Consider the following 57,671-nt stretch of genomic DNA (forward strand, 5'->3'; position numbering starts at 1 on the left):
GGGGGGGGGGGAAAGCACCCCCCCCCCCCCCCACACCCCGGACCCACCTGGGCGCTTCGTACAATGTGGTCGTGACCAATCCGCGCCCCGAGAACGACGAGCCCCTTTCCGACCCACTGGCCGCCATGGGCCTGGGCGGCGACGAGGACGACGCCGCCATCGACCCCGGCCGCGAGGCCGACCTGGCGGTGATCGAGGCGGGCAGCCGTACTCTCCGGGCCGGGGGCCCGGTCCCGCAGGACGACGGCATTCCCGCGCGCCCGACCGACCCGGAGGTCGACAGGGCCCTCCGCGAGGTCGAGGCGGAACTGGCGGGCCGCTGGCCGGAGACGAAGCTGGAACCGTCGCTGGACCGCATGACCGCGCTGATGGACATCCTCGGCGAGCCGCAGCGGACCTACCCCTCGATCCACATCACCGGCACCAACGGCAAGACCAGCACCGCCCGCATGATCGAGCAGCTCCTGCTCGCCTTCGACCTGCGCACCGGCCGCTACACCAGCCCGCACGTGCAGTCCGTCACCGAGCGGATCAGCCTCGACGGCCGGCCGATCACGGCGGAGAAGTTCATCGAGACCTACCGCGACCTGGCGCCGTATGTGCAGATGGTCGACGGCGCCCAGCCGTACCGGATGTCCTTCTTCGAGGTGCTGACCGGCATGGCGTACGCCGCTTTCGCCGACGCCCCGGTGGACGTGGCCGTCGTCGAGGTCGGCATGGGCGGCAGCTGGGACGCGACCAACGTGGTGGACGGCACGGTCGCCGTCGTCACCCCGATCGACCTGGACCACACCGACCGCCTGGGCGAGACGGCCGGCGAGATCGCGGTGGAGAAGAGCGGGATCGTCAAGAAGGACGCCACCGCCGTGCTGGCCCAGCAGCCCGTGGAGGCGGCCCAGGTGCTGCTGAAGCGCGCCGTCGAGGTGGACGCGACGGTCGCCCGGGAGGGCATGGAGTTCGGCGTCGTGCACCGCGAGGTGGCCGTCGGCGGGCAGATGCTGACCCTGCGCGGCCTGGGCGGGGAGTACGAGCAGGTCTTCCTGCCGCTGCACGGCGAGCACCAGGCGCACAACGCGGCCGTGGCGCTCGCCGCGGTGGAGGCGTTCTTCGGCGTCGGCACCCTGCACGCCCGCACCCTCGACGTCGACACCGTTCGCGCCGCCTTCGCGAACGTCACTTCGCCGGGCCGGCTGGAGGTCGTGCGCCGCAGCCCCACCGTGGTGCTGGACGCGGCGCACAACCCGGCGGGTGCCCGGGCCGCGGCAGGCGCACTGGGCGAGGCCTTCGGCTTCACCCATCTGGTGGGTGTGGTCGGCACGAGCGCCGACAAGGACGTACGGGGCCTGCTGGAGGCCTTCGAGCCGGTCTTCGCCGAGATCGTGGTGACGCAGAACTCCACCCACCGCGCCATGGACGTGGACGAACTGGCCGCGCTGGCGGTGGAGGTCTTCGGCGACGAGCGCGTCCAGGTCGAGCCGCGGCTGGACGACGCCATCGAGGCGGCCGTGACGCTCGCCGAGGAGCAGGGGGAGTTCTCCGGCGCCGGGGTGCTGGTCACCGGTTCGGTGATCACCGTGGGAGAGGCCCGGCTGCTGCTGGGCCGCAAGTGACGAGCGGGAAGCGAAGCCAAGCGGATGCGGACCCTGTGCGCGAGCACCCTGATCGGTGAGTTCTTCGTGATCGGCTTCGCCGGTCTGGTGGCGATGAAGCAGCCGGAGCTGACGGCCGGCACGGTATGGGCGGTCAGCGGCGTCGCCATGGCCCTGTGCGTACTGCTGTGCGGCATGCTGGGGCGGCGCGGCGCTCTGGCCGTCGGCTGGCTGCTGCAGGCCGGGCTGATCGCGAGCGGTCTCGCCGTCCCGGTGATGTTCTTCCTCGGCGCGGTCTTCGCCGCGCTGTGGTGGGCCGCCGTCCACTTCGGCCGCAAGGTCGACGAGGCCAAGGCCGCGCGGGCCGCCCAGCCCGCCTGACCGCACCGCCGAGCCCATGACCAGGGGGTGCCGTGAGCGCTGGTGAACCCCCCGGTAATGTCGTCGTACCCGCACCCCGTACCTAGGAGTCACACCGTGTCCCAGCGCACCCTCGTCCTTCTCAAGCCGGACGCCGTACGTCGCGGCCTGGTCGGCGAGATCCTCGGCCGCATCGAGCGCAAGGCTGGCTGGAGCATCACCGCGCTGGAGCTGTGCACGCTCGACCGCGCGATCCTCGAGCAGCACTACGCCGAGCACGTCGGCCGGCCGTTCTACGAGCCGCTGGTGGAGTTCATGTCCTCTGGTCCTGCCGTCGCCCTGGTCGTCGAGGGGGAGCGGGTCATCGAGGGTCTGCGCGCGCTGGCCGGCCCGACCGACCCGATCGCGGCGGCCCCCGGCTCGATCCGCGGCGACTTCGGCACCATCGTCCGGGAGAACCTGATCCACGCTTCCGACTCCGTGGAGTCCGCCGAGCGCGAGATCAAGATCTTCTTCCCCGGCCTGGTCTGATCTCCGCGGCGACGGGCGACGCGGCGGCGCGGCGCCGAAGGGGCCGTTGACGCCCGATCAGCTCAACGGGCGGTCGGAATTTTCCCGGCCGCCCGCAGCCGCGGCCGGGCCTTTCGGGAACCAATTCCGCCGACACGGCGTCACCATTGCAGAGGACAGCTGTGTGTTCTGATGACAATGGCGGCGGAACCCTGACCCCGTGCCCTGGCGGGCGCGACTACGATGGAATCTCCGCACCTCCGGCTCGGCGCACAGCAGCGCACCCCGCCGTGCTCACCCCCACACGCTCCAGCTCGGGAAGGCCAGACGTATCCTCATGGCGAACAACATGTCGTTCATCGGCCGTGACATGGCTGTCGACCTCGGCACCGCCAACACGCTGGTGTACGTCAGGGGTCGCGGGATCGTCCTCAACGAGCCGTCCGTCGTCGCCATCAACACCAACACGGGCGGCATCCTGGCGGTCGGCTCCGAAGCGAAGAAGATGATCGGCCGGACCCCCGGCAACATCGTCGCGGTCCGTCCTCTCAAGGACGGGGTGATCGCGGACTTCGAGATCACCGAGCGCATGCTGCGCTACTTCATCCTCAAGATCCACAAGCGCCGCTACCTGGCACGCCCGCGCGTCGTGGTCTGCGTCCCCTCCGGCATCACCGGAGTCGAGCGCCGCGCCGTCATCGAGGCCGCCACCCAGGCCGGTGCGCGCCAGGTGCACATCATCGAGGAGCCCATGGCCGCCGCGATCGGCGCCGGGCTCCCCGTCCACGAGGCCACCGGCAACATGGTCGTCGACATCGGCGGCGGCACCACCGAGGTCGCCGTCATCTCGCTCGGCGGCATCGTCACCGCGCAGTCCATCCGGGTGGCCGGCGACGAGCTGGACAACGCGATCATCCAGCACATCAAGAAGGAGTACAGCCTTCTGCTGGGCGAGCGCACCGCGGAGGCGATCAAGCTCACCATCGGCTCGGCCTTCGCGGTCGACACCGAGGAGCACACCGAGATCCGCGGCCGCGACCTGGTATCCGGCCTGCCCAAGACGGTGGTCGTCTCGGCCGCCGAGGTGCGCAAGGCGATCGAGGAGCCGGTCAACGCCATTGTCGACGCGGTCAAGACGACCCTCGACAAGTGCCCGCCCGAGCTGTCCGGCGACATCATGGACCGCGGCATCGTGCTGGCCGGCGGCGGCGCGCTGCTGCGCGGCCTGGACGAGCGGCTGCGCAACGAGACGGGCATGCCGATCCACATCGCCGAGTCCCCGCTGGACTGCGTGGCCCTCGGCGCCGGCAAGTGCGTCGAGGAGTTCGAGGCGCTGCAGCAGGTCCTGGACGCGCAGCCGCGCAGATGAGTCCCCACGGTCCTTCGTACGGGTGAAGTCCCGCCCTTACGCAGGATCGTTCTACCTCCCGGAACGGCCCATCGGGCCCACGGGCTCACACGCTCTGACGAGGAAGGCACGGACTGGCCCCCGTGAGGGACACACGAGAGAGCCGGCTTCTGCTGGTGCTGCTGGTGGCGATCGCATTCGCGCTGATCACCGTCGACATCCGCGGCGGTGAGGACTCACCGCTGGACGGCGCCCGGTCCACCGCGGCCACCGTCTTCGGCCCCGTCGAGAACGGGGTCGCAGCCGTGGTCGACCCGGTGGAAGGCGCCGTGGACGCGGTACGCGACTCCGGCGACCGCAGCAGCCGCATCAGCCGACTGGAGCGGGAGAACGCCGAGCTGAAGCAGCAGCTCGGCAGTAAGGACGTCACGCGCGAGCGGGCCCGCGAACTCGACAAGCTGCTCAAGCTCGCCGGCGCCGGCCAGTACCGGGTCAAGGGCGCGCAGGTCATCGCCATAGGGGCCGCCCAGGGCTTCTCCTGGACGGTCACCATCGACTCCGGGGCCAACGACGGCATCCAGCGCGACATGACGGTGGTCAACGGGGACGGACTGGTCGGCCGGGTCACCACCGTCGGCCCCTCCACCTCGACCGTCCTGCTCGCCTGCGACCCGGACTTCACCGTCGGCACCCGGCTGGAGAAGTCCTCCGAACTCGGCTTCGCCACCGGCCAGGGCAACCGGCCGATCCGGGTGCAGCTGCTCAACGGCAAGGCGCACGTGAAGAAGGGCGCCCGGCTGGTCACCTTCGGCTCGCAGGCCGACAAGCCCTTCGTCCCCGGCGTGCCGGTCGGCACCGTCGCCAAGGTCGACCGGGCCGGCGGTGGTCTCACCCGTACGGTGGAGGTCACCCCGTTCGTCGGCTTCACCAAGCTCGACATCGTCGGCGTCGTCGTCCAGGGCCCGCGCAAGGACCCGCGCGACTCGGTGCTGCCCGCCGGCCCGAAGCCGGTCCCGACGGTCACGGTCACCGCGACGCCGAGCGTGGACCCCTCGCAGTCCTCGGGCAACGGACAGGAGCAGGTCCGATGAAGCGCGCTGTGCTTTCCACCGGCCTCGTGGTCGCCGGCATGGTCCTCCAGGTGTGCGTCCTGGCCCGCCTCCATCTGCCCGGCGCCGTTCCCGACCTGCTGCTGCTCGTCGTCCTCGCCCTCGCACTGACGTACGGTCACGTGGCCGGCTGCCTCATCGGCTTCGGCGCCGGACTGCTTGCCGACCTCGCCCCGCCCGCCGACCACGCCGCGGGCCGCTATGCCCTCGTGCTGTGCGTCGTCGGCTACATCGCCGGCCTGCTCAAGCCCGAGGGCGGCCAGATGCGCTCGGCCACGCGCCCGATGCTCGTCGTGGTCGGCGCCGCCATCGGCTCCACGGTGCTGTACGCGGCCGTGGGCGCCCTCGTCGGGGACACCGCGGCCCAGCACGTGGGCCTGGGGAAGTTGCTGTTCACCGCCGCCCTGTACGACCTGCTGCTGGCGCCGTTCACCGTGCCGTGGATCATGGCCCTGGCCCGCCGGACCCAGAGCGACCCCCTCGCGGAGGACGCCTCCGGCCCCGGCTTCGGCGCCCGCATCGGCGCCCGCATCGGCGGCCAGCGCGCCGGCCTCCTGGGCCGGGTGGGGAGCCTCGCCAAGGGAGGGCGGCGGCTGTGAGCGTGACGAAGGCGCCGCGTGCCCTCCCCCGGCGCGGGGCCGCACTCCCGCAGCCGGCGGCGAAGCGCGCGCGGCCCTGCCGCGTGGGCGCGGAAGCGGGAGGAGCGGCGTGAGCAACATCCCCGAGACGGGGCGGACGCCGAGGGTCACGATCCGGCTGGTCGTCCTCCAGATCCTCGTCCTGTCCCTGCTGTTCACCCTCGGCGGACGGCTGTGGTTCCTGCAGATCCGCGACGGCCACGAGTACTCGGCCCAGGCCAACAGCAACAACGTCCAGGAGGTCGTCGCGCCCGCCGTCCGCGGCTCGATCCTCGACGACCGGGGCGTGGCGCTCGCCGACAACGAGACCCGGCTGGTGGTCTCCGCGAGCCGCACCGACCTGCTGAAGCAGAAGGACGACGGCAAGGCGGTGCTGACGCGGCTCGCCGACGTCCTGCACATGAAGCCCGAAGAGGTACTGGGCAAGGTCCGGCTCTGCGACTCGCAGACCCCCAGGCCCTGCTGGAACGGTTCGCCCTACCAGCCGATCCCCATCACCGACGAGGCCACCACCCAGCAGGCCCTGCAGATCATGGAGCGCCGCGAGGACTTCCCCGGCATCACCGCCGAGCCCACCGCGGTGCGCCGCTACACCTCCCCCTACGGAGCCAACACCGCCCAGGTCCTCGGCTACCTCTCGCCCGTGACGGACGAGGAGCTGACCGCCGCGGAGAAGAAGGGCCGGCCGCTGCTGCGCTCGGACCAGATCGGCCGTTCCGGCCTGGAGCGCACCTACGACAGCGAGCTGCGCGGCAAGGCGGGCGTGACCCGCTACGAGGTGGACAACCTCGGCCGGGTCATCGGCAAGGCGGGCGAGACCGCCGCCGAGCCCGGCAGCCACCTGGTCACCAGCATCGACGCCCGCGTCCAGGCGGTCGCCGAGAAGGAGCTGGACGAGGCCATGAAGGAGGCCCGGAAGACCTTCGACAAGGTCACCGGCAGCCTCTACAAGGCGGACTCCGGCGCGGTCGTCGTCATGGACGTGCACACCGGCCAGGTCATCGCGATGGCCAGCGCGCCCACGTACGACCCGAACGCCTGGGTCGGCGGCATCTCCGCCAAGGACTACGCCGAGCTGACGGGCAAGAACTCCAACTTCCCTCTGCTCAACAGGGCCATACAGGGCCAGTCGGCCCCAGGCTCCACCTTCAAGCCGATCTCCACCTCGGCGGCGGTGCGGGCCGGTTACGACATCAACGGCCGCTACCCCTGCCCCTCGTCGATGACCATCGGCGGCCGGGTCTTCAACAACTTCGAAGGGGAGAGCGCGGGCTCCATCACCCTCGCCCACGCCCTGGAGATCTCCTGCGACACCGTCTTCTACGGCCTGTCGTACGACCAGTGGCTCAAGGACGGCGGCACCAAGCCCAAGAAGAATCCCAACGACTGGTTCTACAAGACCGCCAAGGAGTACGGCCTCAGCTCGCTGACGGGCATCGACCTGCCCTCCGAGGTGCCCGGCCGTATCCCGGACCGGCAGTGGAAGCGGGACTACTACGAGGCCAACAAGGACTACTGGTGCAAGGTCGCCAAGACCGACAAGCAGGACTACGCGAGCCAGATCGCGCGCGAGAACTGCGTCGACGGCTATGTGATGCGCGCCGGTGACTCGGTCAACTACGCCATCGGCCAGGGCGACACCCTCGTCACCCCGATCCAGATGGCCAACATCTACGCGGCCCTCGCCAACGGCGGCACCCTCTACCAGCCCACCATCGGCAAGGCGATCATCAGCGCCGACGGCAAGAAGGTCGCCCGGATCAAGCCCAAGGTGAACGGCCACGCCCCGGCGACCAAGAAGACGCTGAAGTACATCAACGAGGCCCTGGAGGGCGTCGTCACCCACGGCACGGCCGCCTGGCGCTTCGGCGGCTGGCCGCAGGACAAGATCCCGCTGCACGCCAAGACCGGTACCGCGGAGGTCGCCGGCAAGCAGACCACCTCGTGGTTCACGACGTACAGCAAGGACTACGCGATCGTCATGACGATCTCCCAGGGCGGTACCGGCTCCGGTGGTTCGGGCCCGGCCGTCCGCAAGATCTACGAGGCGATGTACGGCGTCCAGGAGGACGGGTCGATCGACACGAAGAAGGCGCTGCTCCCGCGCCCCCTGAGCAAGCTGCCGACGATCGACTCCGACGGCACCATCCGGGTCACCAAGGCGTCCTGGGCCGACGTGCCGCAGGCGCCCACCGCGCCGCAGGGCACCGTGCTGGCGGCCGCCGCACTGCCCCCGGACCGCGACGGGAGGCCCGCGCCGGGACGGAGGTTCCGGTCATGAGCGCCGACGGGTACCCGGCACGGCGCCTCACCCCCGAACGGGGTGCCCTGGGCAAGCTCCTGGCCCGCGACTCGATACTGCGTCGGATGGACTGGGTGCTGCTCGGCGCCGCCCTCGCGCTGTCCCTGATCGGCATGGCGCTGGTGTACTCCGCGACGCGCAACCGCACGGAGCTCACCCACGGGGACCCGTACTACTTCCTGCTGCGGCACATGCTCAACACCGCCATCGGCTTCGCCCTCGCCGCCGGCACCGTGGCGCTGGGCCACCGCCGGCTGCGCGGCGCGGTGCCGGTGCTCTACGCCGTCTCGGTGCTGCTGGTGACCGCCGTGCTCACCCCGCTGGGCTCCACCGTCAACGGCGCCCACGCGTGGATCGTGCTCGGCGGCGGCTTCTCGCTGCAGCCGTCCGAGTTCACCAAGATCACCATCATCCTGGGCATGGCGATGATGCTGTCCGCGCGGGTCGACGCCGGCGACCGGCTCTTCCCCGACCACCGGACGGTCGCCCAGTCGCTCGGCTTCGCCATACTGCCGATGGCGATCGTCATGCTGATGCCCGACCTCGGGTCGGTCATGGTGATGGCGGTCATCGTGCTGGGTGTGCTGCTGGCCTCGGGCGCCTCCAACCGCTGGGTCCTCGGCCTGATCGCGGCGGGCGCCGGCGGCGCGATCGCGGTCTGGCAGCTCGGCGTCCTGGACCAGTACCAGATCGACCGCTTCGCCGCCTTCGCGAACCCCGCCCTCGACCCCGCCGGCGTCGGCTACAACACCAACCAGGCCCGTATCGCCATCGGCTCCGGCGGAGCGCTCGGCAAGGGCCTGTTCCAGGGCAGCCAGACCACGGGGCAGTTCGTCCCCGAACAGCAGACCGACTTCGTCTTCACCGTGGCGGGCGAGGAGCTCGGCTTTGTCGGAGCGGCCCTGATCATCGCCCTGCTGGGCCTGATCATGTGGCGTGCCTGCGGCATCGCCCGCAACGCCACCGACCTGTACGGCACGATCATCGCGGCGGGCATCGTCTCCTGGTTCGCCTTCCAGTCCTTCGAGAACATCGGCATGACCCTCGGCATCATGCCCGTGGCGGGTCTGCCACTGCCGTTCGTCTCCTACGGCGGATCGTCGATGTTCGCGGTCTGGATCGCGATCGGGCTGCTGCAGGCCATCCACATGAAGCGGCCCATGTCGGCCTGACCCCGTCCCCCTCGCGGCGTCCCCGGCGGGATGTCCGCGAGGGGCGTCCTGCGGGGGACGCGCCATTGCGGCGGCACCCGCCCGCGACTACGTTCCTGACATGGGGAAGCGTGTCGCGGAGACCGAGCGCAAGTACGAGGCCGCCGGGCGGACCGGCGAGCCCGACCTCGAAGGCCTGCCCGGGGTCGCGGCGGTGCGTGTGCTGGAGCCGGCCGAACTGGACGCCGTCTACGTCGACACCCCCGACCTGCGGCTGGCCACCCGCAAGATCACTCTGCGCCGCCGCACCGGCGGCGACGACGCCGGCTGGCACCTCAAACTGCCGAGCTCGCTGGCCGACACCCGCACCGAGGTGCAGGCCCCCCTCGGCAAACAGGGCCGCAAAGGCGGCCCCCGGGTGCCGGAATCCCTGCTCGCCGAGGTGGCCGCCATCCTCCGCGACCGGGAGCTCGTCCCCGTCGTCCGGCTGCGAAACGCCCGCCGGCGGATCCACCTCGTCGACGCCGCGGGCTCACCCCTGCTGGAGATCGCCCACGACGACGTCCGCGCCACCCTCCTCGACCACGGCGACGGGGCGGAGAGCGCCTGGACCGAGGTCGAGACCGAGCTCCTCGACGGCGGCACCGACCTGCTGGACGCCGTCGAGAAGCGACTGCATGCGGCCGGGCTGCGGCGCTCTACATCCCCCTCGAAGCTCGCTCGCGCCCTCGGCCACCGCCTGGAAGCAGCTCCCCGGCCGCCGCAGCCACCGACCAGGGCCCGCACCGCCGCAGACGTCGCGCTCACCTATGTGCACGAGCAGGTCGCCGCGATCACCGCCTGGGATCCGGAGGTCCGCCGCGACGAGCCGGACTCCGTCCACCAGATGCGGGTCTCCACCCGCCGGCTGCGCAGCGCCCTCAAGACCTTCCGCCGCGAACTCGACCGCGCGGTGACCGACCCCATCGGCGACGAACTCAAGTGGCTCGCCGGAGTGCTGGGTCTGGAGCGCGACCGCGAGGTGCTCGCCGACCGGCTGCGCGACCGCCTGGCCGAACTGCCGCCGGAACTCGCCACGAAGACCCTCGCGGCGCGCATCGGCGGCGACGCCCCCGTCCACGAGGGGGCCCGCAAGCAGCTCCTGCGCGAACTCGGCAGCGGGCGCTACTTCCGGCTCCTGGACACCCTGGAGTCCCTGCTCGCCGACCCTCCGCTGCTCGACGCCGCCGCGGCCCCCGCGGCCGACGCCGTCGCCAAGGCCGTGCGGCGCGACCACCGGCGGCTGCGCCGACGCGTCGAACCCGCGCTGCGGATGGAACCCGGCCACGAGCGCGACCTCGCCCTCCACGAAGCCCGCAAGGCCGCCAAGCGGGCCCGCTACAGCAGCGAGGCGTCCCAGGCCGTCCCGGCGCTGCGCAAGGCCGCCAAGAAGCACACCAAGCGCATGAAGGCCGTCCAGCAGTTGCTCGGCGAGCACCAGGACAGCGTCATCTGCCGCGAAGCCCTCCTGCGCCTCGCCGACGACGCCCGCGCGGCCGGCGAGGACACCTTCCCGTACGGGGTGCTCTACCAGCTCGAACGCGAACGCGCCGACACCGTCGAGCGGCAGCTGCCGAAAGAGTGGCCCGCGGCGGACCGCGGCAGGCTGGCCGGCTGAACCGGCCGGGGACGGCCGGGCGGAGGCACCCGGCGCCGTGGGGAGCGCGGCCGGGAAGGCCCTCGTGACGCGTTACGCTGAATGGTCACCCTTGCCCGCTCACGAAAGACACCTCTGATGCCTGTCGAGTCGGTCTTCCCCCAGCTCGAGGCCCTGCTGCCGCATGTGCAGAAGCCGATCCAGTACGTCGGCGGGGAACTGAACTCCACCGTCAAGCCCTGGGACGAGTGCGACGTCCGTTGGTCCCTGATGTACCCGGACGCCTACGAGGTCGGGCTGCCCAACCAGGGCGTGATGATCCTCTACGAGGTGCTCAACGAGCGCGAAGGGGTCCTCGCGGAGCGCACGTACAGCGTGTGGCCGGACCTCGAGGCGCTGATGCGCGAGCACGGCGTGCCGCAGTTCACCGTGGACGCGCACCGCCCGGTCAAGGCATTCGACGTCTTCGGCCTCAGCTTCTCCACGGAGCTCGGCTACACCAACATGCTCACGGCCCTGGACCTCGCGGGCATCCCGCTGGAGGCACGGGACCGTACCGAGGACGACCCGATCGTGCTCGCCGGCGGCCACGCGGCCTTCAACCCGGAGCCCATCGCGGACTTCCTGGACGCCGCCGTGATCGGCGACGGGGAGCAGGCCGTCCTGGAGATCACCGACGTGATCCGGGCCTGGAAGGCCGAGGGCCGCCCCGGCGGCCGCGACGAGCTGCTGTTTCGGCTGGCCCGCACCGGCGGGGTGTACGTGCCGAAGTTCTACGACGTGGAGTACCTGGCCGACGGCCGGATCGCCCGCGTCGTCCCCAACCGCTCCGGCGTGCCGTGGCGCGTGTCCAAGCACACCGTCATGGACCTCGACGAATGGCCCTACCCGAAGCAGCCGCTGGTTCCGCTCGCCGAGACGGTGCACGAGCGCATGTCCGTGGAGATCTTCCGCGGCTGCACCCGCGGCTGCCGCTTCTGCCAGGCCGGCATGATCACCCGCCCGGTGCGTGAGCGCAGCATCACCGGCATCGGCGAGATGGTCGACAGGGGCCTGAAGGCCACCGGGTTCGAGGAGGTCGGCCTGCTCTCGCTGTCCTCCGCCGACCACACCGAGATCGCCGACGTCGCCAAGGGCCTCGCCGACCGGTACGAGGAGGACAAGATCGGCCTGTCCCTCCCCTCCACCCGCGTCGACGCCTTCAACATCGACCTGGCCAACGAGCTGACCCGCAACGGCCGCCGCTCAGGCCTCACTTTCGCCCCCGAGGGCGGCTCCGAGCGCATCCGCAAGGTCATCAACAAGATGGTCTCGGAGGAGGACCTGATCCGCACCGTCGCCACCGCCTACGGCAACGGCTGGCGCCAGGTGAAGCTGTACTTCATGTGCGGTCTGCCGACGGAGACCGACGAGGACGTGCTGCAGATCGCCGACATGGCGAAGAACGTCATCGCCAAGGGCCGCGAGGTCACCGGTCAGAACGACATCCGCTGCACGGTGTCGATCGGCGGGTTCGTGCCCAAGCCGCACACCCCGTTCCAGTGGGCACCGCAGCTCGGCGTCGAGGAGACCGACGCCCGCCTGGAGAAGCTGCGCGAGGCCATCCGCGGCGACCGGAAGTACGGCCGCAACATCGGCTTCCGCTACCACGACGGCAAGCCGGGCATCATCGAGGGCCTGCTCTCCCGCGGTGACCGCCGTGTGGGCGCCGTCATCCGCGCTGTCTACGAGGACGGCGGCCGCTTCGACGGCTGGCGCGAGCACTTCAGCTACGACCGCTGGATCCGCATGTGCGAGAAGGCGCTCCCGGAACTGGGCGTCGACCTCGCCTGGTACACCACGCGCGAGCGCACCTACGAGGAGGTCCTGCCCTGGGACCACCTGGACTCCGGGCTCGACAAGGACTGGCTCTGGGAGGACTGGCAGGACGCCCTGGACGAGACCGAGGTCGAGGACTGCCGCTGGACCCCGTGCTTCGATTGCGGAGTGTGTCCGCAGATGGCCACGGCCATCCAAATCGGTCCCACCGGCAAGAAGTTGCTCCCGCTCACGGTCAAGAAGTAGCCGTGACCAGCGGCGATGCCATCCAGTGGATGGCTGAGGCGCTTGCCGGGGCACCCGAGGCGGACCGCGCCGAAGCCCTTCGAGGGCTCGGTGTGCAGGAGCGCGAGCAGGCATCCCGCCCCACGCGGCGTACGCCGCTCCCCGCCCCTCGGCAGGACTCGGGCATCGTCTCGGCGGTCGAGTGGGTGTAGACGCGGAGAGGCGTTCGGACGGTCCCGTCCGGGCGCCTCTCGGCGTTCGTGGGGCACTGTCCGTCTGAACCGCTGAGAGCCTGTCTCAGGCGCTCTCTCCCAGGTGTCGGTGCAGCGGTACAGCGTGGCGCGGGAGACGCCGAGGGCCTTGGCGACGGCGCTGACGCTCGCGCCCTTGGCCTTCCTGGCGCGGGCCACGGTGAGTACGTTCTCGTTCACCACGGACGGCCGGCCGCCGGTACGGCCCTGGGCTTTGGCTGCTTCCAGTCCCGCCCGTGTGCGGTCCTTGATCAGCGACCGCTCGAACTCTGCCGTGGCCGCGATGATCTGGATGAACAGGCGGCCGTCGGGCGACGGGGTGTCGACGGCGGAGAGTGCCCCCGCCGTCGGCGGGGGCCTTCGCGCTCCCGGGTGGTCAGACGACGCGTCAGCCCTGTCTCGCCAACCGCTGGTTGATCCGGGAACGAAGGGGGAAGGCGCGCTTCCGGGCGTACTGTTCGGGCATGGAGGAGCGGGGGAGCGCCGGCGGGTACGGCGGGCACGGGGACGGGGACGGGGACGGCTGCCTGACGGTGGCGATCAGGATTCCGGCGCGGATCGTCGCGCTGGTGGTGGTGCTTCCGCTGCGCATGGCGTGGGACGCCCTGACGACGCTGGGCCGGGTCGTGGGACGGTCCGGGAAGTGGCTGCTCCGGGTGCTCGTCGTGGTGCCGGCGCTGGCGCTGTGGCGGTATGTGCTGGTGCCGTTGGGGCGGGCTGTGGGTGTGGCCGTCGTGTGGACGGTCCGGGTGCTGGTCGTGGTGCCGGCGCTGGCGCTGTGGCGGTATGTGCTGGTGCCGTTGGGGCGGGCTGTCGGTGCGGGCCTTGTGTGGCTGGTCCGGTGCCTGGTGGTCGTTCCCGCTGTGGCGCTGTGGCGCTATGTGCTGGCGCCGGTGGGGCGGGTGGCGGGCGCGGGGGCGGTGTGGGTGGTCCGGGCGCTTCTGGTCAGGCCTCTGGCGGCGCTGTGGCGGTACGTCCTGGTGCCATTGGCGGCGGGGGCGGCGTGGCTGGTGCGGTGGGCGGTCCGGGCGTTCGCGGTGGTTCCGGCGCTGGCGCTGTGGCGGTACGTCCTGGTGCCATTGGCGGCGGGGGCGGCGTGGGTGGTGCGGTGGGCGGTCGTGGCCCCGGTGCTCTGGCTGTGGCGCCGCGTGATCGTGCCGGTGGCCCGGGAGGTTCAGGACGCCCTGCTGGTGGCCTGGCGCGTGTCGGGATACGTCTCGCGGGCCGTGGGGCGGGGCCTGAAATGGCTGGTCACCGTGGTCCTTGTGATGCCGGTGGCCTGGGCGTGGCGCACCCTGCTGCTGCCCGTGTGGCGACCGGTGCGGCGGGTGGCGGTCGAGGCGGGCCGGGCGGTGCGCGATGCCGTGGCTGCGGTGCGGGAGACCGTGCGCCGGGTGAGGGCCGATCTGCGTGCCGCGCTGCCGGGCGCGCCGCGACCCGTGGAGCGCGGTGGGCGCCGTGGGGAACCGGAAGGTCGGAACCCCCAGTAATCTGGAAGCAAGCAACCCCACCCGGGGTGACCAGACGCACGAGGGACTGAACGACACTGGGCAAGCGACAGCCCGAAGGCCCGCCGCCCGCACCCGCGGTGCAGCGCATCCGACTGCGCTACACCAAGCGCGGCCGCCTCCGGTTCACCAGCCACCGCGACTTCCAGCGCGCATTCGAGCGGGCGCTGCGGCGCGCCGAGGTGCCCATGGCGTACTCGGCGGGCTTCACCCCGCACCCCAAGGTGTCGTACGCCAACGCCGCACCCACCGGCGTCGCGAGCGAGGCCGAGTACCTGGAGATCGCGCTCACCGAGGCCCGTGAGCCGGAGAAGCTGCGTTTGCTGCTCGACGAGTCGCTGCCGGCCGGACTCGATGTGGTCGAGGCCGTCGAGGCCCGTACTTCGGGGCTCGCCGAACGGCTGGATGCGTCCGTGTGGCAGCTGCGGCTGGACGGTGTGGAAGCGGACGCGGCCGAGAGGGCCGTGGCCGCGTTCCTCGCCGCCGGGACCGTCGAGGTCCAGCGCATGACGAAGAACGGCCTGCGGACTTTCGACGCGCGCGGGGCCGTCACCCGCCTCGAATCGGTGGATCCGCAGGTCGCCGAGGCTCGGAACGGTGTTTTCGAACAGGATGCCGATAGGCCGACACCAGGAGCTTGTGCGATACTGCGGCTGGTTGTTCGGCATGTGACACCTGCCGTACGACCCGACGACGTCCTGTCCGGCCTCCGTGCGGTGGCTGACCTCGCGCCGCCGGTCCCCGCTGCGGTGACCAGGCTGGCGCAGGGGCCGCTCGACGAGGAGACCGGCACGGTGACCGATCCGCTCGCGCCTGACCGCGATGCCGCGACGGTGCCGGTGGGATCCGCCTAGGACCGTCGTCGTAGTGCGGCCGACGCATCTGGGGAGACCCGGGTCCGGCAGTACGCATCAGACGAGACTTTCGTCGGCCCGTCAGGACGGTGCCGACGAGCGAAACGACAGCTCCCGTGTGGCGCCCGCGCCCCCGGGCGGCGGAACCGCGAGGAGGCGGACCGCCGTGGACCGGACCAGGACGCGGCGCCCGGGAGCGTGACGGGAGAAATGCCCGCATGCTCGAGAACAACGAGGCGCCCGAGAGCGGCGCCCCCGAAGCCGCCTCCGGCGGCACCGACACCCAGGCGACTGCTGCTCCGCGCCGCCGTCGCCGCGCGGCAAGCCGCCCCGCGGGGCCGCCGGCGGTCGGCGAGGCCGCCCAGGACGTGACCTCCGGGGCCGCGGCGGCGGCGGAGACTCCGGCCATACCGGCTGAGGCCACTTCCGCCGAGCCGGCGGCGGAGGCAGCCCCGGCGCGCACCCGCCGCCGGGCGACGCGCAAGGTCTCCGCCCCCGAGCCGCAGCAGACCGGGTCCGCCGAGGAGACGGCCGAGGCCGCCCCGGCCCCGGCCCGCCGCCGCGCGACGCGGAAGGCGGCGGCTTCGGCGGCTGCCCCCGAGGCCCCTGCCGCAACGGCCCCTGCCGCCGAGGCTCGCGCCGTGGAGACTCCCGTCGGGGAGGCCCTTGCCACTGAGCCCTCCGGGGCGGAGCAGGCCGAGCCGGCGGCTCCGGCGCGTGGCCGGCGTCGTGCCACGCGCAAGGTGGCCAGCCCCGAGCCGACCGCGGTCGCCGAGGAGACGGCCGGCCCCCCGGCCGCCGTCGACACGCAGGCCGAGGAACTCCAGGCCGACCTGCCGCTGCACGCCGAGGCCGCCTCCGGGGCGGAGCAGGCCGAGCCGGCGGCTCCGGCGCGTGGCCGGCGTCGTGCCACGCGCAAGGCGGCCAGCCCCGAGTCGGCCGCGGTCAAGGACGTGGCCCTGGCCGCCGCCGACGCGCCTGCCAAGGCGCTGCAGGAGGAGCCCGCGCAGAAGCCGAAGCGCGGGAGGGCCGAGGAGCCGGAGGCCGAGAAGCCCAAGGCCGACAAGCCCAAGGCCGAGAAGCCCAAGACCACCCGTTCGCGCCGCCGTACCGCCCCGGCCGCCTCTTTCCTTGCAGCGGACGACGGCTCGCGCCGTCTGAAGCCGGGCGCGCTCGCGCCGCGTGAGGACGAAGAGGCCGAGGCCGGCACCCGTGCCGCCGCGACCGCCGTGCCGGAGCAGCGCACTTACACCGCCAAGGCGTTCCCGGACGGTTCCGGCTGGGCCGTCGAGGTCGACGACGCCTTCGAGATCCGCGGATACGGCGACACCGTCGACGAGGCGCGTGACGCCGCTGTCGCGGCTGTCGCGGAGGCGTTCGACGTGTCCGCGGCCGCGATCGTCCTCCAGGTCCAGCAGACGCAGGCCGCCGAGCCCGGGTCGCAGCCCGAGGCCGAGTCGCAGCCGGAGTCCGAGCCCGAGCCCGAGGCCGCCCCCGCGCGGGGCCGCCGCCGGGTCGTGCGCCCGCCCGTGGCGGTGTTCCAGGCGCCGGTGTTCCAGGCGCCTGCTCCTGCCCCGGCGCAGGCCGCCGAGGCCGAGCCGGCCGCGGAGCACGCCGAGCAGGAGGAGCCCGAGGCCGAGGAGTACGCCGGCGGACGCCGTCGTCGGCGCCGCCGCCGTGGGGAGCCCGCCGAGGCCGTGGAGACGGCGCAGAGCGCCGTCGTCGAGCACGCCGACGAGGAGCGTCACGAGGCCGTCCAGGAGCTCGAGGCCGAGGCGGAAGGCGAGGAGCCCGAGGCCGACGAGGGCGACGGCGAGGGCGGCGAGCGCATCTCCCGCCGCCGTCGTCGCGGTGGCCGCCGCCGCCGTCGTGGCGAGGCCGCCGACGGCGAGGAGAGCGCCGGCGAGGACGAGGATGCCGAGGGCGCCGCGGACGAGTCCGAGGAGGACGAGGAGCAGGACGCCGAGAGCAGCAGCACCAGCCGTCGCCGTCGCCGCCGTCGCCGCCGTGGTGGCGAGGGGCAGGCCGAGGACAGCCTGGGCGAGGACGCCCCGGAGCGCACGGTCGTCAAGATCCGCGAACCGCGCAAGCCGTCGGAGCCGGTCGACGAGGTGCAGTCCATCAAGGGCTCCACGCGTCTGGAGGCCAAGAAGCAGCGGCGCCGTGAGGGCCGTGAGCAGGGCCGCCGCCGTGTGCCGATCATCACTGAGGCCGAGTTCCTGGCCCGGCGCGAGGCGGTCGAGCGCGTCATGGTCGTCCGCGAGAACGGCGACCGGACGCAGATCGGCGTGCTGGAGGACGGCGTCCTCGTCGAGCACTACGTCAACAAGGAGCAGGCCACCTCGTACGTCGGCAACGTCTACCTGGGCAAGGTCCAGAACGTGCTGCCGTCCATGGAGGCCGCGTTCGTCGACATCGGCAAGGGCCGCAACGCCGTCCTGTACGCCGGCGAGGTCAACTTCGAGGCGCTGGGCATGGGCAACGGCCCGCGGCGCATCGAAGCGGCCCTCAAGTCCGGCCAGTCAGTGCTGGTCCAGGTCACCAAGGACCCGATCGGCCACAAGGGCGCCCGCCTGACCAGCCAGGTCTCGCTGCCGGGTCGCTACCTGGTCTACGTGCCCGAGGGCTCGATGACCGGCATCAGCCGCAAGCTGCCCGACACCGAGCGCGCCCGGCTGAAGCAGATCCTCAAGAAGATCGTCCCCGAGGACGCGGGCGTCATCGTGCGCACCGCCGCCGAGGGCGCGAGCGAGGACGAACTGCGCCGTGACGTCGAGCGGCTGCAGGCGCAGTGGGAGGAGATCCAGAAGAAGGCCAGGAGCGGCAACGCCCCGTCGCTGCTCTACGGTGAGCCGGACATGACCGTCCGGGTCGTCCGCGACATCTTCAACGAGGACTTCACCAAGGTCATCGTCAGCGGCGACACCGCCTGGGAGACCATCCACGGCTATGTCTCGCACGTCGCACCGGACCTGGCCGAGCGGCTGAGCCGCTGGACCTCCGAGGTCGACGTCTTCGCCACCTACCGGATCGACGAGCAGCTGCTGAAGGCGCTGGACCGCAAGGTCTGGCTGCCGAGCGGCGGTTCGCTGGTGATCGACCGGACCGAGGCGATGGTCGTCATCGACGTCAACACCGGCAAGTTCACCGGTCAGGGCGGCAACCTCGAGGAGACGGTCACCAGGAACAACCTGGAGGCGGCCGAGGAGATCGTGCGCCAGCTGCGGCTGCGCGACCTGGGCGGCATCATCGTGATCGACTTCATCGACATGGTGCTGGAGTCCAACCGCGACCTCGTGATGCGCCGCCTGCTGGAGTGCCTGGGCCGTGACCGCACCAAGCACCAGGTGGCCGAGGTGACCTCGCTGGGCCTGGTGCAGATGACCCGCAAGCGGGTCGGCCAGGGCCTGCTGGAGTCCTTCTCCGAGACCTGCGTGCACTGCAACGGCCGCGGCGTCATCGTCCACATGGACCAGGCCGCGGCGGCCGGTGGCGGCGGCAAGCGCAAGCGCCGTCGTGGCGGCGCGGCGGAGGAGCCGGCGGCCGCGGAGAGCGCCGTCGTGCCCGAGGCCGAGGAGGTCGAGCCGGCTGAGCCGGAGGCTCTCGAGCTGGAGCCGGTCGCGGTCACCGAGGCGGAGCTGGTGCCTGCTGTCGGCGGGGACGAGGAGTGGTTCAGCAGCCCGGCGGAGGCCGAGGCGGCGGCCGGCCGGCGGTCCAGGCGGCGCGCTTCGCGACGGGTGACCGCTCCGGTGAGCTCGCCGGACGCCGTGGCCGAGATCGTCACGGTCGTCGCCGCGGTCGCCCCGGTCACCGAGCCGCAGGCCGCGGAGGCCGCGTCGGCCACCGCCGTCGAGGCGCCCGCTGCGGTGGACGCCGCCGAGGCGGAGGAGCCCGCGGCGCCGGTCCGCGGCCGCCGTCGGGCGACCCGCAAGGCCACCGCGCCGAGCGCTCCGGCCGGTGAGGCGGCCACCGTGGTCGTCCCCGCGGCGGAGCCGGTCGTCCCGGCGCCGGCGCCCGAGCCGGAGCCCGTGACGGAGGTCCAGGAGCCGGCCCCGCCGGTCCGCCGCAGGGCCACCCGCCGTGTGTCCGCCCCCGCGGGCGCGCCGTCCTCGGGCGAGGAGACCGCGGTCGTGGTCGTGCCCGGCGTCGAGGCGCAGCCGACCCCGGTGGCGGAGCCGGAGGCGACGGAGGCCGTCGAGGCGGAGCCGAAGAAGCGGGCCGCCCGCAAGACGGCCGCGAAGAAGGCGCCGGCGAAGAAGGCCGCCGCGAAGAAGACGGCCGCCAAGAAGACCGTGGCGAAGAAGACCGCGGCGAAGAAGACGACGGCGAAGAAGGCCGCCGTCAAGGCCGTCGCCGAGGCGCCCACCGAGGCCTCCTGACCTCGGGTCACCGTCCGCGGGCCGTTCCCTGTCCGGGAGCGGCCCGCGGTGCGTCAGGGGTGGCTCACGCGCCGGTTTGACCCGGTCGGGGGCGCCCCGTAACCTTGACCTTCGGCGTTTTGGCGCCCATTCCTGAGCACCTTCCTACCGGCCCGTCCGGCAGAGGCCCCCCACGCACCGCAGGGGCGGCTGGCGTCAGGAGTGACGATCCGAGCGAGAGAGTGAGTTCCGCGTGTACGCAATCGTGCGCAGCGGTGGCCGCCAGCACAAGGTGGCCGTCGGCGACATCGTCGAGGTTGACAAGATTTCCACGGGCAAGGTCGGCGACACGGTCGAGCTCTCGACGCTGCTCGTCGTCGACGGCGACGCCGTCACCAGCGACCCGTGGGTGCTGGCCGGGATCAAGGTTCAGGCCGAGATCGTGGACCACCACAAGGGCCAGAAGATCGACATCCTGCGGTACAAGAACAAGACCGGCTACCGCCGTCGTCAGGGTCACCGCCAGCAGTACACGGCGCTGAAGATCACCGGCATCCCCGCCGCTGCGAAGTAAGGGACTGAAGAGAGATGGCACACAAGAAGGGCGCATCGTCCACCCGGAACGGTCGCGACTCCAACGCCCAGCGGCTCGGCGTCAAGCGCTTCGGCGGCCAGGTCGTGAACGCCGGTGAGATCATCATCCGCCAGCGCGGCACCCACTTCCACCCCGGCGCGGGCGTCGGCCGCGGCAAGGACGACACGCTGTTCGCCCTGGCCGCCGGTGCGGTCGAGTTCGGCACCAGCCGTGGTCGCAAGGTCGTGAACGTCGTCCCGGTCGCCTGATCGGCCGCGATACGACATCACCGAGGGCGGACGCTGCTTCCCGGGCGGGAAGCAGGTCCGCCCTCGGCGCGTTGAACCCCGAGACATCCCGTACGTATCTGGAGGAAGATCCGCATGACCACCTTCGTGGACCGCGTCGAGTTGCACGTCGCCGCGGGTAACGGAGGCCATGGCTGCGCCTCCGTGCACCGGGAGAAGTTCAAGCCGCTGGGCGGACCCGACGGCGGCAACGGCGGCCGTGGCGGCGATGTGAAGCTGGTCGTCGACCAGTCGGTCACCACGCTCATCGACTACCACCACCACCCGCACCGCAAGGCCACCAACGGCAAACCCGGCGAGGGCGGCCACCGCTCCGGCAAGGAGGGCACGGACCTCGTCCTGCCCGTCCCGGACGGCACCGTCGTCATGGACAGCCGCGGCAACGTGCTCGCGGACCTCGTGGGCCACGGCACCACCTACATCGCCGGCCAGGGTGGTCGCGGCGGCCTCGGCAACGCGGCGCTGGCCTCGGCGCGACGCAAGGCGCCGGGTTTCGCGCTGCTGGGCGAGCCCGGCCAGAGCCGGGACCTCGTCCTGGAGCTGAAGACGGTCGCCGACGTGGCACTGGTCGGGTATCCGAGTGCGGGCAAGTCCTCGCTGATCTCGGTGCTCTCGGCAGCCAAGCCGAAGATCGCGGACTACCCCTTCACCACCCTCGTCCCCAACCTCGGCGTGGTCACGGCCGGTTCGACGGTCTTCACCGTCGCCGACGTGCCCGGGCTCATCCCGGGCGCCAGCGAAGGGCGTGGCCTGGGCCTGGAGTTCCTGCGGCACGTGGAGCGCTGCAGCGTCCTGGTGCACGTCCTGGACACCGCCACCCTCGAGTCGGATCGCGACCCGCTGAGCGATCTCGACGTCATCGAGGCGGAGCTGCGGGCGTACGGCGGTCTCGAGGGCCGTCCGCGCGTCGTCGTGCTCAACAAGATCGACATTCCCGACGGCCAGGAACTCGCCGACATGGTCCGTCCTGACCTGGAGGCGCGCGGCTACCGGGTCTTCGAGGTGTCCGCGGTGGCCCACAAGGGCCTGAACGAGCTCTCCTACGCCCTCGCCCAGATCGTCGCCGAGGCGCGGGCGGCCCAGCCCGTCCAGGAGGCCACCCGCATCGTCATCCGGCCCAAGGCCGTGGACGACTCCGGCTTCACCGTCACCGCCGAGGACGGCTTCTACCGCGTCCGCGGTGAGAAGCCCGAGCGATGGGTCCGCCAGACGGACTTCGCCAACGACGAGGCAGTCGGCTACCTCGCCGACCGGCTGGCCCGTCTCGGAGTCGAGGAGGAGCTGGTCAAGGCCGGTGCCCGCGAGGGCGACGAGGTCGTCATCGGCGACGAGGACGACGCCGTGGTCTTCGACTGGGAGCCGTCGGTGGCGGCCGGCGCCGAGATGCTCGGACGCCGCGGTGAGGACCACCGCTTTGACGCGCCCCGTCCCGCCGCCCAGCGCCGCAAGGACCGCGACGCCGAACGGGACGACGCCCTGCAGCAGTTCGAGGGCTTCGACCCCTTCGAGTCCTAGAGGCGCAGCCCCAGGTGACCAGGGCCGGTTCCCCCGCGACCGCGGGGGAACCGGCCTCGGTGTCATGCGGCCCGGTTCAGTTCGCGGATGTCCTGAGCGGAACCGCGACGCTCGTGTCGCGGGCGCATTCGTCCCCCTCCGCGGCGTCCCCGGCCGTCTCGGTCCGCTCCTGCGCGCGGACCTCCGCGTCGAGTTGGGCCATGACGTCCTCGAAGTCGCGGGTGGAGAGCAGCAGCTTGTAGATGATGGCGATCTCGAAGACCAGCAGCAGCACACCGGCGCCGATCGTGACACCGACGATGGCCCCGGTGAGAGGGGCGACGATGAAGACCGCCATCTGGAACTCGATGCCGCTGATCAGGTGCGGCCGCACCCGGTGCTTGATCAGGAAGTCGCGGAACCTCTCGTAGGGACCGAAGCGCTCCTTGAAGGTCTGCTGGAGGTCGATGACGCGCTGGGGCGCCTCCTCCGCGCACGGCAGGGGGATCCCGGCCGCCTCTGCCGCGCCGGGCGCATCCGCCGTGTGCGCCGCGCCGGCCGCTGCGTGCGAGCCGGTGGTGCCGGTCGTGCCGCCGGAGGGGGCCGTCAGGCCGGCCGGTGAGGTGTCCTCGCCGGTCCGCTGCGCGGGAACGGTCCTCGGGCCGGGCGCTTCGGCGCCGGACACGCCGGCAGCGGCCTGGGCGTCGATGTCGGCCTGTGTCTCGTCCTCGTCGGCGCGCTCGCGCAGCAGGTCCTCCATGAAGGCGGTCGGCCTGGCCGCGTCGAGCTGCTGCAGCCGCTTCCGGATCTTCTTGCGCATTCCGGCCCGCACCTTGAAGATCTGCAGGGCGTCGAGGTAGCGCAATGCGTCCAGGAAGATCACCGCGAGGGCGAGCCACATGTAGGCCGGTCTGTCGGTGCGGTAGAACTGGCCGCCCATCAGGGCTGCGGCGCAGCAGACCACGCGGACGCGGTCGAAGATGTAGTCGAGCCATCCGCCGAACTCCGAGCCCCTGCCGGTGAGGCGTGCCAGCTTCCCGTCCATGCAGTCGAGGATGAAGCTGAGGTGGTACAGCGCGGCGCCGACGACCAGCCACTTCCAGTCGGCCGTCGCGAAGCACGCCGCGGCGCCGAGGCCGAGCAACAGGGCACCCCAGGTGATCTGGTTCGGGGTGACCCGGGTCCACCTGGCCGTCCAGCGCACCAGCGGAGTCGCCACCGGGTCGACCAGGAAGACGGTCCACCAGGCGTCCCGCTTCTTCTCGGTGAGGCGCCGTACTTCCGCGAGCGGTGGTGTTTCCATGGAACAGGACCTTTCGGCGGGACGGGGGCGCCGAACGGCTTCCGGGTTCGGCGGGGACGGTGGACGGCGCGTCAGGCGGGTAGGGCAGAACGGGCACGGACGGCTCGCATCCACGGCAGGTACGACACCGGGCAACGCCTCATGGTTGCACGGGGAAACGCAGAGTGAACGAAGAGTTACCGAACGGGGGACTTCCGTTCGGGTCGCCGCGAGCCGGACCGGTCCGTGTCCAGGGGCGCACCGCTCAGGGGCGGTGCGGGCCGCAGTCCGAGGGCCGCAGTCCCGGGGCGCACAGCAGGAGGCCTCCGGAGGAACGGTGTCGTTCCTCCGGAGGCCTCCTCCGCCGCCGTGTGCCGCTGTCAGACGGCTTCCGCGCGCTGCCGGGGGACGGCCTGGGCGGGGTCTGCCGCCGTCTTGGCCCGCCGTTCGTCCACACGGGCCGCGAGGGCGTGGACGGCCTCCTGGAAGCGTTCCGCGGAGGTCGGCACGGCGGGGCCCAGCAGGTGCGCCCGCAGTTCCTCACGAGCCGTCACAAGGGTGTCGTCATGGGTGCCGCGTGCGACGCCCAGCAGTTCGTCGAGCCCCTTCGCCGTCGGGGTCAGCACGATCCCCGCGCGGACGGTGGGGAAGGTCGCACGGAAGGCCTCCTCCGTCAGGTCCGTGGTGTTGGTGACCGCGTAGGGCTTGCCGCTCGGCATGAACTCGGAGATGACACTGGACACATCCGTGATCAGGACGTCCGCGTGGTTGAAGCAGGAGTAGAGGCCGGGCCTGTCCTTGACGAGCACCTGGTGCTCGGTGGCGGGCAGCGCGGCCCAGTGGACCGCCTCCCACTCGTCTGCCGCGCGCCGCATCGCCTCCGCGACGGTGACGTCCCCGTCCCGGCCCTTGTCGGCCATGCGCTCCAGGTCGTCGGCGGACGTCAGCGACCAGGCGGCGGTGAGACGGTTCAGCTCGCGCTCGGTCCGCTCCAGCGCCTCGCGCTGCTCGGGTGTGGCGCCGGGCCGCGGGCCGGCGCCCCGCGCCTCCTCGATGAGCTCCGTGATGCGGCGGTTGGCCGCCCCCGCCCGCGGGTCGACGGAGCCCGTCAGGGGGTGCGGGCGGTAGAGCAGCCGCACCCCGGGGTCGGCGAGCAGCCGCCGGACGATCGTCTCGCCCGCCAGGATGACGGAGGTGTTGCCCGGGTCGTCGGTCCACCCTTCCCACGTGGGCGCGTACAGCACGGTGACCGGGGTCCCGGCCGGCACAGGACCGGAACCCCGCTCGACGCCGGCCAGTTGGGGACGGCCGACCTCCACGACGTCCTCGTCCGCCACGCCGACGGCGGCGAGGGCGTAGCGCTCGCGGGCGGCGGGTCCCGCGACCCAGACCTCGTCGTAGGCCTTGGCGTACGGGTTGCAGCTGGACAGCTTGTCGCTCTCGCCGTGGTTGACGAAGGCATGCATGATCGACGGGATGCGCAGCACCTGGGAGGTCTTGGGAGCGTTGGCCGGGTGGAGCAGCACCTTGAGGCTGGTGTCACCGAGCCGCATGAGGTCGGCGACCTTCGGCAGGCAGACGATGGGGAGGTCGGTGGGGCCGATGCGCGGCACCATCGCGCGCTCGCGCAGCACGATCACCGGCCGGCCCTCGAGCCTCTCCAGCGCCGGCAGCCACATGTTCGCCTGGTACGCGGAGCTGCTGCCGCCGGAGAAGTACATGCCGACGGTCGGGCGGTAGTCGCGCAGCCACTCGTCGAACCACTCCATGACCGCCTCCGGCCGCGGGGCGCGCCGCCCCGGCAGGAAGGCCAGCGCGAGCACCAGCAGGCCGGCGAGGGAGAGAGCGACGGTCAGGCAGACGCCGCCGAGCGCCCATCCGGTGTGCCCGCCCGCCGCGGTGGCCGACAGCCCGGCAACGGCGGGGAGCTCGGCCAGCAGCAGCCGCAGCCCCGGCCGGCGGGTGATCACGAACGGGGGCGCGGGCGGCAGCCTCAGGCCGGAGGTGTCGATGTTGCGGGTCACGACCGGCAGCTTCCGGCCGCGCTGCACCAGGACGCTGCCCGCCTGCAGCAGGACGTGCGCCCCGTGCGCGAACAGCAGGCCGGCGAGGGAGAGCAGCAGGAACCCGGTCGACGGGCCGTCCGCCAGGCGCAGCAGCCCTGCCACCAGGAGCAGATCGCGTAGCGCCTGACGGGTGACCGCTTCGGCCTGAAGTTGACCGAGGATCTTGGGAGGGGCCGTCCGGCCCGCGTGCATGCCGAGGTCGGCCGCGTAGCCCACTGCCGTGGCGCCGACCAATAGTGCCGCGGCGGGGAGTGCCACCCCCACGGCCTGGGCGATCAACGCGCAGGCCTGCAGCAGCAGTGACGCGAAGTGGAATGTCTCCTGTCTGGTCCCTTTTGTGCGTTTCACAGCGGGCAACCTACCACCCGGATCCCCGTGCCCACTTGGCCCGAACGGGTGTCCAAATACCGTGCGGGAGAAGCCGGGTGGCCGGAAAACGGAATCCGGATGCCGGCGTTTGCGCTGGAGGAGGGCGCAGGAGAACCTTCCCCTTGGCCGCATGGGAGAGACGCGGGTGGTCTGACCGCTTCGATGCGAGAACTCCATGCTGATCGGCTTCCCCTCCGGACCTCGGGGGCCTCGGCCCCGCACCGCCGGTCCCCGAGGCCCGTCCGCAGGGTGGAAGCCCGCGGCACCGGACCGCCCCTCTGCCGTAGATTGCGAAGCCGGGAGAGGAAAGGGACGGACGTGGCGAGCGCGAGGCAGCACGTGGCGGAGGCCCGGCGGGTCGTGGTCAAGATCGGGTCGAGTTCGCTGACGACGGCGGCCGGCGGCCTCGACGCCGACCGGGTGGACGCCCTCGTGGACGTGCTGGCCGCGGCACGCGGGACACGGGAGGGCGCGCCGGCCAGAGAGATCGTCCTGGTCTCCTCGGGCGCCATCGCCGCGGGCCTGGCGCCGCTCGGACTCACCCGGCGGCCGAGGGACCTGGCCCGGCAGCAGGCCGCCGCCAGCGTCGGGCAGGGCCTGCTGGTGGCGCGCTACACGGCATCCTTCGCCCGGTACGGCGTACGGGCCGGCCAGGTGCTCCTCACCTCCGACGACATGAGCCGCCGGGCGCACTACCGCAACGCCTACCGCACGCTGGACAAGCTGCTCGCGATGGGCGCCATGCCGATCGTCAACGAGAACGACACGGTCGCCACCGACGAGATCCGCTTCGGCGACAACGACCGCCTCGCCGCCCTGGTCGCCCACCTCGTACGGGCCGACTTGCTCGTGCTGCTCTCCGACGTCGACGGCCTCTACGACGGCGACCCCGCCCTCCCCGGCACCTCGCGTATCGAGCAGGTCCACGGGCCGCAGGATCTGGAAGGCGTCTCCATCGGCAGCGCGGGCAAGGCAGGCGTCGGCACCGGTGGCATGGTCACCAAGGTCGAGGCCGCCCGGATCGCCGCCGGCGCCGGCATACCGGTCGTGCTCACCTCCGCCTCGCACGCCGCGGACGCCCTGGCCGGACGCCGTACGGGCACCCTCTTCCACGCCACGGGCAAGCGCTCCGCCGACCGGCTGCTGTGGCTGGCCCACGCCTCCGCGCCGCTCGGCGCGCTCGTCCTGGACGACGGCGCCGTGCAGGCGGTCGTCAAGCGCCGCACCTCTCTGCTGCCGGCGGGGATCGCGGCGGTGGAGGGCGACTTCAGCGCGGGCGACCCGGTCGAACTGCGTGACACCTCCGGTCGCGCCGTCGCCCGCGGCCTGGTGAACTTCGACGCCAAGGAGCTGCCGAGGCTGCTCGGGCGCTCCACCCGCGAACTGGCGCGGGAGCTGGGACCCGCCTACGAGCGCGAGGTCGTGCACCGGGACGACCTCGTACTCCTGCACCCCTGAGACCGGACTCCTTCGTGGTTACTTCGTGAAAACCGCCCCACCGCCGCTGCCGGGCTGCTGGACTTTGGGGACGGAACACGGAATCCGGCCACGGACGTGAAGACAGGACGACCGGGACGACAGGGACGACAGGGACGACAGGGAGGCCGCCGGTGAGACGAGTGCGCCCGGGGGCATCGTCGTCCCGAGGGACGGCGGAGCGGGCACTGATGAGCGTGACGGGCGACGACTCCGCCCCGCCGGCCGGCGAGCGCCCCCTCTCCCGGCTCTGGCACGTGACGCTCAGCGTCTCCGGGCCCGAGGCCCCTCTCGCCGAGGTGCGGCGCGCCCTGGAACAGCTCGCCCACGACCACCCCTTCCTGCTGACCAGCCGTTATGCGGCCGACCACGCCGAGATCAGGTACTGGGAGGAGGCCCGCGATCTGCATGACGCCGCCGCCATAGCGCTGCGGTTGTGGGGCGAGCACCGCTCCTCCGCCAAGCTGCCCCCGTGGGAGACGGTCGGCCTGGAGGTCGTCGACCGCGACACCTATCACCAGCGCCTGGCGGAGGGTTACGGGCCGCCCCCGGCGGCGCCCGTCGGCGTGCACCCCTACTGATCCGCCGCGGCCGCCGCGAGCGTCAGCCCCGCCGCGGTCGGCTTGGTCGCCGCGAGCGTCAGCCCCGCCGCGGTCGGCTTGGTCGTCGCGCGGCGCGGTCTCACCCGCCGGAAAGCCGCCCCGCCGGCCTGCGTCCACGCCGTACCCTGGCCGCCATGAGCAGCAGCAGTCACAGCAACGACGACCTCGCCGCCGCCCTGCCCTCGCCCTGGCCGAAGAGCCCGGTGATGCAGGCGGCCTACCGCGCCCGTGCGGCCGCCGACGACCTCGCGCCGCTGCCGCGTGCGGTGAAGGACGACGCGCTGCTGGCCGTCGCCGACGCCCTGGTCGTCCGCACACGGGAGATCGTCGAGGCCAACGCGAAGGACGTGGCACGCGCCCGGGAGGCGGGCACCAGTCAGGCGATCGTCGACCGTCTGACCCTCACCCCCGAGCGGGTCCGCGCCATCGCCTCCGACGTGCGCGACGTGGCGGGCCTGCCCGACCCCGTCGGCGAGGTGGTGCGCGGCTCCACGCTGCCCAACGGCCTGGACCTGCGCCAGATCCGCGTGCCGCTGGGCGTGGTCGGCATCATCTACGAAGCCCGGCCCAATGTCACCGTGGACGCGGCGTCGCTGTGCCTGAAGTCCGGCAACGCGGTGCTGCTGCGCGGCTCCTCCTCCGCGCGGCACTCCAACTCGGCGCTGGTGACGGTGGTGCGCGACGCGATCGGCGCCGCCGGAGTGCCCGCCGACGCCGTCCAGTTGGTGCCGGGGGAGAGCCGGGAGTCGGTGCACGAGCTGATGCGCGCCCGCGGCATGGTCGACGTGCTCATCCCGCGCGGCGGCGCCTCCCTCATCAAGACGGTGGTCGAGCAGTCCATCGTCCCGGTGATCGAGACCGGCACCGGGAACTGCCATGTGTACGTGGACGCCCAGGCCGACCTCGACACCGCCGTCTCGGTGCTGCTCAACTCCAAGACGCAGCGCCCGAGCGTGTGCAACGCCGCCGAGACGCTGCTGGTGCACCGCGACATCGCCGCCGACTTCCTGCCGCGGGCCCTTGACGCGCTGGCCGGGGCCGGCGTGACCGTGCACGCCGACGACCGGGTGCGGGAACTGGCCGAGAAGAGCGGCACCGAGGCCACCGTCGTCCCGGCCACGGCCGAGGACTGGGAGACCGAGTACCTGAGCCACGACATCGCCGCCGCCGTGGTGGACTCGTTGGACGCCGCCGTCCAGCACATCCGCCTGTGGTCCTCCGGGCACACCGAGGCCATCGTCACCACCTCGCAGCAGGCCGCCCGGCGGTTCACCCGGATGGTGGATTCCGCGGCCGTCGCCGTCAACGCCTCGACCCGGTTCACCGACGGCGGCCAGTTCGGCTTCGGAGCCGAGATCGGCATCTCCACGCAGAAGCTGCACGCCCGCGGCCCGATGGGGCTCGCGGAGCTGACCTCGACCAAGTACGTCTTCACCGGGGACGGCCACGTGCGCGGCTGACCGCCCGGCCCGGCGGAGGGACGGACTTTCCGAGCGGCCTGCCCAATCCGCGTCATCGGCCCTATTCTGGACGGGTGCCGGACGAACTGGGGGGCAAGCCGTTCCCGGACGGCGAGGACCACGGTGGCGCGGATGACGACTTCGCGTCCGTGGTGCTCGACGAGGCCTTCATACGGGCGGCCGCCTTCCATGAACCCAGCGCCCATGAGCGCATGCTCGCCGCCGCCACGGCACAGGCCGAGGCCGAGGCGTCGCGCACCCGTGTACTGCGCGGGGAGGACGCCACCGATCCGTACGAGGACGAGGAATCCGAGCGCTCCGCGGAGGACGAGGAGTACGAGGACCTCTACTCCCAGCGCAGCCCGTACCGGGGGCACGGGCGCTGGCACCGGACGGTGGCGTGGGTGCTCGCCGTGGTGATGGGCATAGGCGTCGTCGCACTGACGTTCGCGGCGGTCTACCGGGGCGCCGGAGGCGCCCGTCAGCCCTCCGTACCGCCCACCCCGACGGGCCGCATCGGCGCGCCCTCGCTTCCGCCGGTGGCGGTCAGCCACCGCCCCTGAGTGGCATCCGCAGAGCCTCTGAGGCACGCCGAGAGCCCCTGGGACGGCCGGAGAGTCCCTGGACGGCAGCGCGCGGGGCGCAGTCCGCCGCCAGGACGTTTCGAAGGGCCCTCACAGACCTACGCTTGTTGTATGGGCGGGCCTGGCGACCCACCGGAGGGGAACCCCGAGGGCTTCCCGGGAGGCGGTGAGGACGAGTACCGATCCGTCGTCTTCGACGAATCGTTCGTGCGGGCTGCCCGGATACAGGAGTTCTCCGCACGGGAGCGGCTGGACGGATCGGCCCGCTCGGTGCGCACCCGCCGTCCGTGGTCCCGCGGCGCCCCCGGACGGGGCCTCGCCCTTGTCCTCGTCCTGGTCATGGTCCTCGGCACCGCCCTCTACCTGGGCCTGCGAACCCCCTACGCCCCTCCGGCCCCTCCGGCGGCGGAGCCGCTGCGGACCACTCTGCTGCCGCTCGCCCCCACGGCCGAGGTGGCCGCCGTGGACCGCTCCCGGCCCTTCGCAGGGCAGCGCGCCGAGCGCTACCCGGTCGGCGGACGCGGTTACGCGCTGCCGCCGGCGCGCAGTACCGCGCACTTCAGCGCGAACCAGGTCCTGCGGGCACTGCTCTTCGCCAAGGCGTATCTCGTCGCCTCCTCCGCCGATCCCGGCGCCCTGACGGGTGGAGACGTCCGTACGGTGCGCACCATGCTCGATCCCGGCCAGCTCGACCAGTTCGACCGCAGCCTGGAGCGTCCCGCCGACGACGGACGCCACGCGGCCACCGGCTGGCTGGTGCGCTTCGAACCCGGCCGTGTCGCCCTCGCCGCCGACGAGGTCAGGGTGCACGGCACCATGACCGTGGCGGAGGCGGCGGAGGACGCCCTGGAGGTCGTCGCGGACCACACGCTGGTCTACGCCGTGCGGGCCGCCACCGCCGGGGACGGCCAGGTCTCGCTCTTCACCGTGCGGCGCGAACTGCGGATGCGCTTCGACCGCGCGGACCTGCGCGACCAGCATGTGGAGCTGCTGCAGGCCGCCATCGAGGCCGGGCCCCTCTCCTGCGCGGGCGCCCCCGTGGAGCACTTCCGGCCGCTGCTGGCCGGGCAGCGGCCTGCGCCGCACCCCGGGGTCGACCCCCACGACCACCGCCACGAGATCAGCTCGGTGTGCGGGGTGCTCGCCCCGGCCCCGGCGGCCGCACCGGGGGTCAGCCCCGCGGCGGGTCCTGCGGGTCCTTCGGCGGGTGCCCCGACGGGCGGGGGCCCGAACCCGGCGTCCCGGTGAAGCGGTCGCGCAGCCGGCCGCCGATGTCGCCCGCCCCCGACCCGATGTCCGAGAGCAGCTTCATGAGCGGGTCCTTGCTCGTCCTCACCGTCTCGGCGTAGTGGCCCGCCGATTCCTTGAACGCGTCGTAGACCGAGGCGTCCCCGTCCTCGGCGCGCCGCGGGTAGTGGCCGTCCATGATGCGCTGGTAGTCGCGGCTCGCGGCCCACTGCTTGAGCTCCGCGGCCCGCACCGTCGTGAACGGGTGGCTGCGAGGCATGACGTTGAGGATCTTCAGCACGGAGTCACGGAGGTCGCCGGCCTCCTCGTACTCCTCGGCCTGCTTCAGGAAGGCGTCCACGTTCATCTCGTGCAGGTGGTTGCCGCCGGCGATCTTCATCAGACCGCGCATCGAGGCCTGCAGTTCCTGGCCGACCAGGAGCCCGGCCCGGTCGGCGGAGAGCTCCGACTTGCGGAACCACTCGCGCAGAGCGGTGACGATCGCCATGATCGCGAGATTGCCGAGCGGGATCACGCGACTTTCAGCGCCAGGCTGGTCAGGAAGAGCAGGATCGTGCGGTAGACGCTGTGGCCGGACAGCGCGTGGCCGACCTCGTGGCCCACGACCGCCCGCATCTCCTCCTCGTCCAGCAGTTCCACCAGCCCGGTGGTGACGACGATGATCGGCTCGTCCAGGCCGATGCACATCGCGTTGGGCCGCGGGTCCTGGGAGACGTACATCGGCGGGACCTTGGGCAGGTCGAGGATGTAGCAGGCGTCCCGCAGCATGTCGTTGAGATGCGGGAACTGCTGGTCGCCGACGCGTACCGAGTCCGAGAGGAACAGCAGCCGCAGCGAGCGCTCGGGCAGCAGGCCGCTGAGCGCCTTGAAGACGGTGTCGAAACCGCTCAGCCGGCGCAGGGCCACCAGCGCGGAGCGGTCCGCCGGGTGCTCGTACGCGCGCGAGGAGATGTCCTCGAAGCGCCGACGGTTGCGTCCGGGCAGCCACTGTCCGTGGTCTCCGCCGCCCTTCGCACCGCTCGAATCGTTCGGACCGGACATATGCCCCCGCCCCCCTGCTCGTCCGTCGGGTACGTAGTGAGGACGCGCGGAGCCACCGCGAAGTTCCGCCCGGACCGCCCGTACGATGTTGCCCGAGTCTTCCGCCCGTCGACAGACCCCGAAGCCACCAAGGGACCGCCGCATGACCTCCTACGCGACCGCCGCCGTTCTGACCACGCTCGCCGAGGGCGAGGGCGGCGGCAACCACGAGAGCCTCAGCCCCTACCTGACGGGCGGCGGCGCGCTGTTCGCGCTGCTGCTCCTGCTCTTCATCACCACCCGCTTCAACCGCGACCGCTGAGCCCGTTCAGGCGATGCGGGTAGGGTCTATCCGCATGAAGAAGCGAATCGGTGTGATGGGTGGGACGTTCGATCCCGTCCACCACGGCCACCTCGTCGCGGCCAGCGAGGTGGCGCACCTTTTCCGGCTGGACGAGGTGGTCTTTGTGCCCACCGGCCAGCCCTGGCAGAAGAGCGCGCAGAAGGTGTCGGCGGCCGAGGACCGCTACCTGATGACGGTGATCGCCACCGCGTCGAACCCGCAGTTCTCGGTCAGCCGCAGTGACATCGACCGCGGCGGCCGCACCTACACCATCGACACACTGCGCGATCTCCGGGCCGAGCATCCCGAGGCGGAACTGTTCTTCATCACCGGGGCGGACGCGCTGGCCCAGATCTTCTCCTGGCGCAAGGCCGAGGAGTTGTTCGCTCTCGCGCACTTCATCGGTGTCACCCGCCCCGGACACACCCTGTCCGATCCGGGCTTCCCGGCCGGCGGTGTCTCCCTGGTGGAGGTGCCCGCCCTGGCCATCTCCTCGACCGACTGCCGTCAACGGGTCGCCAAGGGCGAGCCGGTCTGGTATCTCGTGCCCGACGGCGTCGTGCGCTACATCGACAAACGCAGGCTGTACCGGCAAGTGATCAGCGGCTGATCGGCAACTGGAGGGGTCCCCAGTGAACGACTACCCCCGATGGCAATACGCCGAGGGAACACCCGAGCAGGGCGGTCAGGACCCTTACGGAGAGGACTCCTACGCACAGCAGGGCGACTACGCGCACGGCTACGGCACCACGTACGGGCAGCACGACCCGTACGCCCAGCACGACCCGTACGCCCAGCACCACACCGGTCAGCAGCAGGCCTACCAGCCGCAGCAGGGCTACCCGAGCCAGCAGGGCCAGCAGGGCTATCCCGAGCAGGGCGCGTACCAGGGCCACCCGAGCCAGCAGGGCTACCCCGCGCCGCAGTACCCCCCGCGGGAGCAGCAGCAGTACGGGCAGCCCGCCCAGGCGCAGCAAGCGCAGCAGACGCAGCAGTACCAGGGGTGGATCCCGCAGCAGCCGCAGTACCAGGACTCGTACCCCCCGCAGGAACCACAACGATACGAGCAGCAGGGCCAGCGGCCCCCGCAGGCGCCCGGGCAGGCCCCGCCGTCCCCGCGGCAACCCGCGCACGGGGAGCCCCCGGCCCCGCCCGCCGCGAACCGCGCCCCCTCCGGGGAAGCCGACTACCACACCGGCCAGTTCTCCTTCGTCGACGAGGAGAGCGAGGAGTCGGAAGAGGTCATCGACTGGCTGAAGTTCACCGAGTCCCGCACCGAGCGCCGCGAGGAGGCCAGGCGCCGCGGCCGCAACCGGGTGGTCGCCGCCGTCGTCGTCCTGGCGCTGGTCGCCGTCGGCGGCGTCGGGTACCTGTGGAAGGCCGGAAAGATCCCCGGCCTCGGTGGAGGGTCCGGGCCCGCGCAGCAGGCCGCGGGCGGCCAGAAGCGCGACGTCATCGTGCTGCACCTGCGCCCGGTCGGCAGCGACGAGAGCTCGACCGCGCTGCTGGTCAGCAACTCGACCACCAAGAAGGGCACCACCGTCCTGCTGCCGAACTCGCTCGCCGTCAGCAGCGACGACGGCGGCAGCACCACCCTCGGCAAGTCCGTCGTGGAGAACGGTTCCGCCCCCACGCGCGAGGCGCTCGAAGGGCTGCTCGGAACCAAGATCAGCGGCACCTGGCGGCTGGACACCCCTTACCTGGACAACCTCGTCGAGTCCCTCGGCGGCATCATCGTCGACACCGACGCCACGGTGAAGGCGGGCAAGAAGGAGGGCGGCAAGACCCTCGTCAAGCCCGGCAAGCAGCAGGAGCTCGGCGGCCAGGCCGCCGTCGCGTACGCCGTCCACCGCGGAGCCGGCGAGGGGCCGGACAAGCAGCTCGCCCGCTTCGGGCAGGTCGTCCAGGCCGTGCTGAAGAAGATGTACAGCGACCCCGACCTGGCGACCAAGACCGTCGAGGGGCTCAACCAGGTCATCGAGCCCCCGCTGACCGCGAAGGACCTCGGCAGCAGCCTCGCGGCGCTGTCCCAGGAGGCCAAGGGCGGCGACTACACCACCGCGACGCTGCCCGTGGAGCCGGACGGCACACTGAGCGAGAAGGCCACCGAGGACGTGGTGAAGAAGGTGCTCGGCGGCACCGTCACCAACGCCGAGTCCGACGGCATCCCCCGGGTCACCCTGCGCAACGCCACAGGCGTCGCCTCCAACGCCGGCGAGGCCCAGGCGCAGATCGTCGGCGGCGGCTACACCTTCGTCTCCGGCGCCACCGCGGACACCCGCGCCACCTCGCAGGTCCTGTACGCCGACGCCGCCCAGAAGGCGAACGCGGAGGAACTCGCCAAGACGCTGGGCCTCTCCGCCACTGCCGCCAAGAAGGGCCAGGTGGCCGCCAACGCCGACATCACGGTCGTCCTCGGCCAGGACTACAGCCCGCCCGCGAAGGGCTGACCAAGGGCAGCGGATAACCGGTCGGGGACCGAGGACGGTCCGTGAGACCCTGGACCTACGACGTCCCCGACCGGAAAGCCGCACCAGTGACCGCCACGGACCGCTCCATCGAGCTCATCCAGACCGCCGCCCAGGCGGCAGCCGACAAGCTCGCGCACGACATCATCGCCTATGACGTCAGCGACGTCCTCTCCATCACCGACGCGTTCCTGCTGGCCTCCGCGCCCAACGACCGCCAGGTGAAGGCCATCGTCGACGAGGTCGAGGAGCGGCTGCAGAAGGAGCTCGGCGTCAAGCCGGTGCGCCGCGAGGGCGAACGTGAGGGCCGCTGGGTCCTGCTCGACTACGTCGACATCGTGGTCCACGTCCAGCACGCGGAGGAGCGGGTCTTCTACGCGCTGGAGCGGCTGTGGAAGGACTGCCCCGAACTGGAGCTGCACGAGGACGCCGCCGCCACCCGCGGCAAGGGCGAGGAGCACGCGCGCGCCATCGAGGCCGCCGACGAGGGCGGGCTGAACTGAACGGGCACGTACGGGGTCGCGGCCGCCGCGTCGTCTTCTGGCGGCACGGCCAGACCTCCTGGAACCTCGAGGGCCGCTTCCAGGGCACCACGGACATCCCCCTGACCTCCACCGGTGTCGCCCAGGCCAAGCGTGCCGCACGGCTGCTGGCCGCGCTGCGACCGGACGCGATCGTCTCCTCCGACCTGCAGCGCGCCGCCGACACCGCCGCCGAGCTGGCCGCGGTCACGGGCCTGGACGTCTCGTACGACGAGGGGCTGCGGGAGACCTACGCGGGGGTCTGGCAGGGCCTGACCCACGAGGAGATCACCGAGCGGTACGGCGAGGAGTACGCGGCCTGGAAACGGGGCGAGCCCGTGCGGCGCGGCGGCGGCGAGCTGGAGACCGAGGTCGCTGAACGGGCCGCCCCCGTGGTGCTCGCCGCGGCCGACAAGCTGCCCGACGGCGGTGTGCTGGTGGTCGTCAGCCACGGCGGCGCCATCCGCACCACCATCGGCCGTCTGCTCGGTCTGGATCCGCGCAGCTGGGAGGCGCTCGGCGGGCTGTCCAACACCTGCTGGTCGATCCTCGGCGAGGGCGCCCGAGGCTGGCGGCTGCTGGAGCACAACGCCGGGACCCTTCCCGAGCCGGTGCTCGGCGACGACGACTGACGACGGCTGACGACGATTGACGGGGCCGGGGGGCCGGGTCGGGGCCGAAACCGCAGCCGATTTCAGGATTCCGGCCCTGACCGGCTAAGCTTCTTCTCGTTCGCCGGGCGGAAAGCCCGAGGACAGCGGGGCTATAGCTCAGTTGGTAGAGCGCTTGCATGGCATGCAAGAGGTCCGGGGTTCGAATCCCCGTAGCTCCACAGCGACACAGGATCCCGTCTCCCTCCCAGGGGAGGCGGGATTCGCGCGTTTCACCCGTTCCGTACGGCGCCCGCCCGCTGGTCCGCGGCGAGCACCGACAGCGGGCGGGCGTGCCGGGGGCAGCCCACCAGCGGGTCGTCCAGTTCCCGGAGCCGGGCCGTCAGCTCCCGGCTCTGATCGTCCGCCGGCGTGTAGACCACGATCCGGTGCTCCGGCATCGATTCGATCCCCAGTGAGGTCGACGTCACCCGGATGCTGCCGACCGAGGCGTGCCGGATCACCTTGATCCGCTGCTGGGGAGCCGCCACGTCGCCGCTCGCCCACATCCGCGCGAACCGGGGGCTTCGCCGCGCCAGCCGCTCGACGAACGACTCCCAGGCCGGCTCGCCCACATGCCGGCCGTACGAGGCGCGCAGTTGCGCGACCAGCCTGGGCAGCTCGTCCTCCCCGTCGGCGAAGGCCGAGCAGCACGTCGGTCCGGCGAACAGGTGCAGCAGCGCGTTGCGGTCGGCGCGGGAGGCGACGTGCACCTGGGGGAAGAGCAGGCGGTAACCGGCGTTGTAGGCCAGCACGTCGTAACGGGCGTTGTAGACCACCGCCGCGAGCGGGTCGACGGAGTCGACGATGCCCCGCACCTCGTCGCCCACCGCCTCGGCGTCGCAGACCGGCTCCTGGACGAAGGGCACGCCCGCCAGCCGGTACAGGTGCCCGCGTTCGGCCACGTCCAGCCGCAGGGTGCGCGCCACCGCGTCCAGCACCTGGACACTGGCGTTGATGGGCCGGCCCTGCTCCAGCCACGTGTACCAGGTCACCCCCACCCCGGCGAGCAGCGCGACCTCCTCCCGCCGCAGGCCCGGCGTACGGCGGCGCGGCCCGGGCGGCATGCCGACGTCCTCCGGCCGGATGCGCGCGCGGCGGCTGCGCAGGAAGGCGGCGAGCTCGTTGCGGCGCGGGGACGTGACGACGGCCATGCGCCCCATCCTGCGCCCGCCGGCGCAGTGCTGCCAGGTGCTGTCAGTACCAGCATCCAGGGGCTCTCGTTACCGGTAGCGGCCCGCCCGCAGCCTCGTTCCATGGCGAATCCCACCATTACCGCACGACGCGCCCCGGCCGGCCCTCCGGGCCGGCGCGGACCGCGGGCCGGACAGCTGCTCGGCGTCCTGTTGACCGGTCAGTTCATGGCCCTGCTCGACGTCTTCATCGTCAATGTGGCCGCACCCACCATCCGCACCGACCTGCACGCGTCCGGCGCCGGGCTGCAGATGGTCGTGGCCGGCTACACCATCTCCTATGCCGTCCTGCTCATCACCGGTGCCCGGGCCGGCGACCTGTGGGGCCACCGCAGGGCCTTCCTGGCCGGGCTCACCGTCTTCACCGCCGCCTCCCTGGCCTGCGGACTCGCGGGATCGACGGGGCAGTTGACCGCGTTCCGGCTGATCCAGGGGGCCGGGTCCGCGCTGATGATCCCGCAGGTGCTCAGCCTCATCCAGCGCAACTTCACCGGTGAGCGGCGGGTGCGCGCCCTCGGCGTCTACGCGGCGGTCCAGGCCACCGGCGCCGCGGCCGGGCAGTGCCTGGGCGGGCTGATCGTCAGCGCCGACCTCTTCGGCACGGGGTGGCGTCCGGCCTTCCTCGTGAACGTCCCCATCGGTCTCGTCCTGCTCGTCCTGGCCCCGCGGGCCGTTCCACGCGACGCGGAGCCCGCCGCCGGGCGCCGCCGCGGTCTCGACCTGCCCGGGCTGGTCACCCTCGGCGCGGCCGTGACCCTGCTCACCGTGCCCTTGGTGCTGGGGCAGGAGGAGGGCTGGCCGCTGTGGGGCTGGGTCTGCCTCGGCCTCAGCGCCGTGCTGTGCGCGGTCTTCGCCCTGCTGGAGGCGCGGCTCACCCGGCGCGGTGGTGCGCCGCTGGTCTCCGCGCGGGTCCTGCGGGCACCCGGCATGCTCCGTTCCGTCGCCGTCATCGGGGTCTCCATGGTCCTCATCGCCGGCCTGCTGTTCGCCATCGCGCTCCACCTGCAGAGCGGGCTCGGCCTCAGCGCCCTGTACACCGGGCTCACCTTCAGCGCGGTGGCCGTCTCCTTCGGCGGCACCGGCCTCGCCTGGCGCCGGCTGCCCCCGCGCGTCCTGCCGTGGCTCGCGCCGGGCGGACTCGCCGTGGCCGGGGTGTCCTTGGCGGCGATCGGCATGCTGCTGGGCGGGGGACAGCAGCATGAAGCGGCTCTCCTGGCAGCCCTGTTCGGCGTGGGTCTCGGCCTGGGGGCCTCCTTCAGCCCTACGTTGACGCTCGCCCTCGGCCAGGTCCGCCCCGAGGACGCCGCGGACGCCAGCGGGCTGCTGGCCACCGTCAGCCAGCTCGGCCAGCTGATCGGGGTCGCCACCTTCGGCACCCTGTTCCTGGGCCGGCTGACCGCCGGCCACTCCTCCGCGCACGCCGTCGCGGTCACCTCCGCCGCGCTGGCGGCCACCGCGGCGGCAGGCGTGCTCGTGGCCGCGATGCGGCGGCGGACGGCCTGAACGCCGCTCAGGCGGCCGCCTCGGAGGTGTCGCGCCCGGCGAGCGGGCCGCGCCGGGTGACGGCGACGGCGGCCGACAGGCACAGGAAAGCGGCCCCGGCGGCCGGATAGACCGCGGAGAGGGCCATCTGCCCCACGGACTGGTGGAGTTCGGGTCGTGCGACGCCGTCGCCGTGCGGGGTGAGCCAGAGGGCGTACGAGCAGAAGAGGAGGGCGGCCGCGGCCGCGCCCGCCCACCAGCGCGCGGGGCGGCTCGCCCGCAGGGCCCGGCCGGCCAGCAGGACGACCAGGGGGACCGCCCAGACCCAGTGGTGCGACCACGAGACGGGGCTGACCAGCAGCGCCGTGACGGCGCACGACAGGACGGCCCAGGCGGGCTCCCCGGCCGCCAGGTGCGCGGTGGCGACGGCCAGGCCGGCGACGGCCACCAGGGCGGCCGCGAGGAGCCACCACGCGCCGGGGTCGCCGGTGTGCAGGGCGCGGGCCAGGACGCCGCGCAGCGACTGGTTGGCGGTGTCCTCGCCGTTGCCGGCGCGGTCGGCGGAGACCACGACCTGCGTCCAGAAGCGCCGGGTGTCGCTTGGCAGGACGAGCGCGGAAAGGCCGATGGTCGCGGCAAAGGTGACGGAGGCCACAGCGGCCGTCCGCAGCCACGAGTTCCAGCGCTCGCGCCGCCGCCAGGCGACCACCGCCCCGCCGACCGCCAGGAAAACCACGAAGAGCAGCGGGGTCAGCTTGATCCCCGCCGCGACGCCGATGCCGACACCTGCGGCCCTGCTCCGGCGCCGGGTGAGGTCGCCCAGCACGAGCACCGCGAGCAGCAGATTGATCTGCCCGTACCGCAGTGTCGTCCAGACCGGCTCGCACCACACCGCGGCCGCCGCGACGCCCAACGCGGCGGCCGCCGGGGGCAGCCGCCGCGGCAGCCCGGCCAGCCGGAGCGACAGATGGGCCAGGACGACCAGCAGGCCCAGGTTGGCGGCGGTCGCCGCGATCCGGGCGGCACCCGGGCCGAGCAGGGTCAGGGACGTGAAGAGCAGCGCCGCGAACGGCGGGTAGGTGTTGGGCAGCTGAGCGTGGGTGACCCGCATCGCGTACAGGTCGCCCCCGTTGCGCACCGACCAGCCCTCGGCCCGGTAGACGGTGAGGTCGATCAGCGACACGTGCGCCGCGCGCTGGGCGGCCCAGAACGCCGCGAAGGACACCAGGCACACCAGAGCGGCCGTCACAGTGGCCCGCCGGACCCGGGGGCCGCGCGCCATGGTGTCGGCGATCGGCTGCGTCGCGGTCACTGCGGCTTCTCCAGTCTGTCTTCCGGCACGTGGGTCAGCCGACCCTACCGGGCGCCCCTGCGCGCACCTGCAGGAAGCGATTTGGCGAACCGGCCCGGGGGCCGTGTAATGTATCCCAGGTCGCCGGGGGAACCCGGGAGAACGGCACCGCGGGGCTATAGCTCAGTTGGTAGAGCGCTTGCATGGCATGCAAGAGGTCCGGGGTTCGAATCCCCGTAGCTCCACTTCCGCAGTGTGATGAGAGCCCGTCCGATCGGACGGGCTCTTTCGCGTTGCGCCGCGGCGGATCGGGTGCGTGGGCGGCGTGTGCTGTGGGCCCGGTCCTCACGATGGTGGGGCCCCGCGCGGCCGGGGTCAGTGGTGCCGCCCGTCCTCGACGCCCAGCGCGAGAGCGGGACAGGGGGCCCCCGCGCGCCGCGCTGCCGGGTCCAGGTGCGGAGGGACGGGCGTGCCGGCGATGTCGGGGTGGCCGGCGCCACCGTGACCGCGGTGGATCCCCTGGGTGAGCAGGCGTTGGCGTCGGTTCGCTCGGGCTGCGTCCAGGTCGCCTCCATCGCACTCCTGGGCGGCCGGACCCTCGCGTACCACGAGGACCGCCGGATCGGCGGCGCCTCCCGTCCGCGCCGGTCGTCGCGGGTGTCCACGCGCGGGCCCGCGCCGGGAGAACCTCGGTGCGGGTCCATCCCGCTCTGGGGTAACCTGAGCCCATGCGTGCCGTACGCCTTCTGCTTAGCAAGCCGCGCTGACCAGGTTCGATGTCAGCGCGGCGCCCCTCCTGTGCGAGGGGCTTTTTCGTTTCCGCAGTTCCGCAGTTCCCCAGTTCCGCGGCTCCGCGGTTCCACAGGCAGACGTCCGTACGGCGGCCGGGCCGCAGGCCGTCATGACAGCGATGGAGTACGAAGGACGATGAGCGAGACCACCCCCGCCGCGGAGGCGGCTGCGCCCCACCGCTACACGGCCGCCCTGGCCGCGGACATCGAGAGCCGCTGGCAGGACTTCTGGGAGCAGGAGCAGACCTTCGCCGCGCCCAATCCCACGGGTGACCTGGCCGGGGACGGCGAGCTGGTCAAGTCCAAGAAATTCATCATGGACATGTTCCCGTACCCCTCGGGTGCGGGACTGCACGTCGGCCACCCCCTGGGCTACATCGCCACCGACGTCTTCGCGCGCTTCCAGCGGATGACCGGGCACAACGTGCTGCACACCCTGGGCTTCGACGCCTTCGGCCTGCCCGCCGAGCAGTACGCGGTGCAGACCGGCACCCACCCGCGGGTGTCCACCGAGGCCAACATGGAGAACATGCGGGCCCAGCTGCGCCGGCTGGGTCTGGGCCACGACCCGCGCCGGTCCTTCGCCACGATCGACCCGGACTACTACAAGTGGACGCAGTGGATCTTCCTGCAGATCTTCAACTCCTGGTACGACGAGCAGGCCGACCGCGCCCGCCCGATCGCGGAGCTGGTCGAGCAGTTCGAGAAGGGTGAGCGGGCGACCCCGGACGGCCGCCCCTGGGCCGAGCTGACCCCGGCCGAGTGCGACGACGTGCTGGGCGGATACCGCCTGGCGTACGCCTCGGAGTCCCCGGTCAACTGGTGCCCCGGCCTCGGCACCGTGCTGGCCAACGAGGAGGTCACGGCCGACGGCCGCTCCGAGCGCGGGAACTTCCCCGTCTTCAAGGCCAAGCTGCGCCAGTGGATGATGCGCATCACCGCCTACGCGGACCGCCTGCTGACCGATCTGGACGCGCTGGACTGGCCCGAGGCGATCAAGCTGCAGCAGCGCAACTGGATCGGCCGCTCCGAGGGCGCCAAGGTCGACTTCGCGGTCGAGGTCCACGATGGCCGGGAGGCCACCCCGATCACCGTCTTCACCACCCGCCCGGACACCCTGTTCGGCGCCACCTACATGGTGCTGGCCCCCGAGCACCCGCTGGTCGACACCATGGTGCCGGCCACCTGGCCGGAGGGCACCAAGGACGCCTGGACCGGCGGCGCGGCCACTCCGGCCGAGGCCGTCGCGGAGTACCGCAAGCAGGCCCAGGCGAAGTCGGACGTCGAGCGGCAGACCGAGGGCAAGAACAAGACCGGCGTCTTCAGCGGCGCGTACGCGGTGAACCCGCTGACCGGGACCCGCATCCCCGTCTTCGTCGCCGACTACGTCCTGATGGGTTACGGCACCGGCGCCATCATGGCCGTCCCCGGCCAGGACGAGCGCGACTGGGAGTTCGCCACCGTCTTCGACCTGCCCATCGTCCGCACCGTCCAGCCGCCCGAGGGCTGGGAGGGCGAGGCCTACACCGGCCAGGGCCCGGCGATCAACTCCGCCAACGACGAGATCGACCTGAACGGCCTGGAGGTCGCCGACGCCAAGCGCAAGGTCATCGCGTACCTGGAGCAGCGCGGCATCGGCGAGGGAACCATCAACTACCGCCTGCGCGACTGGCTGTTCAGCCGCCAGCGGTACTGGGGCGAGCCCTTCCCGATCGTCTACGACGAGGACGGCGTGGCTCACCCCCTGCCCGAGTCGATGCTGCCGCTGGAGCTGCCGGAGGTCGAGGACTACTCCCCGCGCACCTTCGACCCGGACGACGCGGACACCGAGCCCGAGACCCCGCTGTCCCGCAACGACGAGTGGGTCCACGTCGAGCTGGACCTGGGCGACGGCCAGGGCGTGCGCCGCTACCGCCGCGAGACCAACACCATGCCCAACTGGGCTGGCTCCTGCTGGTACGAGCTGCGCTACCTGGACCCGCACAACGACCGCAAGCTGGTCGACCCCGAGATCGAGCGGTACTGGATGGGCCCGCGCGAGGGGCAGCCGCACGGCGGCGTCGACCTGTACGTCGGCGGTGCCGAGCACGCGGTGCTGCACCTGCTGTACGCGCGCTTCTGGTCCAAGGTGCTGTTCGACCTGGGGCACGTTTCGTCCGCGGAGCCGTTCCACAAGCTGTTCAACCAGGGCATGATCCAGGCCTACGTGTACCGGGACAGCCGCGGCTTCCCCGTCCCGGCGGCCGAGGTCGAGGAGAGGGACGGCGCCTTCTGGTACGGCGGCGAGCAGGTCAAGCGCGAGCTGGGCAAGATGGGCAAGTCCCTGAAGAACGCCGTCACCCCGGACGAGATCGCCGCCGAGTACGGCGCCGACACCCTGCGCCTGTACGAGATGGCGATGGGCCCGCTGGACGTCTCCCGCCCGTGGGACACCCGCGCCGTCGTCGGCCAGTACCGGCTGCTGCAACGGCTGTGGCGCAATGTCGTGGACGAGGCGACCGGCGAGGTCACGGTGACCGACGACGCGCCGGACGAGGAGACCCTGCGCGCCCTGCACAAGGCGATCGACGGTGTCCGCCAGGACTTGGAGGGTCTGCGTTTCAACACCGCGATCGCCAAGATCACGGAGCTGAACAACCACCTGACCAAGGCGGGCGGCCCGGTGTCGCGCTCGGTGGCCGAGTCCCTGGTCCTGCTGATCGCGCCGCTGGCCCCGCACATCGCCGAAGAGCTGTGGCGGCGGCTGGGGCACGAGCAGTCACTGGCGCACGAGGACCTGCCGGTGGCCGACCCGGCGTACGTGGTGGACGAGACCGTCACATGCGTCGTCCAGATCAAGGGCAAGATCAAGGCTCGCCTGGAGGTGTCGCCGACGATCTCCGACGCCGACCTGGAAGCCCAGGCCCTGGCCGACCCGGCGGTCGTGGCGGCGCTGGGCGGCGCGGGGGTCCGCAAGGTGATCGTGCGGGCGCCGAAGCTGGTGAACATCGTTCCCGCGTGACGGTGCGGCGGCGCGGTGGTGCGGTGGTGCGGCGGTGTGACGGTGCGGCGGTGTGACGGTGCGGCGGTGTGGCGGCGCGGTGGTGCGGCGGTGTGACGGCCTCGCGGTGCGGCGGCCTGGCGCAGGCGGCGTGGCGGACGGCTACCCGGTGGGCCGATTGCGGGACCGTGTGACGGCCTGACGCCGCTCCGCCCGCCGGGCCCGGGCGCGGTCGCCGACGGCGGTCCAGGGGCGGGCAGGGGTTCTCCCGGAACCCTCGCCCGCCCCCGTCCGTTTACGGTGGGCATACAGCTGATCCATGAGATGGGGCCGGTCGGACGGACCGGGACCGAGCTGTCAGAGGAGCCGCCGTGGATGTCGCCGTCGCCGTGATCCTTCTGCTCTTCGCCTCCCTCGTGACGCTCGGTGTCGTCGCCACGGTCAAGACCGTCCGGGCGGTCAAGCGGGGGGTGGAGCGCACCAGCATCGAGGCCCGTCGCGTCGTCGAGGAGACCGGTCTGAAGGCCCGCCGCTACAGCCGGCCCGGGCCGGCCGGCAAGCTCGCCGAGCTGCGCCTGGCGCTGCGTACGTCCGTCACGAGCACGGGGGAGGCGCTGGAGGGACAGGCCGCCGTCGACCCGTCGTTGAGTGAGGCCGTCGCCCTGCTCGGACGGCTGCGCGCCCACGCCCAGGAGCTCGACGCGGAGCTGAGGCTGCTCGAGCGCGAGCCCGACCGCGCCCGCATCGCCGCCCGGATCGGCGAACTCGAGGAGCGCACGCGGCGCATCACCCACTCCGCGGACTCGCTGCGCTGGGCCGCCCAGGACCGTGCCCGCCACTTCGCCGACGACGACCTCGCGGCCCTGGGCCGTGACATCGACCTGGAGGCAGGGGCCTTGCGGCACTGGGCGCCCGCGTCGCTCCCGGAGCCGGGTCCGGGCCCAGGGCCTGCCCCGGACGCGGCAGTGGAACCGAACATCCGGCCGGGGACGTGGCGCCGGCGGACCTCGGAGCCCGGTGCCGGGCAGCCGCCCAAGTCGTTGTGACGGGTCGCGCGCGGCGGGGACGCGTCACGGCCGCCACGGGCGCGGGGACGCACCCCCGGGTCGGGCTCGGCCGGGCCGTACTGTCGCCGGGCCTTTGGCGCGGGTAACCTCCCGCACATGTCGTCCCATGTCGCTATCGTCACCGATTCCACGGCCTACCTGCCGCAGGAGGCTTTGAGCCGGCACCGGATCACCGTGGTGCCCCTGACGGTGGTGATCGGCGACGAGGCGCTGGAAGAGGGCACCGAGGTGTCGGCGCCGGCGGTGGCCCGCGCCCTGCAACGACGCAAGCCCGTCACCACGTCACGGCCGAGCCCCGAGGAATTCGCCGCCGCCTACCGGGCGGTGGCCCAGTCGGGCGCCACCGAGATCGTCTCCCTGCACCTGTCGGCGGAGTTCTCCGGCACCTACGACGCCGCGCTGCTCGCGGGTGCGGACGCGCCGGTGCCGGTGCGCGTGGTGGACACCGCCATGGTCGCCATGGCCCTCGGGTTCCCGGTGCTCAGCGCCGCGGAGGCGGCGGAGGCGGGCGGTTCCGCGGACGAGATCGTGGCGGCCGCGGAGAAGCGCGCGTCGGACACGTCGGCGTACTTCTACGTGGACACCCTCGACTACCTGCGCCGGGGCGGCCGCATCGGCGCCGCCCAGGCGTTGCTCGGCTCGGCGCTCGCGGTGAAGCCGCTGCTGCAGCTGGACGAGGGTCGGATCCAGCTGCTGGAGAAGGTCCGCACGGCCTCCAAGGCCCTGGCGCGGCTGGAGGAGATCGTCGTCGAGCGGGCGGGTACCCGGCAGGTGGACATCGCCGTCCACCACCTGGCCGCCGCCGATCGCGCCTCCGCTCTCGCGGAGCGTCTGCGCGCGCGGGTCCCCGGGCTCAAGACCCTCATCGTCAGCGAGGTCGGCGCGGTGATCGGCGCCCACACGGGGCCTGGATTGCTGGGGGCGGTCGTCTCCCCGCTCTGACGTCTTTCGGGTGACGGAGATATCCACAACGGGCGAGTAGTCCACAGGACTTGGCCAAGATCATCTTGCGGACGGCGAACCTCCTACCGTCCCTGACATGGGATCGACGACCGCAACTCCGCGCCACCGCAGGCATCCGTCTGCCACCGTCGGCGCAACCGCCCCCGTACCGGGCCCCGTAGCGATCCGGGAACGCGCCGCCGCGCTCTTCGAGCGTCCGCCTACGCGTCCCGCGCGAGGGGGTGTTCCCGAGCCTCCGGGACGACCGGCGCCGCTGGAACGACCAGGGCGTCCGGAGCCGCCGGGACGGCCGGGTCAGCGCCCGCGACGGGAGGCGCCGGAACCTTCCGGGGTGCCGGAGCGACCGGCTGCAAGGGCTGCGGCGGCTCCGACGGCTACAGCGGTGGCTTCGGCGACGGTGGCTCCTGGGCGACGGGCCGTGCCGGATCCGCCGGCGCGCCGCGTCGCGGGTGCCTGGCGCCTCGCCCTCACCGAACGCCTTCCCACCTGGTTCTCGGTCCGCTGCGGTATCGAGGCGAAGACCGCGGTCGCCCTCGCGGTCGTGCTCCTCGTCGCCCTGGTGTTCGCGGTGCACCACTACTGGACCGGCCGGCCGCGGACGATCGCCGTGCCCCCTGTCACCGGGGCGCTGCCGGCCGCCGCCGAAGTGCCCGCCGCCACGAGCTCCGCCGCGGCCGAGCCGCGGACGCCCAGTCCCGCGCCGGGGGCCCCGGCAGTGCTGGTCGTGGACGTCGCGGGCAAGGTCCGGAAGCCGGGGCTGCGCCGACTGCCCACGGGATCCCGCGTTGCGGACGCGGTGGACGCCGCCGGGGGAGCGCTGCCCGGCACGGACACCGGCACCCTGAATCTGGCCCGTCTGCTGGCCGACGGGGAGCAGATCGTCGTCGGCCGCCCCGCCCCACCGCCCGCCGCCGGGGCCGGGGGGACCACCGCCGCGAGCGGTCCGGTCAGTCTCAACTCCGCAACCCCCGAGCAGTTGGACGCCCTGCCCGGTGTGGGACCGGTGCTCGCCCGGCACATCATCGACTACCGCGGGCGGCACGGCGGGTTCACCTCCGTGGAGCAACTGCGGGATGTCAACGGCATCGGGGACCGCCGGTTCTCCGATCTCAAGCCGCTGGTCACCCCGTGAGTGGGCCGCCGTCCACGGCGCGTCCGGCGGTGCACGCGGCCGCCCTGTCCCCCAGGGGCGCGTCGAACCCGCGCCAGGAAGGCCCACCGGATCTGCGTCTGGTCGTACCGGTCCTCGCCGCCTGGCTCGCCGCGGGTGTCGCCCTCGCCGCGCCGGGGGGAGCTGTGGCGTGGGCGTGCACGGCGGCCGTTCCGGCGGCGCTGGCGGCGCTGGCACGCCGGTGGGCGACAGCGGCCACCGTGGCGTTCTGCGCGATGGCGTCGGCGGCCGTGGCGGGGCTGCATGCCGCGGACCTGCACCGCGGCCCCCTGCCCGCCCTGGCTGCTGAACACGCCGACGTCCGAGTCGAGTTGCGACTGACCGCCGATCCCCGGCTGATCCGCCCGCAGGTACGAGGGGCCGCCGCGGCCCCGGAGGCGGTGCTGGTGGAGGCCGAGGCCGTGCGCGTGGCGGCGATGGGCACAACGGCCCACGTCCGTACGCCGGTCCTGCTCATCGCCCGCCAACCCGCGCGCAGCTGGCTCGCCTTGCTGCCCGGCACCCGTGTCGACGCGCAGGCGCGGCTCGCCCCGGCGGCCGGCCCGGGCGACCGGATCGCCGCGGTGCTGTCAGTCCGGGGCCCTCCCCGCGTCGTCGGGCCGCCGGGCCGCGCGCAGCGGGTGGCCGGCGGGCTCCGCGAGGGGCTCCGCGAGGCCACCGCGGGCCTGCCGCCCGACGCCCGGGCCCTGCTGCCCGGTCTGGTCGTCGGGGACACCTCCCGTATCCCGGTCGATCTGCACGAGGCGTTCGAGGCCACCGACCTGACCCATCTGACCGCGGTCAGCGGTTCCAATCTCTCCCTGGTGCTGATCCTGCTGATCGGCCCGCCCGGTCTCGCCCTGCGGGCCGAGCGGGGCGGCCTGGCGCCGAGACTGGCCCTCCCGCTGCGCGTCACGGCCGTGCTCGGAGGAGCACTCACCGCGGCCTTCGTCGTGGTGTGCCGACCCGACCCCAGCGTGCTGCGCGCGGCCGCCTGCGGGCTGATCACCCTCCTGGCCATCGGCACGGGCCGCCGCCGCAGCCTGCTGCCCGCGCTGTGCGGGGCGGCCCTGCTGCTGCTCCTCTACGACCCCTGGCTGGCCCGCTCGTACGGCTTCGCGCTGTCCGCGCTGGCCACCGGCGCGCTGCTCGTTCTCGCGCCGCGCTGGAGCGCCGCCTTGCGGCGCCGGCGGGTGCCGCCGCGTCTTGCGGAGGTCCTCGCAGCGGCGGCCGCCGCACAGGCGGTGTGCGCCCCCGTGGTGGCGGTGCTGGCCGCCCACGTCAGCCTGGTCGCGGTCCCCTGCAACCTGCTGGCGGAACTCGCCGTGGGCCCCGCCACCGTCCTCGGCTTCGCCGCCCTGGCCGCGGCGCCGTTCGCGATGCCCGCCGCCAAGGCCCTGGCCTGGGTCGCGGCCTGGCCGGCCGGCTGGATCGCGGCGGTGGCCCGGCGCGGTGCCGCCCTGCCCGGGGCGACGATCGACTGGCCCGGCACATGGGCGGGCGCCCTGCTGCTGGCAGCCGTCACCGTGGCGGTGGTAGTGGCAGGGCGCCGCCTTTTGCGTCGACCCTTGCTGTGCGCCGCCGCGGCACTGCTGCTCGTGCTGGCCGTCGTGCGTCCGGCGCCGCTGCCCCGCTCGGTGACCGGCTGGCCGCCACCAGCCTGGCGGCTGGTGGCCTGCGACGTGGGCCAGGGCGACGCGCTGGTGCTCTCGGCGGGCGACGGCGCCGCCGTCGTGGTGGACACCGGCCCGGAGCCCCGCCTCGTCGACCGCTGCCTGCGCTCCCTCCGGATCACCACGGTGCCCCTGCTCGTCCTCACCCACTTCCACGCCGACCATGTCGCCGGACTGCCCGGGGTGCTGCGGGGCCGCTCCGTGGGCGCGATCGAGACCACCACCCTCGACGATCCCCCCGACCAGGCCGCGTTCGTACGCCGCCAGGCCGCGGCCGCCCGCGTCCCCGTGCTGCGCGCGGCGCCCGGGGAGCGCCGCCGCCTGGGCTCACTGGACTGGCGGGTGCTGTGGCCCGCGGCGCCCCCGCTTCCGGCGGGTGCCGACGGCGCCGCCCTGGACGGCGCCAACCCCAACGACGCCAGTGTCACCCTGCTCGTCCGCACGGCAGGCCTCACCGTCCTCCTCCTCGGCGACCTGGAGCCCGCGGCCCAGCGCGCCCTCCTCGCGGCCGCCCCCGACCTTTCGCGGGTCGACGTCCTGAAGGTCGCCCACCACGGCTCCGCCTACCAGGAGCCGGCGCTCCTGGACCGGATCCGTCCCCGGCTGGCGCTGGTGAGCTGTGGTGCGGGCAACCCTTACGGCCATCCGTCGCCGCGCACCCTCGCCGCGCTGCGCGCCCACGGCTCGACCGTCCTGCGCACCGACCGGGACGGACCCGTGGCCGTCCTGGGCGACGAGGCGGGGCTGCGGGCCGCCGTGGCGGGTCCGTCGCCCGCCACGGAGCGGGCCGTCCGGGGGCGGCGGAGAACACGTGCCGCCACCAGCGTCGGACACAGCCGGAGCGGGACCCGGGGAGGCCGGGGCGGGCGGCTCAGACGTTCCCGAGGTCCTTGTCCTCATCCTGCACCGCGATCACCCAGTGGGTGCTCCGCCGGGGCCGGAGGCAGCAGAGCCGTCAGGCGAGCGAGGCCACGACGATCGCACCGGTGATCACCAGGTCCTTCGCCGTCTGCTGGGTCAGTCCGTACGCCGGCACGACGATCAGCAGCAGCGGCGCCGCCGGCCACAGCGGCATGCGCCAGGCCGCACGCTCCCGTGCCGGCCGTGGTGCGAGCCGAGGGCCGCGACGGCGACGCCGACGTACCGGTGTAGCCGGGCGGCGGGAAAGGGCCGGGGCGAGCGCGCGGCGCACCACGGGGCCTCCTGGTTCGGACCGTGACGCGCACGTCCTGGGCAACCGCCGAGGCGGACGCACCCCGTTTTCGCGCCGCGGGCCTCCGCATGCCCGGCACCGGCAGTCCGCCGGGAAGTGCAACCGCCGTGTCACGGCTTGTCCATGGCTTCGTCCCGGCGCGCATGAGGGGACCGTGGCCGTGGCAGGGTGACGGCATGACCATCATCGGCTGGATCGTCCTGGGCCTGGTCGCGGGCGCCGTCGCGAAGCTGCTGCTGCCGGGGAGGGACCCGGGCGGACTGCTCGGGACGACGCTGATCGGCATCGCGGGTGCGGTGGTCGGCGGCTGGATCTCGGCGAAGTTCCTCGACCACCCCGTCAGCAAGGACTTCTACGACCTGCCCACATGGGGCGCGGCCATAGGCGGGGCGCTCGTCCTCCTGATCATCTACCGCATCCTGTTCGGCGACTCCCGCTGACCTCGGGCGCGGGCAGCAACCGCACGTCGTCCCGACGCACGGACAGGGCCTGGGCACGGTCCGGGTCCCACAGCCAGATCCAGTCCCCCGAGGCGCCGAAGGACAGCACCGGGCCGTTCTCCACGGGCACGGGAACCTCGCCGACGGGCACCACGCACATCAGGGCGCCGCGCACCCCGAAGTACCCCTTCGGCGCCTGCCCCCGGGCAGCGGCGGTCGCCGCGTCCCGGGCGGCGTGGTCGGCGTCGCGTGCGCCGGCGAGGAGCGCGGTGGCCGCGAAGGCAGCGGACAGGAGCACGGTGACGGTGACCAGGGCGAGGCGGTTGTCGCCCTTGGCGATGTGCACGTGCCGCAGCCACCCGGCGACCGCCGTGGCGAACAGGACGAACCCCAGCGCGAGCCCCAGCGGTTCGGCGGCGGCCGCGTACGGCCACAGGCCTCCGGCGGAGCGGACCGAACCGGAGGGGATGCCGAACCGTTCGAGGTAGGCGGACTGCATCAGCCGGCCGAGCCAGGTCACCAGGGACCACCCGAGGGGCAGGGCGAGCGGCACGAGCCAGACCGCGTTGCGTGAGAACCACGAGTCGCGCAGGGCGTAGTACACGCCCGGCGCGCAGATCAGGCCCGCCGCGGTCAGCGACCACCACAGCAGCCCGGTCCCCGCCCCGGTGGCCGCCCAGGCCGGCAGCGCAGCCGCGGCGAAGACCAGGGCGGGCAGCGCGCGCACCCGCGACGGCGTACGGCGCGGTCCGGCCGCCGCCTCGGCCGTCTCGGGCGGCGCGGGCCGCAGTTCGTGGACCTCGGCGGCGAACGCGGAGCCGCCCAGCGGGCGTTCCGAGAGCTCCCGCTCGACGGCCTCCCGGGTCAGCCCGGCCGGCAGCCGCAGCAGCCGGTGAGCGCCGCGCCCGCCGAGGGCGGCCCGCAGCCGGGCGAGCCGCTCGCGCCGTCCGCCGCCCGCGCCTGACCGTCGGATCACGCGGTACTCGGTCCGCGGGTCGTCCGGCGGCCGGAGCAGCAACGCAGCGTCGCGGACCCACACGCCCAGCTGGTGGGTCCTGGCCAGCCGTTCCACGGCCCCGCACGCCGCCCTCTCGGCCCGCCAGCGGGGGGAGCCGTTGAGGCGCACCTCGACGACGAGCGCGACGCGGCCGCCGCGCGCCGTGGCCGGTGCGTCTTCACGGCCGGCCCGGCGCACCGCCCAGCCCCGCGCCTCCATCAGCCCCTGGGCCAGGGCGAGCTCGTCGGGCTGGTCGACGGCCTCGACCAGCAGGCGTACTCGCTGGTTGAACGGGACGGCCGGGAGCGCCCCGGCCGTCCCGGGGAGCTCCGCCCCTCCCTCCTGCGGGCGGCGGCGCTGGGCGGGAACGCGCAGCGGCACGGCCTAGTCCTCCTCCAGCCAGCCCTCGAACTCCTCCGCCAAGGCGTTCAGGGCGGTGGGGTCCAGTTCCTCGTCCTCGTCGTCGATGACGACGAGCCACTGGGCGTCGTCGGCGTCGTCCTCGCCGGCGAGGGCGTCACGGACGAGTTGGGGACGGTGGGGCAGGTCGAAGCGCTCGGCGGCTTCGTCGGCGGCCTCCTCTGCGGCATCGCGATCGGGGAGGACGAGCACATGTCTGACGTCGGTCACCGGGACATTGTGTCGGACCCGCGTGGGATGCTGGACCGCGATGGCCAGGAACAGTACGACAGACAGCCCACTCGCCCCCGTGACGCTCGCGGTGGGCCAGGAGGACCTGCTCCTCGACCGCGCGGTACGGGAAATCGTGCAGGCGGCGCGCGCCGCCGACGCCGACACCGATGTGCGCGATCTCACGCCGGACGCCCTCCAGCCGGGCACCCTGGCGGAGCTCACCAGCCCTTCGCTCTTCGCCGAGCGCAAGGTCCTGGTCGTACGGAACGCGCAGGATCTGTCCGCGGACACCGTCAAGGACGTCAAGAGCTACCTGGACGCCCCCGCGGAGGAGATCACGCTCGTCCTGCTGCACGCGGGCGGCGCCAAGGGCAAGGGCCTGCTGGACGCGGCGCGAAAGGCCGGCGCACGCGAGGTGGCCTGCCCGAAGATGACCAAGCCCGCCGACCGGCTGGCCTTCGTACGTCAGGAGTTCCGCACGCTGGGCCGGGCCGCGACCCCTGAGGCATGCCAGGCCCTGGTGGACGCCATCGGCAGCGACCTGCGGGAGCTGGCGAGCGCCTGCGCCCAGCTCGTCGCCGATGTGGAGGGCGCGATCGACGCGGCCGTGGTCGCGCGTTACTACACGGGACGGGCCGAGGCCACCGGCTTCGAGGTCGCGGACCTGGCGGTGACCGGCCGCGCCGCCGAGGCACTGGAGCGGCTGCGCTGGGCCATCGCGGTCGGCCAGCCGCTGCCCGGCATCACCTTCGCCCTGGCCTCCGGCGTGCGGGCCATCGGCAAGCTGGCCTCGGCCCCGCGCGGAGCGCGGCCGGGGGATCTGGCCCGGGAGCTGGGCATGCCGCCGTGGAAGATCGACCGCGTCCGCCAGCAGATGCGCGGCTGGTCCGGTGACGGCGTCTCCGCCGCGCTGCGCGCGGTCGCCGAGGCCGACGCCGCGGTCAAGGGCGGCAGCGCGGACCCGGCCTATGCCCTGGAGAAGGCGGTCGTCGCCGTCGCGCGGGCCGCACGCGCCCGCTGAGCCACGGCTCCCGCCGCCACACGGAAGACGCCGAAGGGCCCCGCACCGGGAGGTACGGGGCCCTTCGAAGGCCGCACCCGCGTGGCGAACGCAGGCCGCGTGCGGCCGGAAGATCAAGGATGTCGATAGAGGAGCGGGTGAGAGGGACCGCTGTGTCCTCGCCGACGGGTACCGCTACGGGAAGGTTCAGCCCTGGAGGCCGGCCACCTTGAGCGCCAGCGCCGACTTCTTGTTGGCGGCCTGGTTCTTGTGGATGACGCCCTTGCTCACGGCCTTGTCGAGCTTCTTGGAGGCGAGGCGCGCGGCCTCGGTCGCCTTCTCGACGTCGCCGGCGGCCACGGCCTCACGGGTGCGACGGATGGCGGTCTTGAGCTCGGACTTGACGGCCTTGTTGCGCAGGCGCGCCTTCTCGTTGGTCTTGTTGCGCTTGATCTGGGACTTGATGTTCGCCACGAAAGAGCCTTTTCAGGTTTGACTGATGGGGTCCGCGCCTCGGGTAGAGGGCACGAGACGCGACTGCCCAGGCTAGCAGTCGGCCCGCGTGCCGCCCAAACCGGTGGCCGGCGGGGGGTGTCTTGGCCCGTCCCGCACCGCCCGGCACGGCCGTGGGCCGCGGCCATGGGACTATGGGAGCCATACGTATCGATCCGACCAGAGGCGACAGGCGCCTCAAGAGACAGGACCCTGCGTGCCCGCGACCCCTTCGAACGTGCCGGAGCCCAGCCGTACCGACCCGGCGCTGATCCGCAATTTCTGCATCATCGCGCACATCGACCACGGCAAGTCGACCCTTGCCGACCGGATGCTCCAGCTCACCGGTGTGGTGGATCAGCGGCAGATGCGCGCCCAATACCTCGACCGGATGGACATCGAGCGCGAGCGCGGCATCACGATCAAGTCCCAGGCCGTCAGGCTGCCCTGGGCGCCCACCGAGGGCGCCGGCCAGGGGAGGACCCACATCCTGAACATGATCGACACCCCGGGGCACGTGGACTTCACCTATGAGGTCTCCCGTTCGCTCGCGGCCTGCGAGGGCACGATCCTGCTGGTCGACGCCGCCCAGGGCATCGAGGCGCAGACCCTGGCCAACCTCTACCTGGCGATGGAGAACGACCTCACCATCGTCCCGGTGCTGAACAAGATCGACCTGCCGGCGGCGCAGCCCGAGAAGTTCTCCGAGGAGCTGGCCAACCTCATCGGCTGCGACCCCTCGGACGTCCTCAGGGTCTCGGCCAAGACCGGCCTCGGCGTCGAGGCGCTGCTGGACCGCGTGGTGGAGACCGTCCCGGCCCCGGTCGGCGTCGCCGACGCGCCCGCCCGCGCGATGATCTTCGACTCGGTGTACGACTCCTACCGCGGTGTCGTCACCTACGTCCGGGTCGTCGACGGCCAGCTCAGCAAGCGCGAGCGGATCAAGATGATGTCCACCGGCGCGACCCACGAGCTGCTGGAGATCGGCACCAACTCGCCCGAGATGCTGCCGGCCGACGGCCTCGGCGTGGGTGAGGTGGGCTACCTGATCACGGGTGTGAAGGACGTCCGCCAGTCCAAGGTGGGTGACACGATCACCCAGCAGGCCAAGGGCGCCACCGAGCCGCTGGGCGGCTACAAGGACCCCAAGCCCATGGTGTTCTCGGGCCTGTATCCGCTGGACGGCTCCGACTACCCGGAGCTGCGGGACGCGCTGGACAAGCTGCAGCTCAACGACGCGGCCCTGGTCTACGAGCCGGAGACCTCGGCGGCCCTCGGATTCGGCTTCCGCGTCGGCTTCCTCGGCCTGCTGCACCTGGACGTGATCCGCGAGCGGCTGGAGCGCGAGTTCGGGCTGGACCTGATCGCGACCGCGCCGAACGTGGTCTACCGGGTGGTGATGGAGGACGGCAAGGAGCACGTCGTCACCAACCCCAGCGAGTTCCCCGAGGGCAAGATCGACGAGGTATACGAGCCGGTGGTCCGGGCGACGATCCTGGCGCCCACGGAGTTCATCGGCGCGATCATGGAGCTCTGCCAGACCCGGCGCGGTTCCCTGCTCGGCATGGACTACCTCTCCGAGGACCGGGTGGAGATCCGCTACACCCTGCCGCTCGCCGAGATCGTCTTCGACTTCTTCGACCAGCTGAAGTCCAAGACGCGCGGCTACGCGTCGCTGGACTACGAGCCCACCGGCGAGCAGTCCTCCAGCCTGGTCAAGGTGGACATCCTGCTGCACGGCGACAAGGTCGACGCGTTCTCCGCGATCACGCACAAGGACAACGCCTACGCCTACGGCGTGCGCCTGGTGGCGAAGCTGCGTGAGCTGATCCCGCGGCAGAGCTTCGAGGTGCCGGTGCAGGCCGCCATCGGTTCGCGGGTCATCGCCCGCGAGACCATCCGCGCCATCCGCAAGGACGTCCTCGCCAAGTGCTACGGCGGCGACATCTCCCGCAAGCGGAAGCTGCTGGAGAAGCAGAAGGAAGGCAAGAAGCGGATGAAGATGGTCGGCTCCGTGGAGGTGCCGCAGGAGGCCTTCATCGCGGTGCTCTCCAGCGACGAGAGCGCGGCCAAGAAGAAGTAGCGGCAGAGGAAGCCGGGGTGCGCGGGCCGGCGGCACGGCCTGGCGCGGCGCGCGGAAAGGGCGCTTGTCCGATCATCGGGCAAGCGCCCTTTCGTATCGGCGGTACGGCATTCGGGTGATTGGCAAAAACCCCGCCCCGCGCGGTTTCTGTCGGGGAGTCCACGACGTTACTCCTTGTGACAGCGGCGAAAGGCGCCGCTGCGGAAGGGGAATGTGAAGTGAAGTACTCGAAGGCCGCGGCCGTCGTCGCCGGTTCCGTGATCGCGCTGGGCGCCGCCGGGGCCGCCGCGTCCCCCGCCTTCGCCAAGGAGGCCCTCCCGCTCGGCAACGGGCCGATGAAGATCCTGGACGCCAAGGACGAGGTCGCCAGGACCGGACTGAAGGCGGTCACCGGCAAGACGGGCGAGCTGCTCGGCGGCGCGGGAAGGGCTGGGGGGAACAAGAACATGATCGGCGGTCTGCCGATCGGCGGTTGAGCGTCGGGCTCCCGGTGGGCCGCCGGTGGGTGACCGGAGCCGTAACCGGAAGGCGGGCTCCCCGGATTCCGGGAGCCCGCCGTTATGTGTATTCGCCATACATGAGGTGGTGGCGGTCGCATCGCGCGGCTACGGCCTCTTACCAAGCGGGCGTCGATTCCCTACCCTGATCACCACTCGGTGGTTACTCACGAGTCACCCAGCAAAGAGGCGGGCCTCCGGAGGTTGTCGTGACCGACACGCAGACTTTGATCGAGAACCGGCCGCCCTCCGTGGCGAACCTGTTCCTGGAGCGCGTCGAGCAGACGCCGGATGCCGAGGCCTACCGCTTCCCGGTGGCGTCGGCGGACGGGGGCGCCGAGTCATGGCGGTCGCTCACCTGGCGGCAGGCCGCGGAGCGGGTGCACGCCGTCGCCGCGGGCCTGATGGACCTCGGCGTACGCCCAGAGGAGCGGGTGGCGATCGCCTCCACCACCCGGGTCGAGTGGATCCTGGCCGACCTCGGGGTGCTCTGCGCCGGTGCGGCGACCACCACCGTCTACCCGACGACCAACGCCGACGAGACGGCCTTCATCCTGGCCGACTCCGGCAGCCGGGTGCTGATCGCCGAGAACGCCGCTCAACTGGCCAAGGTCGCCGGGCGCCGCGCCGAACTGCCCGACCTGGCCCACGTCGTGGTCGTCGACGCCGAAGGCGCCGACGTCGGGGACGACGGCTGGGCGCTGACGCTGACCCAGTTGGAGCAGCGCGGCAAGGTCTACCTGGAGAAGAACTCCGAGGCCGTCCGCAAGGCCGTGGGCGAGATCACCAAGGACCAGCTCGCCACCCTCATCTACACGTCCGGCACGACCGGCCGCCCCAAGGGCGTGCGGCTGCCGCACGACTGCTGGGCGTACATGGCCAGGGCGATCCAGGCGAACGGCCTGCTGCAGGCCGACGACATCCAGTACCTCTGGCTGCCGCTGGCGCACGTCTTCGGCAAGGTGCTCCTCGCCGGGCACATCACCATCGGCCATGTGACCGCGGTCGACGGCCGCGTCGACAAGATCATCGAGAATCTGCCGGTCGTGCAGCCCACCTACATGGCCGCCGTCCCGCGCATCTTCGAGAAGGTCTACAACGGCGTCGCCGCCAAGGCCCGCGCCGGCGGTGCGGCCAAGTACCGGATCTTCAAGTGGGCCGCCGAGGTCGCCCGCGAGTACGCCAAGGTCACCCAGGACAACCGCCGTCGCACCGGCAAGGCGAGCGCCCCCTTCGGCCTGTCCGCCCAGCACGCGGTCGCCGACCGCCTGGTGTACGCCAAGCTCCGCGACGCCTTCGGCGGCAGACTGCGCGCCTGTGTCTCCGGCTCCGCCGCCCTCTCCCCGGAGATCGGCTACTTCTTCTCGGGCGCCGGCATCCACATCCTGGAGGGCTACGGCCTGACCGAGTCCAGCGCCGCCAGTTTCGTCAACCCCGGCGAGGCCTACCGGACCGGCACGGTCGGCAAGCCGCTGCCCGGCACCGAAGTCCGCATCGCCGAGGACGGGGAGATCCTGCTGCGCGGCCCCGGCATCATGGAGGGCTACCACGGGCTGCCCGACAAGACGGTCGAAGTTCTGGAGCCGGACGGCTGGTTCCACACC

At 72.6% G+C, this 57,671-nt stretch carries 45 protein-coding genes, 2 tRNA genes and 2 pseudogenes (1 of these 49 running past the window's edge); 40 read left to right on the plus strand and 9 right to left on the minus strand.

Features of this window, described 5'->3' with window-relative positions; genetic code table 11:
• Positions 1 to 125 precede the first annotated feature (125 nt).
• The 11 genes from folC (at position 126) to ACRWND_RS14775 (ending at position 12,898) form a co-directional block, all read left to right on the plus strand.
• Positions 126 to 1,610, plus strand: coding sequence for a bifunctional tetrahydrofolate synthase/dihydrofolate synthase (gene folC, locus ACRWND_RS14725; RefSeq protein WP_431949338.1), 1,485 nt, complete (start codon positions 126 to 128; stop codon positions 1,608 to 1,610).
• Positions 1,611 to 1,634: 24 nt separating this feature from the next.
• Complete coding sequence (locus ACRWND_RS14730) at positions 1,635 to 1,970, plus strand: DUF4233 domain-containing protein (RefSeq protein ID WP_431949245.1); 336 nt, start codon at positions 1,635 to 1,637, stop codon at positions 1,968 to 1,970.
• A gap of 96 nt (positions 1,971 to 2,066) precedes the next feature.
• Positions 2,067 to 2,480 (plus strand): nucleoside-diphosphate kinase, encoded by a 414-nt coding sequence (ndk, locus tag ACRWND_RS14735; protein ID WP_431949246.1) that lies wholly within the window; start codon positions 2,067 to 2,069, stop codon positions 2,478 to 2,480.
• 328 nt (positions 2,481 to 2,808) lie between these two features.
• On the plus strand, positions 2,809 to 3,828 hold the full coding sequence (locus ACRWND_RS14740) for a rod shape-determining protein (RefSeq protein ID WP_431949340.1): 1,020 nt from the start codon (positions 2,809 to 2,811) through the stop codon (positions 3,826 to 3,828).
• A gap of 122 nt (positions 3,829 to 3,950) precedes the next feature.
• Entirely contained in the window at positions 3,951 to 4,898 is a 948-nt protein-coding gene (gene mreC / locus ACRWND_RS14745; protein WP_431949248.1) for a rod shape-determining protein MreC, read from the plus strand.
• Complete coding sequence (gene mreD, locus ACRWND_RS14750; protein WP_431949250.1) at positions 4,895 to 5,515, plus strand: rod shape-determining protein MreD; 621 nt, start codon at positions 4,895 to 4,897, stop codon at positions 5,513 to 5,515. Before mreC ends, mreD begins: the two co-directional genes overlap by 4 nt.
• 109 nt (positions 5,516 to 5,624) lie before the next feature.
• Positions 5,625 to 7,835, plus strand: a complete 2,211-nt coding sequence (gene mrdA, locus ACRWND_RS14755) for a penicillin-binding protein 2 (RefSeq protein WP_431949252.1) — start codon at positions 5,625 to 5,627, stop codon at positions 7,833 to 7,835.
• Complete coding sequence (gene rodA, locus ACRWND_RS14760; protein WP_431949254.1) at positions 7,832 to 9,028, plus strand: rod shape-determining protein RodA; 1,197 nt, start codon at positions 7,832 to 7,834, stop codon at positions 9,026 to 9,028. Before mrdA ends, rodA begins: the two co-directional genes overlap by 4 nt.
• A 100-nt stretch (positions 9,029 to 9,128) precedes the next feature.
• Positions 9,129 to 10,664 carry a CHAD domain-containing protein gene (locus ACRWND_RS14765; protein ID WP_431949256.1) on the plus strand — a complete coding sequence of 512 codons (1,536 nt, stop codon included), beginning with the start codon at positions 9,129 to 9,131 and terminating at the stop codon, positions 10,662 to 10,664.
• A 117-nt stretch (positions 10,665 to 10,781) separates the two neighbouring features.
• Positions 10,782 to 12,707 (plus strand): TIGR03960 family B12-binding radical SAM protein, encoded by a 1,926-nt coding sequence (locus tag ACRWND_RS14770; protein WP_431949257.1) that lies wholly within the window; start codon positions 10,782 to 10,784, stop codon positions 12,705 to 12,707.
• Between the two features lie 2 nt (positions 12,708 to 12,709).
• The gene (locus ACRWND_RS14775; RefSeq protein ID WP_431949259.1) at positions 12,710 to 12,898 is read left to right on the plus strand and encodes a hypothetical protein; all 189 of its coding nucleotides are present in this window, start codon (positions 12,710 to 12,712) and stop codon (positions 12,896 to 12,898) included.
• 117 nt (positions 12,899 to 13,015) lie between these two features.
• Here the strand turns inward: ACRWND_RS14775 and ACRWND_RS14780 are convergent.
• A pseudogene (locus ACRWND_RS14780) lies at positions 13,016 to 13,252 on the minus strand (recombinase family protein); the annotation flags it as partial.
• 149 nt (positions 13,253 to 13,401) lie between these two features.
• On the opposite strand from ACRWND_RS14780, the gene ACRWND_RS14785 reads away from it, so the two are divergent.
• From ACRWND_RS14785 to obgE, 6 genes are all read left to right on the plus strand, one after another.
• Positions 13,402 to 14,427: a hypothetical protein gene (locus ACRWND_RS14785; RefSeq protein ID WP_431949261.1), complete on the plus strand. Its 1,026-nt coding sequence runs from the start codon at positions 13,402 to 13,404 to the stop codon at positions 14,425 to 14,427.
• A gap of 98 nt (positions 14,428 to 14,525) precedes the next feature.
• The gene (locus tag ACRWND_RS14790) at positions 14,526 to 15,299 is read left to right on the plus strand and encodes a TIGR03936 family radical SAM-associated protein (protein WP_431949263.1); all 774 of its coding nucleotides are present in this window, start codon (positions 14,526 to 14,528) and stop codon (positions 15,297 to 15,299) included.
• A 218-nt stretch (positions 15,300 to 15,517) separates the two neighbouring features.
• A complete protein-coding gene (locus ACRWND_RS14795) occupies positions 15,518 to 19,678 on the plus strand; it encodes an Rne/Rng family ribonuclease (RefSeq protein WP_431949265.1) in 4,161 nt (1,386 codons plus the stop codon).
• Positions 19,679 to 19,910: 232 nt separating this feature from the next.
• A complete protein-coding gene (gene rplU, locus ACRWND_RS14800) occupies positions 19,911 to 20,231 on the plus strand; it encodes a 50S ribosomal protein L21 (RefSeq protein WP_431949267.1) in 321 nt (106 codons plus the stop codon).
• A gap of 14 nt (positions 20,232 to 20,245) precedes the next feature.
• Entirely contained in the window at positions 20,246 to 20,500 is a 255-nt protein-coding gene (rpmA, locus tag ACRWND_RS14805) for a 50S ribosomal protein L27 (protein ID WP_319664657.1), read from the plus strand.
• A gap of 114 nt (positions 20,501 to 20,614) precedes the next feature.
• The gene (obgE, locus tag ACRWND_RS14810) at positions 20,615 to 22,054 is read left to right on the plus strand and encodes a GTPase ObgE (protein ID WP_431949269.1); all 1,440 of its coding nucleotides are present in this window, start codon (positions 20,615 to 20,617) and stop codon (positions 22,052 to 22,054) included.
• 76 nt (positions 22,055 to 22,130) lie between these two features.
• On the opposite strand, the gene ACRWND_RS14815 is transcribed toward obgE, so the two are convergent.
• Together ACRWND_RS14815 and ACRWND_RS14820 are read right to left on the minus strand one after the other, a co-directional pair.
• Entirely contained in the window at positions 22,131 to 23,336 is a 1,206-nt protein-coding gene (locus ACRWND_RS14815; protein ID WP_431949271.1) for a CDP-alcohol phosphatidyltransferase family protein, read from the minus strand.
• Between the two features lie 359 nt (positions 23,337 to 23,695).
• Positions 23,696 to 25,729: a hypothetical protein gene (locus ACRWND_RS14820; protein WP_431949273.1), complete on the minus strand. Its 2,034-nt coding sequence runs from the start codon at positions 25,727 to 25,729 to the stop codon at positions 23,696 to 23,698.
• Between the two features lie 339 nt (positions 25,730 to 26,068).
• On the opposite strand from ACRWND_RS14820, the gene proB reads away from it, so the two are divergent.
• From proB to ACRWND_RS14845, 5 genes are all read left to right on the plus strand, one after another.
• Positions 26,069 to 27,208 carry a glutamate 5-kinase gene (gene proB, locus ACRWND_RS14825; protein ID WP_431949275.1) on the plus strand — a complete coding sequence of 380 codons (1,140 nt, stop codon included), beginning with the start codon at positions 26,069 to 26,071 and terminating at the stop codon, positions 27,206 to 27,208.
• Between the two features lie 152 nt (positions 27,209 to 27,360).
• The gene (locus ACRWND_RS14830; protein ID WP_431949277.1) at positions 27,361 to 27,807 is read left to right on the plus strand and encodes a hypothetical protein; all 447 of its coding nucleotides are present in this window, start codon (positions 27,361 to 27,363) and stop codon (positions 27,805 to 27,807) included.
• 227 nt (positions 27,808 to 28,034) lie between these two features.
• Complete coding sequence (locus tag ACRWND_RS14835; protein ID WP_431949342.1) at positions 28,035 to 29,288, plus strand: glutamate-5-semialdehyde dehydrogenase; 1,254 nt, start codon at positions 28,035 to 28,037, stop codon at positions 29,286 to 29,288.
• A 74-nt stretch (positions 29,289 to 29,362) separates the two neighbouring features.
• Positions 29,363 to 29,851: a hypothetical protein gene (locus ACRWND_RS14840; RefSeq protein WP_431949279.1), complete on the plus strand. Its 489-nt coding sequence runs from the start codon at positions 29,363 to 29,365 to the stop codon at positions 29,849 to 29,851.
• 132 nt (positions 29,852 to 29,983) lie between these two features.
• The gene (locus ACRWND_RS14845; RefSeq protein ID WP_431949281.1) at positions 29,984 to 31,120 is read left to right on the plus strand and encodes a hypothetical protein; all 1,137 of its coding nucleotides are present in this window, start codon (positions 29,984 to 29,986) and stop codon (positions 31,118 to 31,120) included.
• Here the strand turns inward: ACRWND_RS14845 and ACRWND_RS14850 are convergent.
• Positions 31,044 to 32,161: pseudogene (locus tag ACRWND_RS14850) on the minus strand (M48 family metallopeptidase). The gene ACRWND_RS14845 and the pseudogene ACRWND_RS14850 sit on opposite strands and share 77 nt — an antisense overlap.
• Before the next feature lie 142 nt (positions 32,162 to 32,303).
• Here ACRWND_RS14850 and ACRWND_RS14855 point away from each other — a divergent pair.
• The 6 genes from ACRWND_RS14855 (at position 32,304) to ACRWND_RS14880 (ending at position 36,304) form a co-directional block, all read left to right on the plus strand.
• Positions 32,304 to 32,462: a hypothetical protein gene (locus ACRWND_RS14855; RefSeq protein WP_018556595.1), complete on the plus strand. Its 159-nt coding sequence runs from the start codon at positions 32,304 to 32,306 to the stop codon at positions 32,460 to 32,462.
• A gap of 34 nt (positions 32,463 to 32,496) precedes the next feature.
• Positions 32,497 to 33,093 carry a nicotinate-nucleotide adenylyltransferase gene (nadD, locus tag ACRWND_RS14860; RefSeq protein WP_431949284.1) on the plus strand — a complete coding sequence of 199 codons (597 nt, stop codon included), beginning with the start codon at positions 32,497 to 32,499 and terminating at the stop codon, positions 33,091 to 33,093.
• A gap of 22 nt (positions 33,094 to 33,115) precedes the next feature.
• Positions 33,116 to 34,933 carry an LCP family protein gene (locus ACRWND_RS14865; RefSeq protein ID WP_431949286.1) on the plus strand — a complete coding sequence of 606 codons (1,818 nt, stop codon included), beginning with the start codon at positions 33,116 to 33,118 and terminating at the stop codon, positions 34,931 to 34,933.
• 86 nt (positions 34,934 to 35,019) lie between these two features.
• Entirely contained in the window at positions 35,020 to 35,454 is a 435-nt protein-coding gene (rsfS, locus tag ACRWND_RS14870) for a ribosome silencing factor (protein ID WP_431949344.1), read from the plus strand.
• A complete protein-coding gene (locus tag ACRWND_RS14875) occupies positions 35,451 to 36,104 on the plus strand; it encodes a histidine phosphatase family protein (RefSeq protein ID WP_431949345.1) in 654 nt (217 codons plus the stop codon). Before rsfS ends, ACRWND_RS14875 begins: the two co-directional genes overlap by 4 nt.
• A gap of 127 nt (positions 36,105 to 36,231) precedes the next feature.
• Positions 36,232 to 36,304, plus strand: a tRNA-Ala gene (locus tag ACRWND_RS14880).
• A gap of 51 nt (positions 36,305 to 36,355) precedes the next feature.
• On the opposite strand, the gene ACRWND_RS14885 is transcribed toward ACRWND_RS14880, so the two are convergent.
• Entirely contained in the window at positions 36,356 to 37,276 is a 921-nt protein-coding gene (locus ACRWND_RS14885; protein ID WP_431949288.1) for a helix-turn-helix transcriptional regulator, read from the minus strand.
• A gap of 102 nt (positions 37,277 to 37,378) precedes the next feature.
• Here ACRWND_RS14885 and ACRWND_RS14890 point away from each other — a divergent pair, with 102 nt between their 5' ends.
• Positions 37,379 to 38,818, plus strand: coding sequence for an MFS transporter (locus ACRWND_RS14890; RefSeq protein WP_431949290.1), 1,440 nt, complete (start codon positions 37,379 to 37,381; stop codon positions 38,816 to 38,818).
• A gap of 7 nt (positions 38,819 to 38,825) precedes the next feature.
• Here ACRWND_RS14890 and ACRWND_RS14895 read toward each other — a convergent pair whose 3' ends face one another.
• Positions 38,826 to 40,109, minus strand: a complete 1,284-nt coding sequence (locus ACRWND_RS14895; RefSeq protein ID WP_431949291.1) for a glycosyltransferase 87 family protein — start codon at positions 40,107 to 40,109, stop codon at positions 38,826 to 38,828.
• Positions 40,110 to 40,260: 151 nt separating this feature from the next.
• Here ACRWND_RS14895 and ACRWND_RS14900 point away from each other — a divergent pair.
• The 7 genes from ACRWND_RS14900 (at position 40,261) to ACRWND_RS14930 (ending at position 50,365) form a co-directional block, all read left to right on the plus strand.
• Positions 40,261 to 40,333 (plus strand) — tRNA-Ala (locus ACRWND_RS14900).
• A 682-nt stretch (positions 40,334 to 41,015) separates the two neighbouring features.
• Complete coding sequence (gene leuS / locus ACRWND_RS14905; protein WP_431949293.1) at positions 41,016 to 43,880, plus strand: leucine--tRNA ligase; 2,865 nt, start codon at positions 41,016 to 41,018, stop codon at positions 43,878 to 43,880.
• Between the two features lie 350 nt (positions 43,881 to 44,230).
• Positions 44,231 to 44,905 carry a hypothetical protein gene (locus tag ACRWND_RS14910; protein WP_431949295.1) on the plus strand — a complete coding sequence of 225 codons (675 nt, stop codon included), beginning with the start codon at positions 44,231 to 44,233 and terminating at the stop codon, positions 44,903 to 44,905.
• A gap of 117 nt (positions 44,906 to 45,022) precedes the next feature.
• On the plus strand, positions 45,023 to 45,868 hold the full coding sequence (locus tag ACRWND_RS14915; RefSeq protein ID WP_431949297.1) for a DegV family protein: 846 nt from the start codon (positions 45,023 to 45,025) through the stop codon (positions 45,866 to 45,868).
• A gap of 439 nt (positions 45,869 to 46,307) precedes the next feature.
• On the plus strand, positions 46,308 to 47,021 hold the full coding sequence (locus ACRWND_RS14920) for a ComEA family DNA-binding protein (protein ID WP_431949299.1): 714 nt from the start codon (positions 46,308 to 46,310) through the stop codon (positions 47,019 to 47,021).
• Positions 47,018 to 49,702: a ComEC/Rec2 family competence protein gene (locus tag ACRWND_RS14925; protein WP_431949301.1), complete on the plus strand. Its 2,685-nt coding sequence runs from the start codon at positions 47,018 to 47,020 to the stop codon at positions 49,700 to 49,702. The genes ACRWND_RS14920 and ACRWND_RS14925 overlap by 4 nt, the downstream gene beginning before the upstream one ends.
• A 399-nt stretch (positions 49,703 to 50,101) precedes the next feature.
• Positions 50,102 to 50,365, plus strand: a complete 264-nt coding sequence (locus ACRWND_RS14930) for a GlsB/YeaQ/YmgE family stress response membrane protein (protein ID WP_431949303.1) — start codon at positions 50,102 to 50,104, stop codon at positions 50,363 to 50,365.
• Here ACRWND_RS14930 and ACRWND_RS14935 read toward each other — a convergent pair.
• Positions 50,331 to 51,743: a hypothetical protein gene (locus ACRWND_RS14935; protein ID WP_431949305.1), complete on the minus strand. Its 1,413-nt coding sequence runs from the start codon at positions 51,741 to 51,743 to the stop codon at positions 50,331 to 50,333. The two genes, ACRWND_RS14930 and ACRWND_RS14935, sit on opposite strands and share 35 nt — an antisense overlap.
• Before the next feature lie 3 nt (positions 51,744 to 51,746).
• Positions 51,747 to 51,992: a hypothetical protein gene (locus ACRWND_RS14940; protein WP_431949307.1), complete on the minus strand. Its 246-nt coding sequence runs from the start codon at positions 51,990 to 51,992 to the stop codon at positions 51,747 to 51,749.
• Between the two features lie 40 nt (positions 51,993 to 52,032).
• Here ACRWND_RS14940 and holA point away from each other — a divergent pair, with 40 nt between their 5' ends.
• On the plus strand, positions 52,033 to 53,016 hold the full coding sequence (gene holA / locus ACRWND_RS14945; protein WP_431949309.1) for a DNA polymerase III subunit delta: 984 nt from the start codon (positions 52,033 to 52,035) through the stop codon (positions 53,014 to 53,016).
• Between the two features lie 186 nt (positions 53,017 to 53,202).
• On the opposite strand, the gene rpsT is transcribed toward holA, so the two are convergent.
• The gene (rpsT, locus tag ACRWND_RS14950) at positions 53,203 to 53,469 is read right to left on the minus strand and encodes a 30S ribosomal protein S20 (RefSeq protein ID WP_319133817.1); all 267 of its coding nucleotides are present in this window, start codon (positions 53,467 to 53,469) and stop codon (positions 53,203 to 53,205) included.
• A gap of 235 nt (positions 53,470 to 53,704) precedes the next feature.
• Between rpsT and lepA the strand changes: the two genes are divergently transcribed.
• The 3 genes from lepA to ACRWND_RS14965 form a co-directional block, all read left to right on the plus strand.
• Positions 53,705 to 55,570 (plus strand): translation elongation factor 4, encoded by a 1,866-nt coding sequence (gene lepA, locus ACRWND_RS14955; protein WP_431949312.1) that lies wholly within the window; start codon positions 53,705 to 53,707, stop codon positions 55,568 to 55,570.
• A gap of 218 nt (positions 55,571 to 55,788) precedes the next feature.
• Positions 55,789 to 56,046, plus strand: coding sequence for a hypothetical protein (locus ACRWND_RS14960; RefSeq protein ID WP_431949314.1), 258 nt, complete (start codon positions 55,789 to 55,791; stop codon positions 56,044 to 56,046).
• A gap of 230 nt (positions 56,047 to 56,276) precedes the next feature.
• A protein-coding gene (locus tag ACRWND_RS14965; protein ID WP_431949316.1) for an AMP-dependent synthetase/ligase crosses the window boundary here: on the plus strand, positions 56,277 to 57,671 show its 5' portion. The gene runs 483 nt beyond the window's last position; 1,395 of the gene's 1,878 nt are visible here — the first part of the coding sequence; its start codon is at positions 56,277 to 56,279; its stop codon lies off the right edge, out of view.

Source organism: Actinacidiphila sp. bgisy167 (genome assembly GCF_965342175.1).
Taxonomy (GTDB): Bacteria; Actinomycetota; Actinomycetes; order Streptomycetales; family Streptomycetaceae; genus Actinacidiphila.

Excerpts from the sequence above, each read along its gene's own strand:
- ACRWND_RS14730 (WP_431949245.1), top strand. The coding sequence starts at position 1,635 with ATGCGGACCCTGTGCGCGAGCACCCTGATCGGTGAGTTCTTCGTGATC.
- ACRWND_RS14815 (WP_431949271.1), bottom strand. The coding sequence starts at position 23,336 with ATGGAAACACCACCGCTCGCGGAAGTACGGCGCCTCACCGAGAAGAAG.
- ACRWND_RS14740 (WP_431949340.1), top strand. The coding sequence starts at position 2,809 with ATGTCGTTCATCGGCCGTGACATGGCTGTCGACCTCGGCACCGCCAAC.
- holA (WP_431949309.1), top strand. The coding sequence starts at position 52,033 with ATGGCCAGGAACAGTACGACAGACAGCCCACTCGCCCCCGTGACGCTC.
- ACRWND_RS14855 (WP_018556595.1), top strand. The coding sequence starts at position 32,304 with ATGACCTCCTACGCGACCGCCGCCGTTCTGACCACGCTCGCCGAGGGC.
- ACRWND_RS14930 (WP_431949303.1), top strand. The coding sequence starts at position 50,102 with ATGACCATCATCGGCTGGATCGTCCTGGGCCTGGTCGCGGGCGCCGTC.
- ACRWND_RS14770 (WP_431949257.1), top strand. The coding sequence starts at position 10,782 with ATGCCTGTCGAGTCGGTCTTCCCCCAGCTCGAGGCCCTGCTGCCGCAT.
- ACRWND_RS14785 (WP_431949261.1), top strand. The coding sequence starts at position 13,402 with ATGGAGGAGCGGGGGAGCGCCGGCGGGTACGGCGGGCACGGGGACGGG.
- ACRWND_RS14765 (WP_431949256.1), top strand. The coding sequence starts at position 9,129 with ATGGGGAAGCGTGTCGCGGAGACCGAGCGCAAGTACGAGGCCGCCGGG.
- ACRWND_RS14915 (WP_431949297.1), top strand. The coding sequence starts at position 45,023 with ATGTCGTCCCATGTCGCTATCGTCACCGATTCCACGGCCTACCTGCCG.
- folC (WP_431949338.1), top strand. The coding sequence starts at position 126 with ATGGGCCTGGGCGGCGACGAGGACGACGCCGCCATCGACCCCGGCCGC.
- ACRWND_RS14890 (WP_431949290.1), top strand. The coding sequence starts at position 37,379 with ATGGCGAATCCCACCATTACCGCACGACGCGCCCCGGCCGGCCCTCCG.
- ACRWND_RS14845 (WP_431949281.1), top strand. The coding sequence starts at position 29,984 with ATGGGCGGGCCTGGCGACCCACCGGAGGGGAACCCCGAGGGCTTCCCG.
- leuS (WP_431949293.1), top strand. The coding sequence starts at position 41,016 with ATGAGCGAGACCACCCCCGCCGCGGAGGCGGCTGCGCCCCACCGCTAC.
- rpmA (WP_319664657.1), top strand. The coding sequence starts at position 20,246 with ATGGCACACAAGAAGGGCGCATCGTCCACCCGGAACGGTCGCGACTCC.
- ACRWND_RS14835 (WP_431949342.1), top strand. The coding sequence starts at position 28,035 with ATGCAGGCGGCCTACCGCGCCCGTGCGGCCGCCGACGACCTCGCGCCG.
- mreD (WP_431949250.1), top strand. The coding sequence starts at position 4,895 with ATGAAGCGCGCTGTGCTTTCCACCGGCCTCGTGGTCGCCGGCATGGTC.
- ACRWND_RS14795 (WP_431949265.1), top strand. The coding sequence starts at position 15,518 with ATGCTCGAGAACAACGAGGCGCCCGAGAGCGGCGCCCCCGAAGCCGCC.
- nadD (WP_431949284.1), top strand. The coding sequence starts at position 32,497 with ATGAAGAAGCGAATCGGTGTGATGGGTGGGACGTTCGATCCCGTCCAC.
- rodA (WP_431949254.1), top strand. The coding sequence starts at position 7,832 with ATGAGCGCCGACGGGTACCCGGCACGGCGCCTCACCCCCGAACGGGGT.
- obgE (WP_431949269.1), top strand. The coding sequence starts at position 20,615 with ATGACCACCTTCGTGGACCGCGTCGAGTTGCACGTCGCCGCGGGTAAC.
- ACRWND_RS14885 (WP_431949288.1), bottom strand. The coding sequence starts at position 37,276 with ATGGCCGTCGTCACGTCCCCGCGCCGCAACGAGCTCGCCGCCTTCCTG.